General features: G+C 71.0%; 40 protein-coding genes, 1 tRNA gene, 1 rRNA gene and 1 pseudogene. 16 read left to right on the forward strand and 27 right to left on the reverse strand.

Translation table 11 applies throughout. From position 1 onward, the window contains the following. Positions 1 to 105: 105 nt before the first annotated feature. The 4 genes from ABZ016_RS38730 to ABZ016_RS38745 all read right to left on the reverse strand — a co-directional run bounded on the left by ABZ016_RS38730 (position 106) and on the right by ABZ016_RS38745 (position 4,292). Entirely contained in the window at positions 106 to 822 is a 717-nt protein-coding gene (locus tag ABZ016_RS38730) for a class III extradiol dioxygenase subunit B-like domain-containing protein (protein ID WP_356921454.1), read from the reverse strand. Between the two features lie 164 nt (positions 823 to 986). Then, positions 987 to 2,513 carry a tRNA (N6-isopentenyl adenosine(37)-C2)-methylthiotransferase MiaB gene (gene miaB / locus ABZ016_RS38735; protein WP_356921455.1) on the reverse strand — a complete coding sequence of 509 codons (1,527 nt, stop codon included), beginning with the start codon at positions 2,511 to 2,513 and terminating at the stop codon, positions 987 to 989. A gap of 64 nt (positions 2,514 to 2,577) precedes the next feature. After that, on the reverse strand, positions 2,578 to 3,231 hold the full coding sequence (locus ABZ016_RS38740) for a response regulator transcription factor (protein ID WP_356921456.1): 654 nt from the start codon (positions 3,229 to 3,231) through the stop codon (positions 2,578 to 2,580). Then, positions 3,231 to 4,292 (reverse strand): sensor histidine kinase, encoded by a 1,062-nt coding sequence (locus ABZ016_RS38745; protein WP_356921457.1) that lies wholly within the window; start codon positions 4,290 to 4,292, stop codon positions 3,231 to 3,233. The genes ABZ016_RS38740 and ABZ016_RS38745 overlap by 1 nt, the downstream gene beginning before the upstream one ends. A gap of 111 nt (positions 4,293 to 4,403) precedes the next feature. On the opposite strand from ABZ016_RS38745, the gene ABZ016_RS38750 reads away from it, so the two are divergent. After that, the gene (locus tag ABZ016_RS38750) at positions 4,404 to 4,889 is read left to right on the forward strand and encodes a TrkA C-terminal domain-containing protein (RefSeq protein WP_356921458.1); all 486 of its coding nucleotides are present in this window, start codon (positions 4,404 to 4,406) and stop codon (positions 4,887 to 4,889) included. A 4-nt stretch (positions 4,890 to 4,893) separates the two neighbouring features. Next, positions 4,894 to 6,114 (forward strand): cation:proton antiporter, encoded by a 1,221-nt coding sequence (locus tag ABZ016_RS38755; protein ID WP_356921459.1) that lies wholly within the window; start codon positions 4,894 to 4,896, stop codon positions 6,112 to 6,114. Between the two features lie 205 nt (positions 6,115 to 6,319). Here ABZ016_RS38755 and ABZ016_RS38760 read toward each other — a convergent pair whose 3' ends face one another. Then, entirely contained in the window at positions 6,320 to 6,727 is a 408-nt protein-coding gene (locus tag ABZ016_RS38760) for a MazG nucleotide pyrophosphohydrolase domain-containing protein (protein WP_356921460.1), read from the reverse strand. A gap of 108 nt (positions 6,728 to 6,835) precedes the next feature. Between ABZ016_RS38760 and ABZ016_RS38765 the strand changes: the two genes are divergently transcribed. Further along, positions 6,836 to 7,837, forward strand: coding sequence for a TAXI family TRAP transporter solute-binding subunit (locus tag ABZ016_RS38765; protein WP_356921461.1), 1,002 nt, complete (start codon positions 6,836 to 6,838; stop codon positions 7,835 to 7,837). Positions 7,838 to 7,865: 28 nt separating this feature from the next. Here the strand turns inward: ABZ016_RS38765 and ABZ016_RS38770 are convergent, their stop codons facing one another. Then, the gene (locus ABZ016_RS38770) at positions 7,866 to 9,269 is read right to left on the reverse strand and encodes a HAMP domain-containing sensor histidine kinase (protein WP_356921462.1); all 1,404 of its coding nucleotides are present in this window, start codon (positions 9,267 to 9,269) and stop codon (positions 7,866 to 7,868) included. Between the two features lie 9 nt (positions 9,270 to 9,278). Continuing rightward, positions 9,279 to 9,965: a response regulator transcription factor gene (locus tag ABZ016_RS38775; RefSeq protein WP_003993418.1), complete on the reverse strand. Its 687-nt coding sequence runs from the start codon at positions 9,963 to 9,965 to the stop codon at positions 9,279 to 9,281. 289 nt (positions 9,966 to 10,254) lie between these two features. Between ABZ016_RS38775 and ABZ016_RS38780 the strand changes: the two genes are divergently transcribed. The 7 genes from ABZ016_RS38780 to ABZ016_RS38810 all read left to right on the forward strand — a co-directional run bounded on the left by ABZ016_RS38780 (position 10,255) and on the right by ABZ016_RS38810 (position 16,632). Beyond that, positions 10,255 to 11,031 (forward strand): amino acid ABC transporter ATP-binding protein, encoded by a 777-nt coding sequence (locus tag ABZ016_RS38780; protein WP_356921463.1) that lies wholly within the window; start codon positions 10,255 to 10,257, stop codon positions 11,029 to 11,031. Between the two features lie 83 nt (positions 11,032 to 11,114). Continuing rightward, positions 11,115 to 11,954 carry a glutamate ABC transporter substrate-binding protein gene (locus tag ABZ016_RS38785; protein WP_356921464.1) on the forward strand — a complete coding sequence of 280 codons (840 nt, stop codon included), beginning with the start codon at positions 11,115 to 11,117 and terminating at the stop codon, positions 11,952 to 11,954. Positions 11,955 to 12,030: 76 nt separating this feature from the next. Further along, on the forward strand, positions 12,031 to 12,696 hold the full coding sequence (locus ABZ016_RS38790; protein ID WP_356921465.1) for an amino acid ABC transporter permease: 666 nt from the start codon (positions 12,031 to 12,033) through the stop codon (positions 12,694 to 12,696). Continuing rightward, positions 12,693 to 13,589, forward strand: coding sequence for an amino acid ABC transporter permease (locus tag ABZ016_RS38795; protein WP_356921466.1), 897 nt, complete (start codon positions 12,693 to 12,695; stop codon positions 13,587 to 13,589). The genes ABZ016_RS38790 and ABZ016_RS38795 overlap by 4 nt, the downstream gene beginning before the upstream one ends. Before the next feature lie 176 nt (positions 13,590 to 13,765). Next, positions 13,766 to 15,373, forward strand: a complete 1,608-nt coding sequence (locus ABZ016_RS38800; protein ID WP_356921489.1) for an FAD-dependent monooxygenase — start codon at positions 13,766 to 13,768, stop codon at positions 15,371 to 15,373. A 285-nt stretch (positions 15,374 to 15,658) separates the two neighbouring features. After that, positions 15,659 to 16,216, forward strand: coding sequence for a cysteine dioxygenase (locus ABZ016_RS38805; protein ID WP_356921467.1), 558 nt, complete (start codon positions 15,659 to 15,661; stop codon positions 16,214 to 16,216). Beyond that, positions 16,207 to 16,632, forward strand: a complete 426-nt coding sequence (locus tag ABZ016_RS38810; RefSeq protein ID WP_356921490.1) for a rhodanese-like domain-containing protein — start codon at positions 16,207 to 16,209, stop codon at positions 16,630 to 16,632. The genes ABZ016_RS38805 and ABZ016_RS38810 overlap by 10 nt, the downstream gene beginning before the upstream one ends. 40 nt (positions 16,633 to 16,672) lie before the next feature. Here ABZ016_RS38810 and recX read toward each other — a convergent pair whose 3' ends face one another. Together recX and recA are read right to left on the reverse strand one after the other, a co-directional pair. Next, entirely contained in the window at positions 16,673 to 17,509 is an 837-nt protein-coding gene (recX, locus tag ABZ016_RS38815; RefSeq protein ID WP_356921468.1) for a recombination regulator RecX, read from the reverse strand. Between the two features lie 3 nt (positions 17,510 to 17,512). Beyond that, positions 17,513 to 18,628 (reverse strand): recombinase RecA, encoded by a 1,116-nt coding sequence (gene recA, locus ABZ016_RS38820; RefSeq protein WP_356921469.1) that lies wholly within the window; start codon positions 18,626 to 18,628, stop codon positions 17,513 to 17,515. A gap of 260 nt (positions 18,629 to 18,888) precedes the next feature. Here recA and ABZ016_RS38825 point away from each other — a divergent pair, with 260 nt between their 5' ends. Beyond that, the gene (locus ABZ016_RS38825) at positions 18,889 to 19,548 is read left to right on the forward strand and encodes a class I SAM-dependent methyltransferase (protein ID WP_356921470.1); all 660 of its coding nucleotides are present in this window, start codon (positions 18,889 to 18,891) and stop codon (positions 19,546 to 19,548) included. Positions 19,549 to 19,576: 28 nt separating this feature from the next. On the opposite strand, the gene ABZ016_RS38830 is transcribed toward ABZ016_RS38825, so the two are convergent. Together ABZ016_RS38830 and ABZ016_RS38835 are read right to left on the reverse strand one after the other, a co-directional pair. Further along, positions 19,577 to 20,743, reverse strand: a complete 1,167-nt coding sequence (locus ABZ016_RS38830; protein WP_356921491.1) for an AI-2E family transporter — start codon at positions 20,741 to 20,743, stop codon at positions 19,577 to 19,579. A gap of 219 nt (positions 20,744 to 20,962) precedes the next feature. Next, the gene (locus ABZ016_RS38835) at positions 20,963 to 21,157 is read right to left on the reverse strand and encodes a DUF3046 domain-containing protein (protein ID WP_356921471.1); all 195 of its coding nucleotides are present in this window, start codon (positions 21,155 to 21,157) and stop codon (positions 20,963 to 20,965) included. Positions 21,158 to 21,236: 79 nt separating this feature from the next. On the opposite strand from ABZ016_RS38835, the gene ABZ016_RS38840 reads away from it, so the two are divergent. Next, positions 21,237 to 22,214, forward strand: coding sequence for a hypothetical protein (locus ABZ016_RS38840; RefSeq protein WP_356921472.1), 978 nt, complete (start codon positions 21,237 to 21,239; stop codon positions 22,212 to 22,214). Here ABZ016_RS38840 and ABZ016_RS38845 read toward each other — a convergent pair whose 3' ends face one another. The 3 genes and pseudogenes from ABZ016_RS38845 to ABZ016_RS38855 form a co-directional block, all read right to left on the reverse strand. Continuing rightward, positions 22,215 to 22,526, reverse strand: coding sequence for an AzlD domain-containing protein (locus tag ABZ016_RS38845; protein WP_356921473.1), 312 nt, complete (start codon positions 22,524 to 22,526; stop codon positions 22,215 to 22,217). Further along, entirely contained in the window at positions 22,523 to 23,173 is a 651-nt protein-coding gene (locus ABZ016_RS38850) for an AzlC family ABC transporter permease (protein WP_356921474.1), read from the reverse strand. Before ABZ016_RS38850 ends, ABZ016_RS38845 begins: the two co-directional genes overlap by 4 nt. Continuing rightward, positions 23,125 to 24,099: pseudogene (locus ABZ016_RS38855) on the reverse strand (AraC family transcriptional regulator). Before ABZ016_RS38855 ends, ABZ016_RS38850 begins: the two are co-directional and overlap by 49 nt. 128 nt (positions 24,100 to 24,227) lie before the next feature. Between ABZ016_RS38855 and ABZ016_RS38860 the strand changes: the two are divergent. The 3 genes from ABZ016_RS38860 to ABZ016_RS38870 are packed head-to-tail and all read left to right on the forward strand — an operon-like array spanning position 24,228 to position 30,825. Beyond that, on the forward strand, positions 24,228 to 29,150 hold the full coding sequence (locus ABZ016_RS38860; RefSeq protein ID WP_356921476.1) for an ATP-dependent helicase: 4,923 nt from the start codon (positions 24,228 to 24,230) through the stop codon (positions 29,148 to 29,150). A gap of 56 nt (positions 29,151 to 29,206) precedes the next feature. Beyond that, positions 29,207 to 30,028 carry a DNA-formamidopyrimidine glycosylase family protein gene (locus tag ABZ016_RS38865; protein ID WP_356921477.1) on the forward strand — a complete coding sequence of 274 codons (822 nt, stop codon included), beginning with the start codon at positions 29,207 to 29,209 and terminating at the stop codon, positions 30,026 to 30,028. A 32-nt stretch (positions 30,029 to 30,060) separates the two neighbouring features. Continuing rightward, the gene (locus ABZ016_RS38870) at positions 30,061 to 30,825 is read left to right on the forward strand and encodes an SDR family NAD(P)-dependent oxidoreductase (RefSeq protein WP_356921479.1); all 765 of its coding nucleotides are present in this window, start codon (positions 30,061 to 30,063) and stop codon (positions 30,823 to 30,825) included. 44 nt (positions 30,826 to 30,869) lie between these two features. Here the strand turns inward: ABZ016_RS38870 and ABZ016_RS38875 are convergent, their stop codons facing one another. The 10 genes from ABZ016_RS38875 to ABZ016_RS38920 all read right to left on the reverse strand — a co-directional run bounded on the left by ABZ016_RS38875 (position 30,870) and on the right by ABZ016_RS38920 (position 46,045). Further along, on the reverse strand, positions 30,870 to 31,127 hold the full coding sequence (locus ABZ016_RS38875) for a hypothetical protein (RefSeq protein WP_356921480.1): 258 nt from the start codon (positions 31,125 to 31,127) through the stop codon (positions 30,870 to 30,872). A 187-nt stretch (positions 31,128 to 31,314) separates the two neighbouring features. Then, the gene (locus ABZ016_RS38880) at positions 31,315 to 31,785 is read right to left on the reverse strand and encodes a DNA starvation/stationary phase protection protein (protein ID WP_356921492.1); all 471 of its coding nucleotides are present in this window, start codon (positions 31,783 to 31,785) and stop codon (positions 31,315 to 31,317) included. Positions 31,786 to 32,032: 247 nt separating this feature from the next. Next, positions 32,033 to 32,413: a helix-turn-helix transcriptional regulator gene (locus tag ABZ016_RS38885; RefSeq protein WP_003993396.1), complete on the reverse strand. Its 381-nt coding sequence runs from the start codon at positions 32,411 to 32,413 to the stop codon at positions 32,033 to 32,035. A 109-nt stretch (positions 32,414 to 32,522) separates the two neighbouring features. Next, entirely contained in the window at positions 32,523 to 33,068 is a 546-nt protein-coding gene (locus ABZ016_RS38890; RefSeq protein WP_356921481.1) for a CinA family protein, read from the reverse strand. Beyond that, complete coding sequence (gene pgsA, locus ABZ016_RS38895) at positions 33,065 to 34,000, reverse strand: CDP-diacylglycerol--glycerol-3-phosphate 3-phosphatidyltransferase (RefSeq protein ID WP_356921482.1); 936 nt, start codon at positions 33,998 to 34,000, stop codon at positions 33,065 to 33,067. Before pgsA ends, ABZ016_RS38890 begins: the two co-directional genes overlap by 4 nt. Continuing rightward, positions 33,997 to 35,478, reverse strand: coding sequence for a 30S ribosomal protein S12 methylthiotransferase RimO (gene rimO, locus ABZ016_RS38900; protein ID WP_356921483.1), 1,482 nt, complete (start codon positions 35,476 to 35,478; stop codon positions 33,997 to 33,999). The genes pgsA and rimO overlap by 4 nt, the downstream gene beginning before the upstream one ends. Before the next feature lie 93 nt (positions 35,479 to 35,571). Beyond that, positions 35,572 to 36,426 (reverse strand): RodZ domain-containing protein, encoded by an 855-nt coding sequence (locus ABZ016_RS38905; RefSeq protein ID WP_356921484.1) that lies wholly within the window; start codon positions 36,424 to 36,426, stop codon positions 35,572 to 35,574. 266 nt (positions 36,427 to 36,692) lie between these two features. Next, positions 36,693 to 39,458 (reverse strand): DNA translocase FtsK, encoded by a 2,766-nt coding sequence (locus ABZ016_RS38910; protein ID WP_356921485.1) that lies wholly within the window; start codon positions 39,456 to 39,458, stop codon positions 36,693 to 36,695. A 127-nt stretch (positions 39,459 to 39,585) separates the two neighbouring features. After that, complete coding sequence (locus tag ABZ016_RS38915; RefSeq protein WP_356921486.1) at positions 39,586 to 40,266, reverse strand: response regulator; 681 nt, start codon at positions 40,264 to 40,266, stop codon at positions 39,586 to 39,588. 307 nt (positions 40,267 to 40,573) lie between these two features. Further along, on the reverse strand, positions 40,574 to 46,045 hold the full coding sequence (locus tag ABZ016_RS38920) for a HAMP domain-containing protein (protein WP_356921487.1): 5,472 nt from the start codon (positions 46,043 to 46,045) through the stop codon (positions 40,574 to 40,576). Between the two features lie 378 nt (positions 46,046 to 46,423). Between ABZ016_RS38920 and ABZ016_RS38925 the strand changes: the two genes are divergently transcribed. After that, positions 46,424 to 49,177: a SpoIIE family protein phosphatase gene (locus ABZ016_RS38925; protein ID WP_356921488.1), complete on the forward strand. Its 2,754-nt coding sequence runs from the start codon at positions 46,424 to 46,426 to the stop codon at positions 49,175 to 49,177. 43 nt (positions 49,178 to 49,220) lie between these two features. Here the strand turns inward: ABZ016_RS38925 and ABZ016_RS38930 are convergent. From ABZ016_RS38930 to rrf, 3 genes are all read right to left on the reverse strand, one after another. Next, a tRNA-Thr gene (locus ABZ016_RS38930) sits at positions 49,221 to 49,296 on the reverse strand. A 73-nt stretch (positions 49,297 to 49,369) separates the two neighbouring features. Further along, the gene (locus ABZ016_RS38935) at positions 49,370 to 50,032 is read right to left on the reverse strand and encodes a DegT/DnrJ/EryC1/StrS family aminotransferase (RefSeq protein ID WP_356921493.1); all 663 of its coding nucleotides are present in this window, start codon (positions 50,030 to 50,032) and stop codon (positions 49,370 to 49,372) included. A 113-nt stretch (positions 50,033 to 50,145) separates the two neighbouring features. Continuing rightward, a 5S ribosomal RNA gene (gene rrf / locus ABZ016_RS38940) occupies positions 50,146 to 50,238 on the reverse strand; the annotation flags it as partial.

Consider the following 50,238-nt stretch of genomic DNA (forward strand, 5'->3'; position numbering starts at 1 on the left):
CCTCGGAGACGACGCCGTTGTCGCGCAGGGTCATCTGCCCGGCGGCGTCGTACTGGTAGGTGACGTCCGGCGTGGAGTCGGAGTTTCCCGTGCTGGCGGCCGGGGCTACGACCAGCCGGCCACGATGTACCCGACGCCGTACGGCGCGTCCTCGTACAGCAGTGCTCCGCCGAGGCCCGCGTCCTCGGCCGCGCCCGCCAGAACCTGCCAGGGGGCACGGCCGGACGCCTTCAGTTCGTGTGCGAGATCCGTGTCCAGCCCCTCCAGGGCCGTCAGGTCAGCCGAGCCGAGCGCCCGCGCGACCTCCGCGTCGAAAGGGGCGGCCCGTTCGTCCAGATAGCCCGGGGCCTTGAGCGTCCGGCACGCGCTGGCATCCCCCATCACCAGCAGCGCGACCCGCTCGGACCGCGCGGCGATGTCCCGTCCGATCCGGGCACACCGCTCGGGCGAGAGCCGGTCCCCCACGCCGAGCCCCTCGACCGGGGCGTCGGACCACCCGGTCCGCTCCAGCAGCCGGGCGCCCACCGCCAGCGCGTACGGCAGCCGCCGTTCCGTGTTTTGCGCGCCCCCGACCTGGCCCAGCCGGACATCGAGATCGACCCCGAAGCCCCGGAACGTACCCGGAGTGCCCTCCGGGTACGTCTCGCACCCGGAGCCGTCCACCGGCCCGACGACCACGAGCCGGCCGGGCCGGGCGGCGGCGAGCAGACCCAGCGCGTCCGTGCAGGCGGCCCGCGCGGGGTCCAGCTCCGGAGCGGCACCGGCGGCGACCTCGGGAACCAGCAGGGGCGGGCAGGGGCAGACAGCGGCGGCGACAAGCATGATCGGCAGGGTAACCCTGACCGGCCGCTCGCACGCATGCGGCGTCCTGGGGCCTCACCCCACCTCACCCCACCTCACCTCAGCCGCAGCCCTCGCCGGGCTCAGCCGCGGCCCTCACCGAGCTCGGTCGCAGCTCGTCCGGCTCGGTCGCAGCCCCGCCGGGTTCAGTCGCAGCCGCAGCCGCTCGTGGCAGCCGGGAGCGGCTCCGGCACGCCGATCTTCGGGAGGCCCAGGAGGACGCCGGTCGGCTGGGACGGCTTCGCCGACTTCTCGGCGTTGCGCTTCTCCCAGGCGTCACCCGCCCGGGTGCGGCGCACGTCCAGCACGGGGCCCTCGGCGAGGAGGTGGTGCGGGGCGGCGTAGGTGATCTCGACCGTGACCACGTCGCCGGGGCGGACCTCCTGGTCGGGCTTGGTGAAGTGGACGAGGCGGTTGTCGGGGGCCCGGCCGGACAGACGGTGGGTGGTGTCGTCCTTGCGGCCCTCGCCCTCGGCGACCATCAGCTCCAGCGTGCGGCCGACCTGCTTCTTGTTCTCCTCCCAGGAGATCTCCTCCTGGAGGGCGACGAGCCGCTCGTAGCGCTCCTGGACGACCTTCTTGGGGATCTGGCCGTCCATCTCGGCGGCCGGGGTGCCCGGGCGCTTGGAGTACTGGAAGGTGAAGGCCTGGGCGAAGCGGGCCTCGCGCACCACGTGCAGCGTCTGCTCGAAGTCCTCCTCGGTCTCGCCGGGGAAGCCCACGATGATGTCGGTGCTGATCGCCGCGTGCGGGATGGCGGCGCGGACCTTCTCGATGATCCCCAGGTAGCGCTCCTGGCGGTAGGAGCGGCGCATGGCCTTCAGGACCGGGTCCGAACCGGACTGGAGCGGCATGTGCAGCTGCGGCATCACGTTCGGCGTCTCGGCCATGGCGGCGATGACGTCGTCGGTGAAGTCGCGCGGGTGCGGCGAGGTGAAACGGACCCGCTCGAGACCCTCGATCCTCCCGCAGGCGCGCAGCAGCTTGCTGAAGGCCTCGCGGTCGCCGATGTCGGAGCCGTACGCGTTGACGTTCTGCCCGAGGAGCGTGATCTCGGAGACGCCGTCGGCGACCAGGGCCTCGATCTCGGCGAGGATGTCGCCGGGGCGGCGGTCCTTCTCCTTGCCGCGCAGGGCCGGGACGATGCAGAAGGTGCAGGTGTTGTTGCAGCCGACGGAGATGGAGACCCAGGCCGCGTACGCGCTCTCACGGCGCGTGGGCAGGGTCGAGGGGAACGCCTCCAGCGACTCGGCGATCTCGACCTGCGCCTCCTCCTGGACGCGGGCGCGTTCCAGCAGGACCGGCAGCTTGCCGATGTTGTGCGTGCCGAAGACGACGTCCACCCACGGCGCCCTCTTCACGATGGTGTCGCGGTCCTTCTGGGCCAGACAGCCGCCGACGGCGATCTGCATGCCGGGGCGGCCGGCCTTCTTGGGCGCCAGGTGTCCGAGGTTGCCGTAGAGCTTGTTGTCGGCGTTCTCCCGCACGGCGCAGGTGTTGAAGACGACGACGTCAGCCTCTCCGTCGGAGCCCTCCGGGGCGCGGACGTAGCCCGCGTCCTCCAGCAGACCGGCCAATCGCTCGGAGTCGTGGACGTTCATCTGGCACCCGTAGGTGCGTACCTCATATGTGCGCGTGCCGCCCACTGACTGGCTCCGGTCGATGCTGCTCATGGGGACAAGGGTAGGCGGTCTGCGAAGGTGACCCGGTCGCCTGTGGACAACCGGGGCGTTCGCCTCACGCCTCGATGAGACCGGCCCGTATCGCGTACCTGGTCAGCTCCAGACGGTCGCGCATGCCGAGCTTCTGGAGGAGGTTGGCGCGGTGGCGTTCGACCGTCTTGGCGCTGATGAAGAGGAGTTCGCCGATCTCCTTCGAGGTGTGGCCCTCGGCGACCAGCTTGAGGATCTCCTCCTCGCGCTCGGTGATGGGCCGTTCCGGCAGGCCGCCGCCCCCGTGCAGCCGCTCCAGGTAGGAGCGGACGAGGGCCCGCTCGGCCCCGGGGTAGATGAACGGCTCGTCGCGCACGGCCGCCCGGCAGGCCTCGACCAGGTCGCGGTCGGCGACCGACTTGAGGACGTAGCCGCTGGCCCCGGCCCTCAGCGCCTCGAAGAAGTACTCCTCGTTGTCGTACATGGTCAGGATGAGGATGTGCAGCCCGGGAAGCCTGCGGGAGAGTTCGCGGGCCGCCTGGAGGCCGGTCATGCGGGGCATGGCGACGTCCAGGACGGCCAGGTCCACAGGGGTCTCCCGGGCCTTGGCGACGGCCTCGGCGCCGTCCCCGGCCTCGGCCACGACCGTGAGGTCGGGCTCCCCGTCCAGGATGAGGCGCACTCCCCGGCGTACGAGGGTGTGGTCGTCGGCGAGCAGGACGCGGATCGGTGTGGACATCAGCGGGGTCCTTCGGTCACTGGTACGCGCGAGGTCACCGGTACGCGCAGCCGTACGTCGGTGCCGCCGCCCGGGGCCGGTTCGAGGGTGAGGCCGGCGCCGATCAGCAGGGCGCGTTCGCGCATGCCGGTGATCCCGGCGCCCTCCGGGGCGTCTCCGAGGCCGGTGCCGTTGTCGCGGACGAGGAGCTCGACGCCGCCGGGGACCTGCTGGAGACGGAGTTCGGCGCGGTCGGCGGCGGCGTGCCGGGCGGTGTTGGTCAGGCCTTCCTGGGCAACCCGGTAGACGACGAGTTCCGACTCCGGGGTCAGGGCGGGGAGGTCGCCGGTGACATGGTGGCGCACGGTCAGCCCATGCGTCGTGAACTCGGTGGTGAGCGAGCGCAGGGCGCTGGCCAGGCCGAGCTCCTCCAGGACACCGGGGCGCAGCCGGCGGGCGATCCGGCGGATCTCGTCCAGGCCGGCCCGGGTCGCCTCCTGGGCCTGGCCCACCTCCACGCGCAGGTCCTCGGGCGCCCGGTCCGCGACGCGCTTGAGCTGGAGGAGGACGGCGGTCAGGGTCTGCCCCACCTCGTCGTGGAGCTCCCGGGCGATCCGGTGCCGTTCGCGCTCCTGTGCGGACAGCGCCCGGGCGGCGCCCGCGGCCCGCTCGGCCTCCAGACGGTCGAGCATCGTGTTGTACGTCGTGATCAGCCCGGCCGTCTCCGCGGGCCCGGCGACCACCGGGCGGGAGCCCGGACGCAGCAGGTCCGCGGTGGCCATGGCCCGGTCGAGTCGTTGCAGGGGCACGAGGCCGAAGCGCAGCACGAGCGCGTTGCCGGCGAGCAGCATCAGCAGCCCGCCGAGCAGGACGAGCGCCTCGCCCGCCAGCACGGGCGTGGACACGGTGACCGGGCCGAGCAGCAACGCGGTGGCCACGATCAGGCCCGCGGCGTTGAGCGAGAAGATCCGCCAGAACAGTGACACGTTCCTGGATCCGCCCCTTCCGCCCTTCGCGTACGACTCCGCCCCCTCCACCTTCTCCGGCGAGCGGCCGCTGCGTATATCCGTCACGACACCCATGTCGTCACCGTACGGCCGGATGGCAGCATGCGGAGTTGACTGATCCGTTGGTCGACACCACTCACGACACCGACACAAGCAAGACGATCAAGACGAACAAGGGGAAGAAACGTGTCAGCTCCGCGCCTGAGGGCGACGCCGCTGCCGGGAATCGGGGTCCAGTACGACCTGGAGACCCGGGAACACCGCCATCTGTCGGTGGTGGCGCACCGTGACGGCTCCCGCACCGTGAACATGTACCGGGCCGACGACCCCGACTCCTGCGCGCACTCCCTGCGGCTGACCGGCTCGGAGGCCGGTTCGCTGATCGACGCGCTGAAGCCGTCCCACCACAGCCCGAGCCTGCTGTACACCACGGACCTGGGACTGGTCGCGGAGCGGATCGAGGTGGCCGCCACCTCGCGCTGGAACGGGCGGGTGCTGGGCGACACCCGGATGCGGACGGACACGGGCGCGTCGGTGGTGGCGGTGCTGCGCCGGGCCGAGGCCATCCCCTCGCCCGCGCCGGACTTCCGGCTGGCGGGCGGTGACACGCTGATCGTGGTCGGCACCCGTGAGGGCGTCGACGCCGCCGCGACGATACTCGAGCGGGAGTGAGCCGGTGCACTCAGCCGTCCTGCTGATCGAGTTCGGTTCCATCATCCTCGGCCTCGGGCTGCTCGGCCGGTTCGCCGGCCGTTTCCGGCTCTCGCCCATACCGCTGTACCTGCTGGCCGGTCTGGCCTTCGGCGAGGGTGGTCTGCTGCCGCTGGGCGCGAGCGAGGAGTTCGTCGCGACGGGCGCGGAGATCGGCGTCATCCTGCTGCTGTTGATGCTGGGCCTGGAGTACACGGCGAGCGATCTGGTCTCCAACCTCAAGACGCACTACCCGTCCGGTCTGGTGGACTGCGCGCTGAACGCCCTGCCGGGTGCGGCGGTGGCGCTGTTGCTGGGCTGGGGTCCGGTGGCCGCCGTCGTCCTGGCCGGTGTCACCTGGATCTCGTCCTCCGGGGTGATCGCGAAGGTGCTGGGCGATCTGGGCCGGGTCGGCAACCGGGAGACGCCGGTGATCCTCAGCGTGCTCGTGCTGGAGGACCTGGCGATGGCGGTGTACCTGCCCATCGTCACGGCCCTGGTGGCGGGCGTCGGGCTGCTGGCCGGCAGCGTGACCCTGGCGATCGCGCTGGGCGCGGCGGGGCTGGTGCTGTTCCTGGCCGTGCGCTACGGCAGGCTCATCTCGCGGTTCGTCTCCAGCGACGATCCGGAGAAGCTGCTGCTGGTCGTGCTGGGGCTGACGATCCTGGTCGCGGGTGTGGCCCAGCAGCTCCAGGTGTCGGCGGCGGTCGGGGCCTTTCTGGTGGGCATCGCGCTGTCTGGTGAGGTGGCGGAGGGTGCGCACACCCTGCTGAGCCCGCTGCGCGACCTGTTCGCGGCGGTCTTCTTCGTCTTCTTCGGGCTGCACACCGACCCGTCCAGCATCCCGCCCGTCCTGCTGCCCGCCCTGGGCCTGGCGGTCGTCACCGCCCTGACGAAGATCGCCACCGGCTACTGGGCGGCCCGGCGGGCCGGGATCTCCGTGAAGGGCCGCTGGCGTGCGGGCGGTGCGCTGGTGGCGCGCGGCGAGTTCTCGATCGTCATCGCCGGTCTGGCGGTCTCGGCGGGCATCGAACCGTCCCTCGGCCCGCTGGCCACGGCCTACGTCCTCATCCTGGTCGTCCTGGGTCCCCTCACCGCGCGTTACACGGAGCCCGTGGCGATGTGGTGGAGCCGGCGCCGAGCACCCCGCCAGGACGTGCCGGATACGACGCCCCGGACGACGGAGGAGGCGCCGGTGGCGGACTGAGGGCCGGGGTTGCGGGGTGCCCCGGACCGTCAGCCAGTCCCGTCCAGCACCCCCGGGCCGCTGGTCAGTCGGGTCCGGTGTGGCCCGGACCGGACCGGGGCGGTGCGCCCCGGGCGGCCGGCGAGCTCCGGCCCGGCACGCCCCCTGCCTGTCAGCCGGTCCGGCCCGCACAGCCCCCCGCGCCGCCAGCCAGCTCCCCCGGCCATCAGTCAGTTCCCTCCGGCGCCCACCCCTGCCTCCGCAGCACCTCCGTGACGTCCGGTGCCTCGTAGTGCTCCCCCTTGAGCACCTTGCCGTCCGCACGGCGGGAGACCGATCCGTCGGGGCCGAGCTTCGTCATGTTGGAGCGGTGGATCTCGGCGAGGACCGCGTCGAGGTCGATGCCGTGGACGAGGGCCGTGCCGTAGGCGACGTAGACGACGTCGGCCAGTTCGTGGGCGAGCCGGTCGAGCGGGCCCCGTACCGACACCTCGGCGACCTCGGCGGCCTCCTCCGCGAGGAGTTCGCCGCGGTGGGCGGCGAGGTCCGGGGAGATCTCCGTCGGGGTGCTGCGGGCGTCCAGGCCGAAGGCGAGGTGGAATTCACGGACCAGGTCGGCGGGCGAGGAGCTCATGGGGGCGACTGTAGTGGCCGCCACTGACACACCCCTCGCCTCAGGTCGGCCCCCTCCTGTGAGCCCTCCCCTGGTCAGCGGGGCACCACGGCTGGCAGGATCTCGCGCATGTCCAAGATGTTCCCCCGAATCGGCAGGCGCCGGGCCCTGCAGGGCGGCGCCGCCTCCCTGGTGGTCCTCGGGCTGCTGCTGTGGTGGCTGCGGCCCTGGGCCGAGGAGCCGCCGGGCGGGACGATCAGGTTCAGCACGGGCACCCGCGCGGGGGTCTACCACGAGTACGGCAAGCTCCTGCGCAAAGACCTCGACCAGGACATGCCCGACCTGAACGTGCGCCTGCAGACCAGTGCCGGTTCGCAGGAGAACGTCATGGACGTGGCCACGGGCAAGGCCGACTTCGCGATCGCCGCGGCCGACGCGGTCGCCACGTACAAGCTCGACCACGGCACGGGAGCCGACCGGCTGCGCGGTGTCGCACGCCTGTACGACGACTACGTCCAGCTCGTCGTACCGCCGGACTCGGACATCCGCTCCGTCGCGGACCTGCGGGGCAAGCACGTGGCCATAGGACTGCCGGACTCCGGAGTGCGGCTGATCGCGAACGGCGTACTCAAGGCCGCCGGTATCGACCCGGAGAAGGACATCAAGCCCTCGTCGGACGGCATCGACACCGGGCCGAGGCGGCTGGGGCACGGCCTCGACGCGTTCTTCTGGTCGGGCGGCCTGCCCACGGACGGGCTCAGCAGGCTGGCCAAGAAGTCGGCGTCGGCCTTCCGGTTCGTGCCGATCGACGCCCGTCTCGTGGCCAAGCTCCACGACCAGGGCGGTGCCACCCGCTACTACCGGGCCACCAAGATGCCGGAGTCGGCCTACCCCACCATCCAGCGCGGCGACCCGGTCCCCACCCTGGCGGTGTCGAATCTGCTGGTCACGCGCAAGGACGTGGATCCCCGGCTCACCGAGTGGCTCACCCGGACCGTGATCGACAGCCGGGACGGCATCGGCGCGACCGTCCACTCCGCCCAGCTCGTGGACGTCCGCACGGCGATCTACACCGACCCGCTCAAGCTGCACGCCGGCGCCCAGCGCTACTACCAGTCGGTCAAGCCGTAGCGCCCGAGCCCGTCCCTGCCGGCTGCCGTCAGGCGGTCGGCCCGGACCTGGGCAGGCGCACCGTCACCCGCAGCCCGTGCGGCTCGTGGTGGTCGTACACGATCGAACCGCCCCCCGCCGCGAGCAGGGCCCGCGAGATGGACAGCCCGAGGCCCGAGCCCTTGATGTTCTGGTGGCGCCCGCTCCGCCAGAAGCGGTCACCGATGCGGGCCAGTTCCTCGTCGGTCAGACCGGGGCCGTGGTCGGTGACGACGACGGTGGAGGTGTCGCCGTTGGGGGCGACGGTCACCTCGACGGTCTGGTCCTCGGGCGTGAACTTCACCGCGTTGTCGATGACCGCGTCCAGCGCGCTGGACAGGGCCACCGGGTCGGCCCACGCGGTCGTCGGCGGGCAGTCGCCCACCAGTCGTACGCCCTTGGCCTCTGCGGTCGGGGCCCAGGCCGCGACCCGTTCGGCCGCGAGCGCGCCGATGTCCGTGACCTTCAGATCCGCCTCGCTGTGCTCGGCCAGCGCCAGGTCGAGCAGGTCGTCCAGTACCTGCGCGAGACGCTTGCCCTCGGCCTGGACGGAGGCGATCTCCTGGTTGCCCTCGGGCAGTTCGAAGGAGAGCAGCTCGATGCGGAGCAGCAGCGCCGCGAGCGGGTTGCGCAACTGGTGCGAGGCGTCGGCGACGAAGGCGCGCTGCTGCTCCAGCACGTCCTCGACGTTGTCGGCCATCTCGTTGAACGACCGGGCCAGGCGCCGCAGTTCCGGCGGCCCGCCGGCGGCGGCGACGCGGGACTTCAGCCGCCCGGTGGCGATGTCGTGGGTGGTGGCGTCGAGGACGCGTACGGGCCGCAGCACCCAGCCGGTCAGCCGCAGGGCGGCCCCGACGGCCAGCAGCATCGCGGCGGCCTCGCCCGCGCCGATGACCAGCCAGCCATGCAGCGTGCGCGAGCGCATCTGCCCGGTGGGCGAGTCGGTGACGACGACCGCGACGACATCACCGTCCCGGATGACCGGCGAGGCGACCACGAGATTGCGGCGCTGCCAGGGCCACACCTGCTCCGGGTCGTGGCTGCGGCGGCTGAGCAGCGCCTCGTCGAAGGCGTCCCGTACCTCGCCCTCCTTCGGCAGTGACCAACTGGCCGGTGCCTGAGCCATGGCACTGCCGCTGCGGTAGAAGACACCGGCCCTTATGCCGTAGACCTCGTGGTAACTGTTCAGCTCGCTGCTGAGCACGGCCAGGCGCTCGTTCTCGAACGCGCCGGCGTCGGTGGGCGAGTCGGTGACGAACTGGGCGAGGGCGGCGAAGCGTGCGGTGTCGTCGATCCGGTCGACGACGACCTTCTGCTGCTGGGCGCCGGCCAGACTGACGGCGAGCGGGACGCCCAGAGCCAGCAGCACGGCCGCCATCAGGACGATCAGCAGCGGGAGCAGACGAGTGCGCACCCGGCCCCGCTACCCGGCAGGCGCGACGAGCCGGTAGCCGACTCCGCGTACGGTCTCGATGAGGGCCGGCATGCGCAGCTTGGCGCGCAGGGAGGCGACGTGCACCTCAAGGGTGCGCCCGGTCCCCTCCCAGCTGGTCCGCCACACCTCGCTGATGATCTGCTCCCGGCGGAAGACCACCCCGGGCCGCTGCGCGAGCAGGGCCAGCAGGTCGAACTCCTTGCGGGTCAGCTGGATCACCGCCCCGTCGACGCTGACACGGCGCGTGGGCAGCTCGATGTGCACGGGGCCCAGGCGCAGCTCGGTCTCGATGCCGCTCGAGGTGTCCTCGTGGGAGGTGCGCCGGCTCACGGCGTGGATCCGGGCGAGCAGCTCCCCGGTGTCGTACGGCTTCACCACGTAGTCGTCGGCGCCGAGGTTCAGGCCGTGGATGCGGGAGCGCACGTCGGAGCGCGCGGTGACCATGATCACCGGGGTGCTGGTGCGCTTGCGGATCTTGCCGCAGACCTCGTATCCGTCCTGGTCGGGCAGGCCGAGGTCGAGGAGGACGACGCCGAAGCAGTCGCTCTCGGGGACGAGTGCCTGGAGGGCCTCCTCACCGCTGCGCGCGTGCGTGACGTCGAACCCGTGCCGCGCCAGGACCGCCGACAGGGCGGCGGCGACGTGGTTGTCGTCCTCGACGAGCAGCAGTCTCATCCGGGCCCCCTTCGATTCACTGGCCGTACGCTCTGGATGTGTACAAATCACGTGCACACGCGCGCGTGCATCCTGTGCAGTCACGCTGATGGATGAGGACGGCGTCAAGAGGGTTCCGGTTGCGGAGAGCTTCCGTTACCCGGCCGATATGAGCGCTGCTCATAAGTGCTACGACACGTGTCCGATTGCTATCGGATCGTGATGCTCAGATTCCCCTCAGATGTAATGACGCAGGTCGTGGACCGTCACTACTGTCCTCCGAAACCGAGGAGGACGGAGCCTTAGAGCGATGACCGAAGTATCGGTGGCCAAGGAAGATGTGGCCGCGACCGGCGAACTGGTCGTCCTGAAGAGCGTCAACAAGCACTTCGGCGCGTTGCACGTGCTCCAGGACATCGACATGACGATCGCCCGCGGCGAAGTCGTCGTGGTCATCGGGCCCTCCGGGTCCGGGAAGTCCACCCTGTGCCGCACCATCAACCGCCTGGAGACGATCGACTCCGGCACGATCACGATCGACGGCAAGCCGCTGCCCGCCGAGGGCAAGGAGCTGGCCCGGCTGCGGGCGGACGTCGGGATGGTCTTCCAGTCCTTCAACCTCTTCGCGCACAAGACCGTGCTCGAGAACGTGATGCTCGGCCAGATCAAGGTCCGCAAGAAGGACAAGAAGACGGCCGAAGAGCGGGCCCGGGCGCTGCTCGACCGGGTCGGCGTGGGCGCGCAGGCCGAGAAGTACCCGGCGCAGCTCTCCGGCGGCCAGCAGCAGCGCGTCGCCATCGCGCGGGCCCTGGCCATGGAGCCGAAGGTCATGCTCTTCGACGAGCCCACCTCGGCGCTCGACCCCGAGATGATCAACGAGGTGCTGGAGGTCATGCAGCAGCTCGCCCGCGACGGCATGACCATGATCGTCGTCACCCACGAGATGGGCTTCGCACGATCGGCTGCAAACCGCGTGGTCTTCATGGCGGACGGCCGGATCGTCGAAGAGGCTGCGCCCGACCAGTTCTTCAGCAACCCGCGCAGTGACCGTGCCAAGGACTTCCTGTCGAAGATCCTGCACCACTGAGGGCGAGGGTCGCGCCGGACGCGGCCCACGTCGCCCGCCCTTCGAGGGCCCGCATCTCCTTCATCAGCCAAAGGATGTTCACCATGAAGCTCCGCAAGGTCACCGCCGCCTCGGCCACCGTCTTCGCTCTCTCCCTGGCCGCCACCGCGTGCGGCGGCAACAACAGCACGGGGGGCGACTCCGGCTCGGGTGGCGGCAAGTCGATCTCCGTCGGCATCAAGTTCGACCAGCCCGGCCTCGGCCAGAAGACGCCGCAGGGCTACGCCGGTTTCGACGTCGACGTCGCCACGTACGTCGCGAAGAAGCTCGGTTACAAGGAGGACCAGATCGAGTGGAAGGAGTCGAAGAGCGGCGACCGCGAGACCATGCTCCAGCGCGGTGACGTCGACTTCATCGCCGCGACCTACTCGATCACCCCGGAACGCCAGGAGAAGGTCGACTTCGCCGGTCCGTACCTGCTGGCCCACCAGGACGTGCTGGTCCGCGCCGACGACAACAAGATCAAGTCGCCGAAGGACCTGAACAACGCCAAGCTCTGCTCGGTGACCGGCTCCACCTCGGCGCAGAACGTCAAGGACAAGCTGGCGCCCAAGGCCCAGCTGCAGCCCTACCCGACGTACTCCGCCTGCCTCCCCGGACTCCAGAACGGTGCCGTGGACGCGCTGACCACCGACGACTCGATCCTCGCCGGTTACGCCTCCCAGGCGCAGTTCAAGGGCAAGTTCAAGCTCGGCGGCTTCAAGCTGACCAACGAGAACTACGGCATCGGCGTCAAGAAGGGCAGCGACCTCAAGGCCAAGATCAACAAGGCCCTTGAGGACATGGTCGCCGACGGCTCCTGGCAGAAGGCCGTGGACAAGAACCTCGGCCCGGCGAACTACAAGAACGAGCCCGCGCCGAAGATCGGCGACATCAAGAGCTGAGGCCCACGCCTGACAGGTGCGCCGCTGTCCGAGGCGGCGCACCGGGGCATCCCTATACGCGGAAGCGCGGGAGATCGTGTTCGACTTTCTTGAGGATTACGACCTACTGGGGGCCTTCTGGACGACGGTGCAGCTCGCTGTGCTGTCCGCCGTCGGCTCTCTCGTCTGGGGCACCCTGCTGGCCGCCATGCGCGTCGGCCCGGTGCCGCTGATGCGCGGCTTCGGGACCGCGTACGTGAACATCGTGCGGAACATCCCGTTGACCGTGATCATCCTGTTCACGTCGCTGGGCCTGAACCAGACGCTGGGTGTCTCCCTCGGCGCCGACGACGTCGAGACGATCAACTTCCGGCTCGCCGTCCTGGGCCTCATCTTCTACACCTCGTCGTTCGTGTGCGAGGCGCTGCGCTCCGGCATCAACACCGTGCCGGTCGGGCAGGCGGAGGCGGCCCGCGCGATCGGCCTCAACTTCCGCCAGGTGCTCGGTCTGGTCGTGCTGCCGCAGGCGTTCCGTTCGTCCGTCGTCCCGCTGGCGAACGTGCTGATCGCCCTCATCAAGAACACCACGGTGGCCGCCGCCATCGGTGTCGCGGAGGCAGCGGTGCTGATGAAGGAGATGATCGAGAACGAGGCGCAGCTGCTGCTGATCTCAGCGATCATCGCCTTCGGTTTCGTGGTCCTGACCCTGCCGACCGGCCTGATCCTCGGCTGGGTGGGCAAGAAGGTGGCGGTGAAGCGATGAGCTCCGTTCTGTACGACGCCCAGGGACCCCGCGCCAAGCGGCGCAACGTCGTCCTCACGGTGATCTTCCTGGTCGCCGTCGCTGCCGTGCTGTGGTGGGTGTACAAGGCCCTCAAGGACAAGGGCCAGCTGGAATGGGCCCTGTGGGAACCGTTCTTCTCCGGCACCGAGGCCTGGTCCACGTACATCTGGCCGGGCCTGCAGAACACGTTGAAGGCCGCCGCCCTGGCAGTGATCATCGCGCTGCCGCTCGGCGCGGTCCTCGGCATCGCCCGTCTGTCGGACCACGCGTGGGTCCGGGTGCCGGCCGCGATCGTGGTCGAGTTCTTCCGGTCCATCCCCGTGCTGGTCCTGATGATCTTCGGCCTCGCCCTGTTCGCCCAGTACACCAACGTCTCCTCCGACGACCGTCCGCTCTACGCGGTCGTCACCGGTCTGGTGCTGTACAACGCCTCGGTCCTCGCCGAGATCGTCCGGGCGGGCATCCTGTCCCTGCCCAAGGGCCAGGCCGAAGCGGCGATGGCGATCGGTCTGCGCAAGGGACAGCTGATGCGCCTGATCCTGCTGCCGCAGGCCGTCACCGCGATGCTCCCGGCCATCGTCAGCCAGCTCGTCGTGATCGTGAAGGACACCGCGCTCGGCGGTGCCGTCCTCACCTACTCCGAGCTGCTCTCCTCGGCGAACACGATGAGCGGCTACTACGGCGCCAACATCATCGCCAGCTTCACGGTCGTGGCCGTCATCTTCATCGCGCTCAACTTCGCCCTCACCTCGTTCGCGAGCTGGCTGGAGCGCCGGCTGCGGCGCGCCAAGAAGTCGACGGGCGCAGTCGTGGGCCCGAACGACGCGCAGATCGCCGGCACGGCGGGGACCGGTGCCGGAGGCACCGTCTGACACCCGGTCACCTCGCGTGACACACTCAGGGGCAGTGGCATGATCGCCACTGCCCCTGGTCACTTGACGCAAGCACCGGCAATGGGTTGCATACGTTCTGTGATCGTGCACCCTGCTCCAACTTCGTGTTCACCTACGTCTCTCAGGACAACACCACGGGCAGGGGGCGCCGCGCCGTGGACCCGGTGATCATCGTCGGAGCCGGCCCCGTCGGGCTCACGCTCGCCCTGGCGCTGGCGCGTCAGGAGGTGCCGTGTGTCGTCCTCGACGAGGGGCCGGGCAAGGACGAACCCCGTGCGGCGCGCACCGTGGTCCTGCGCGAGGACACCGCCGCCCTCATGGAACGGCTGGCCGGGGTGTCCCTGGCCCGGGCCGGTGCCCGCTGGGTCGGATGGCGGTCGATGCGGCGCAGGCAGGTGATGCGCGAGATCGTCTTCGACGGCTCGGAGCCGCCCCCGCTGCACATCGCCCAGCACCACCTCACCGGCGTCCTGCGCGCGGCCCTGTCGGGTGAGCGGTTGGTCAAGGTCGCGGTGGAGAGCCGTCTGGACGGCATCGAACAGGAGTCCTCGGGTGTGACGGCCCATACTCGTGGGCCCGAGGGCACCTACTGGCGGGGCAGTTACCTGGTCGGCTGCGACGGCCCCCGCTCGACCGTGCGCAAGATCCAGGACATCCGCTTCCCGGGCCGTACGGCGGTGGAACGTCACGCCGTCGCCGCCCTGCGTACGGAACTGCCCTGGTCCGACGAGGCCTTGCTGCACCGCATGCCGCCGTGGCGGATGTCGGGCCCCTCGGCGGGCGAGGTCACCGCGCGCCCACTGCCGGACGGCGTCTGGCGCCTGGACTGGCTCCTGCCGCCCGGCAAGGACCTGGTCACCCCCGAGCTGCTGCTGACCCGTATCCGGGAGACCCTGGCCGGCTGGGCGGGCGGAGCCACCCCGCCGTACGAGCTCCTGGACACCGGCGTCCACACCGTCCACCACCGTCTGGCCCGCCGCTGGCGCGCCGACCGCGTCTTCCTCGCCGGGGACGCTGCCCACCTGCTCGGCGCGATGGGCACGCACGGCCTGGACGAAGGGCTGCGGGACGCCGACAACCTCGCCTGGAAACTGGCCCTGGCCTGGCATCACGGGCCGCACGAAGCGCTTCTCGACAGCTACCAGACCGAACGGCGGGCGGTCGTCGCCGCCCGGCTGCGCGCCGCCGACCAGGCGCTGCCGCTGCTGCGCGGCGGCGGGGGCCTGCGCTCCTACGTGCCCGGCTCGACCCGTGGGCACGACACGCTGCTCACGGAGGGCCACCTGGGGCACGGCCAGCTCGGGGCGCCGGGGGCGTACGCCGACTCGCCGCTCGCACCCGGGCAGCTCGAAGGGGAGGTTCCCGTCGACACACCGCCCGGAGCACCGGTGACCGACGTGCGGGTCACCGCGGAGGACGGCACGTTCGTGCGGCTGCGGGACCGGCTCGGCCGGGGTTCGCTGCTCGTGGTGCTGATCGCGCCGGGCACGAGTGTGTGGGAGCGCAAGCACTGGGCCGGCGCCGGCATCATGCCCCGGCTCGCGGCCGCGGTCTCGGCGCTGCCGCACCCCGCGGAGCTGCTGGTCGCCGAGAGCTATCCGGGTGCGGCCGCGCACTCGGTGCTCCTGGTGCGCCCCGACGGGCACCTCGTCACCGCGCTGAGCGGGGTGCGCCCGGCCGACCTGTACACCGCGGCGGAGGCGGCGGTGGGCGGACCGGTGAAGGCGCAGGCCGAGGCAGGTGCGTCGGCCGGCTCGCGCTGACACCTGCGTCCGCCGGAGTGACGTGACCCCTGTCACCGTGCGTCCGCATGGTGACAGTGAGTTGACCGGCCCCCAGGGGCATGGTGTACTCCGGGGCGTGACCGACACCTGTGTGCGCCTGTGGCGGAGGGTCCATATGGACCTCCTCCGCTATGTGGGCTGCGTGTGTCGCCCGTCCTGCTGACTTCGCGTCTTCCCCTTTCCCGCGCGCGCCGCGCTCTGTCTGCCGCGGCTCCGACGCGCCTGCCTCGCGAAACCCTCGACAGGACCTTCAGGACGGCACCCGTGTCTGTATCCCCTTCCGCATCCCCGTCTGTCTCCTCCCCCGTCTCCTCCTCCGCCACCGGTTCGGCGCCCACTCAGGCCGACCTCTTCGACTTCGTGCGGCGTACCGCGGCCGACACCGAGCTGATCGCTTCCCTGCCGCTCGACCCCGAGGGCCGCACCTGGGTGCGGCTGGACGGCCCCGGTGGCAGCGAGGCCTGGCTCATCGGCTGGCCGCCCGGCACGGGCACCGGCTGGCACGACCACGCCGACTCCGTCGGCGCCTTTCTGACCGCCTCGGGCGAGCTCAAGGAGAACTCGCTCGCTGCGCGACTGCCCACCGACGGCTGGAAGACCCTCGAGCTCTCCGACGGTGTCGACCGGGAACGCCGGCTGACGGCCGGGCAGGGCCGCGCCTTCGGCCGGCACCACGTCCACGAGGTGCTCAACGAGTCCTCCGACCGGCACGCGATCTCCGTGCACGCCTACTACCCTCCCCTCCCGCAGATCCGCCGCTACAGCCGCAGCGGGCCGATCCTGCGGCTCGAGCAGGTGGAGCGACCGGAGGACTGGCAGTGAGCGGCAAGGGTCAGCAGGTGGGCTCCGACGTCCGGTCTCCCGTCGGCATCGACGAGTTGCTCGAGCGCGTACGGGCGGGCTACGAACGGATCGAGCCGCAGCAGGCGTACGAGGCTGCCCAGGCCGGTGACGCGCTGCTGGTGGACATCCGCTACGCCGCCCTGCGCGAACGGGACGGCCTCATCCCCGATGCCGTCGTCGTCGAGCGCAACGAACTGGAGTGGCGTCTCGACCCGCAGGGCAGCCATCGCCTTCCCGAGGCCACGAGTCACGACCTGCGCATCGTCGTGATCTGCAACGAGGGGTACGCCTCCAGCCTGGCGGTCCAGTCCCTGCGCGGGCTGGGACTGCACCGGGCCACCGATCTGGTCGGCGGGTTCCAGGCCTGGCGAGGGGCGGGGCTCCCCGTGGTGTGACCACTCCGCCGGGCCCGGAGCTGTCTCCTCCACGAGAAGCTCAGAACTGTTCCTCGCCCAGGAAGTCCGGGTCCTCCCCCTCCTCCTCCAGGGCTCGCCGCACCACGCGCAGGGCCATGCCCTCCGGGTAGCCCTTGCGGGCGAGCATGCCCGCGAGGCGGCGGAGCCGCTTGTCGCGGTCGAGCCCACGGGTGGAGCGGAGCTTGCGGTCGACGAGTTCCCGCGCGGTCTCCTCCTCCTGCTCGGAGTCGAGCTGGGAGACGGCCGCGTCGATCAGCGTGGAGTCGACCCCTTTGGTCCGCAGCTCCTGGGCGAGCGCGCGCCGGGCCAGTCCACGGCCGTGGTGCCGGGACTCGACCCAGGCGTCGGCGAAGGCGCTGTCGTTGATGAGGCCGAGCTCTTCGAACCGCGACAGCACCTCCTCGGCGGCGTCGTCCGGGATCTGCCGTTTGCGCAGGGCGTCGGCGAGTTGCTTGCGGGTCCGCGGGGTCCCGGTGAGCAGGCGCAGGCAGATCGCCCGCGCCTGCTCCACCGGGTCCACGGGAGGCTCCCCCTCCTCGGCCCTCGACGAGGAGAGGGCACCTCCGTCCTCGGCGATCACCTCACCGAAGCCACGCCGGCGGCGCCCACGCCCCTGACGCGCACCGCCGTCACGCGAGCCGTCCCGGGATGAGCCGCCTCCGCGGGAGCGGCGGCCGGATGAGCCGCTGCCCCGGGAGCCCTCGCCGTACAGCCCTTCGCCGCCTTCGTACAGCCGGTCGTCCCCGGACGTGTCCTCCCCGTCCACGGCCGAGCCCGTGTCGCCTCCGGTGCCCCTCCCCCGTGGGGCGCCGGAGGCGGCGTACTCGTACTCCGCCCAGTCGGTTCGTCGTGTCACGGGTCAGCTCTTGGCTGCGGCGGCCTTGGACTTGCTGCTCTTGGCCGCCGCCGGGGCAGGCACCGCCGCCGCGTCGGCCGGTGCCGCGGCGTCCGTGCCCGGCTCGGTCGCCGGCTCCTCGGGACGCACGCCGACGCCCAGCTTCTCCTTGATCTTCTTCTCGATCTCGTTGGCCAGGTCGGGGTTGTCCTTCAGGAAGTTGCGCGCGTTCTCCTTGCCCTGGCCGAGCTGGTCGCCCTCGTACGTGTACCAGGCGCCGGCCTTGCGGACGAAGCCGTGCTCCACGCCCATGTCGATCAGGCCGCCCTCGCGGCTGATGCCCTGGCCGTAGAGGATGTCGAACTCGGCCTGCTTGAAGGGCGGCGCGACCTTGTTCTTGACGACCTTGCAGCGGGTGCGGTTGCCGACCGCCTCGGTGCCGTCCTTCAGGGTCTCGATGCGGCGGATGTCGATACGCACCGAGGCGTAGAACTTCAGCGCCCGGCCACCGGTCGTGGTCTCCGGGGAGCCGAACATCACGCCGATCTTCTCGCGGAGCTGGTTGATGAAGATCGCGGTGGTCTTGGACTGGTTGAGCGCGCTGGTGATCTTCCGCAGGGCCTGGCTCATCAGGCGGGCCTGCAGACCCACGTGACTGTCGCCCATCTCGCCCTCGATCTCCGCACGCGGGACGAGCGCGGCGACGGAGTCGATGACGATGAGGTCGAGGGCGCCGGAGCGGACCAGCATGTCCACGATCTCCAGGGCCTGCTCGCCGTTGTCCGGCTGGGAGAGGATCAGGTTGTCGATGTCGACGCCGAGCTTCTTCGCGTACTCGGGGTCCAGCGCGTGCTCCGCGTCGACGAAGGCGACCTGGCCACCGGCCTTCTGCGCGTTCGCCACCGCGTGCAGGGTCAGGGTGGTCTTACCGGAGGACTCCGGTCCGTAGATCTCCACGACCCGGCCGCGCGGCAGGCCGCCCACGCCGAGCGCCACGTCGAGGGCGGTGGATCCGGTCGAGATGACCTCGATGGGCTCCTTGGTCCGGTCGCCCATGCGCATGACCGCGCCCTTGCCGAATTGCCGTTCAATCTGTGCGAGCGCGGCATCCAGGGCCTTCTCGCGGTCGGTTCCTGCCATGGGTTCCACCCGATTTGCTTGAGTCGATCGCTTCACGTCAAAGACGCTAACGCCTGCCACTGACAATGCGCCCCGACGCACGTCCGGCCTGTGGATAACTCGGGCACCTCTCTACCCAAACTACGTCGAAATGCCCACCGTTGAGCCGTGCCGGTGCCCCCATAAGAATGGATGTTCGATTTTCGTGTCAAGCGCACCACGCGGCACACCCGGTGCCCGGGGTTGACCTTCCCGCAAGGACATGCCCGACCCTGCCCGTCATGAACAGTGACGACGACACCCTCCTCGCGGAGCAGATCGCCTACTACCGCGCAGGAGCGGCCGAGTACGACCGGCCCTACGCGGAGCGCGCGCAGCTCCAGCGGCTCCTGGCCATGACGGACAGCCTCCCGATCAGCGGAGACGTGCTGGAGCTGGCCTGCGGAACGGGCCAGTGGACCCCGCTGCTCGCCGCCCGGGCGCGTTCGGTGACGGCTGTCGATGCCGCCGCCGAGATGCTCTCCGTCGCCCGTGCGCGCACTCCCGCCCCCAACGTCCGGTTCGTCCGGGCCGATGTGCTCGAGTGGCGACCGCAGCGGCGGTACCGGACGGTGTTCTTCGCCTTCTGGCTCTCCCATGTCCCGCCGGCGCGGTTGCCCGCCTTCTGGAGCGCCGTCGCCGGCATGCTCGCACCGGGCGGCAGAGCGGTCTTCGTCGACGACGGCCCCTCCGCTGCCGCGGCCGAGGAGAGCGTCACGGTCGGGTCCGTCCCCACGGTGCTGCGCCGGCTCGACGACGGCAGCCGGTACCGCGTGGTGAAGGTGTTCCACGACGCCTCGACGCTGACCGCCGATCTCACGGCGCTGGGCTGGACGGCCCGCGTCCAGGACGTCGGCGGAAGCATCGTCGGCATCGCGGAACCGCCGGCCGGCGCTGCCTGACCGCTGCTCGGTCGGTCCGGCGGCGGGATCAGGAGGAGTCCTGCCCGGGCCCACCGCCTCCGGGCCCGGGCTTCTGCGCCCCTGGTCGCCGTGCCCACAGCTGCCTCGCGCGCGTGATCGGGCCCGGCCCCTCCCCCCGCCGGCGATGGCCGTGCACCCGGGGGTCGTCCGTGACGTCGTACCGCTTCACGTACGCCCCGAGGAACGCCTGGAGCGTGGCGACCGCCGGGATGGCGATCAGTGCGCCGACGGCACCGAGGAGCGCGGTGCCCGCGATGACCGAGCCGAAGGAGACCGCGGGGTGGATGTCGACGGTCTTGGAGGTCAGCTTGGGCTGGAGCACGTAGTTCTCGAACTGCTGGTAGACCACGACGAACAGCAGCACCCACAGCGCGTACCAGGGGTCCACCGTGAACGCGATCAGCATGGGCAGCGCACCCGCGAGATACGTGCCGATGGTGGGGATGAACTGCGACACCAGGCCCACCCACACGGCGAGCACGGGCGCGTAGGGCACGTCCAGGGCCTGCAGCAGGACGAAATGGGCCGCGCCGGAGATCAGGGCCATGAGACCGCGGGAGTAGATGTACCCGCCGGTCTTGTTGACGGCGATCTCCCACGCGCGCAGCACCTCGGCCTGCCGGGCGGGCGGCAGGACGGAGCAGATCGCGCGGCGCAGCCGAGGGCCGTCCGCGGCGAAGTAGAACGAGAACAGCGCGATCGTCAGCAACTGGAAGAGGCCCCCGATGACCTGGGCGGACACGTCCAGGACACCTGTGGCGCTGTTCTGCACGTAGTTGCGCAGCCAGTCGGAGCGGAGCAGACCCTCCTGGATGTCCACGCGCTTCAGGTCGGTGTTGAAGTGCGTGTTGATCCAGTGGATGACGGAGTCGAGGTACTCCGGGAAACCCTCGATCATCTTGATGATCTGGTCCGCGAGGATGGAGCCGAGCAGCGTGACGAAGCCCGCGGCCACGACGGCCACGCCGATGAAGACGACGAACGTGGCCAGCCCCCTGCGGATGCCGCGCGAGGCCATCCAGCTCACCGCCGGTTCGATGGCCAGTGCCAGGAAGAACGCGATCAGGATGTTGATCAGCAGTCCGGTGAGTTGGTGGAAGGCCCAACTGCCCAGCTGGAACACGGCGACGAGGGCGAGTGCGAGCACCATGGCACGCGGCAGCCAGCGCGGCATCCGGCCGTTCGGCCCTGCCGAGGCCCCGCCGGCCGGGGGCCCGGCGGGCGGCGTCGTACCGAACGGGGAGGAACGCCGGGCTGCCTGCCCGGCCTCGTCAGCCGCTGCCTGCCCGGTCTCGTCACTTGGTGCCACGGACCAAGTCTCACCCACGCCACCGACAGCCGTCTGCCCACCTGCGATCTTCTCGACCGGTCGCTCAGTGGTCTGCACGACTGGTCAACGCTTCTCCCTCGGCACGTCCATCACCGTGCACACGACCTGCCAGACCTGCTTGGCGTCCCAGCCGGCGTCGAGCGCCTCGTGCACCGTGCGTCCGCCCAGATCCGACATCACGTGGTCGCGCGCGAAGGTGTCGGCGTAGCCAGGACCGAAGTGCTCCGCCATCCGCTGCCAGAAGACCGTCAACCGCATGCCTCCAGTATCCCGCCCCTGGGGTGTGCCTGGGCCGGGACCGCCTGCCGGCACCGCTTTCCGCCCTACGGTCTGACCCATGGCCGATACAGGAGCTTCCGCACTCTCCCCGACGCCCGCACTCCCGCGGACGCCCCCGCCGCACAGCCCGGTCGCACGCGCGGAGCGCTTCGTCTGGCTCACCGCGCGCGTGCTCGAGCGGCATCTCTTCGCCCACCACTTCCGGGGCGCCCCCGCCGACCCCGTGGAGATCGCCTTGGACGCCTACCGCAACGAGGACGGCGGGTACGGCCACGCTCTGGAGCCCGATCTGCGTGGCCCGGTCAGCCAGCCGCCGCACACCGCGCACGCCCTGGGCGTCCTGGACGCGGTGGGACGGTGCGCCGGCCAGCGCGTGGAGCGTATGTGCCGCTACCTGACGTCGGTCTCCACGCCGGACGGCGCCCTCCCGGCGGTCCATCCGAGCCAGCGTGGCTACCCCACGGCCCCCTTCGTGACGGTCGTGGACGACCCGCCCAGCGCCCTCCTGGCGACGGGGCCGGTGGTGGGGCTGCTGCACCGCAACGAGGTGTGGCACGCCTGGCTGTTCCGGGCCACGGACTTCTGCTGGCAGGCGGTCGAGTCGCTGGAGGAGCCCCACGCCTTCGAGATCGAGGCCGCCGTGGCCTTCCTGGACTCCGCCCCCGACCGCCCGCGCGCGGAGGCGGCCGCCGCCCGACTGGGCCGCCTGGTACGCGCCCACCGCCTCGCGATCCTGGACCCCGACGACCAGGACCCCGACGACCAGGACCCCGGCCCGGTCTCCCCCGGCCACGCCCCGGACGAACACCACTTCCCGCACGACTACGCGAGGACACCGCGCTCCCTCGCGCGCGCCTGGTTCAAGGATGACGAGATGGCCCGCTCCCTCGACCACCTCGCGGCCCGGCAGCAGGCGGACGGCGGCTGGCCAGGGCGTCGGGGCCACTGGGCCCCGGCGCCCACCATGGAGGCCCGCCCCTTGGCGACGATCGAGGCCCTGCGCACGCTCCGGGCCTACGGCCGCCCCGTCTCCTGATCAGCCGGCTCCCATGGCCCGCACCCCCGCGGTCACCACCACGGCAGCCCCGACGACGAGCAGGAACGGGGCACGCAGCATCAACGCCACGGCCGCTGCGCCCAGCCCGGCGGCCCGTGCGTCCAGCACCAGTGTCTGCCCGTCGGCGAAGGTCTGCTGGGCCGTGAGGGCCGCGAGCAGCGCGACGGGCAGCAGCGCGGCAAGCCTCTTGACGACGGGCCGTTCGAGGGCCCCCGCGGGAACCAGCAGCCCGGCCAGCTTGACGGCGTAACACCCGAGGACGGTCACCCCGATCGCGATCCAGACGTTCACCGCTCAGCCCTCGCTCCCCCGCGCCGGCCGTCCGCCCACAGCACGACCGGCGCCGCCAGCGCGGCCAGCAGAACCGGTACCCCGGCGGGCAGGACGGGCAGCAGCCCGAGCCCCAGCAGCACGGCGAGTCCGGCCACGGCCCGCTCGGTGCCGGTCCTCAGCATCGGTGCGAGCAGGGCCAGGAACACCGCGGGACCGGCGGCGTCCAGCCCCCACGCGTCGGTGTCCCCGATGGCCTCGGCGCCCAGCGCACCGAGCAGCGTGGTGAGGTTCCACAGCAGGTACAGGCTCAGCCCGGTGACGGCGAACCCGATCCGGGCACTGCGCCGCGTGGGCTGTGCGAGCGTGACGGCGGCCGTCTCGTCGATCACCCACTGCGCGGCGAACGGCCGCAGAGCGCGCGGGAGGGCCAGCACCTGCGACAGCCGCAGGCCGTAGAAGGCGTTCCGCACGCCCAGGAAGAAGGCCCCGGCCGCGGCCGTGAACGGGCTGCCTCCTGCCGCGAGGGCCCCCACGAGGGCGAACTGGGACGCCCCGGTGAACACCAGCAGACTGAGCGCGCATGTCTGCATCAGCGTGAGCCCGCTGCCCGCCGACGTCACCCCGAAAGCGAACCCGGAGAGCCCGACGGCCACCCCCACGCCCAAGGCGTCCCGTACGACGGCGCGGTCCGGCTTGCCGCCGGTCCCTGAATCTCTGAGAGCTGTCCATTCTGCCACGCCCGGCACGCTACGAGCAGCCGCTACCCCAAATCTTGTACGTTCTTGCGCTCCCGCTGGTACGCCCCCGGAGGCACGCCGACCATCCGGCTGAAGTGCCGGTTGAGATGGGGTTGGTCGGTGAACCCCACGGTCACGGCGACCTCCGCGGGCGCCGTCCCCAGATCCAGCAGCCGCCGCGCCCGCCGTACCCGCGCGTCCGTGAGCCACGCGTGCGGCGGCATGCCGTAGGTGTCCCGGAAGGCCCGCAGCAAGGCGAACGGGCTGGTCCCCAGCTCGGCGGCCAGCCGTTCCAGACTCGGCGGCCGGGCCAGTCGCTCCTCCAGCACCCCACGCGCGCGTGCGGCGATCCGGGCCCCCGCCGTCCGCACCTCCCGCCGCGGCATCGGCCCGCCGTTCAGCCGCAGCAGCCGGGTCACGGCGACCCGCAGCAGCGTGTCGGCGGCCAGGGCGTTGCCCTCGTCGGCCGCCCGCAGCACCTGATGCACCAGCCCGACGGCGTACGGATCGTCCATCACCGGGTTCACGAACCCCGGCGTCCCCCGCAGGGCCGTGGTCTCGGCCGCGATCTCCGCCACCACGTCGACGGACGGATACACGGCCCCGTACCGCCACCCCTCGGGCACCCCCGCGCGCCCCGTGTGCGGAGTGTCCGGATTCACCAGCGCCAGAGCTCCGGCGCCCGCGTACTGGTCACCCCCGCCGTGGTGGAACACCTCGACCCCGTCGGCGATGGCGGCGATCACGAAGTTCTCGTGCGTGTGCCGCACGAAGGTCTTCCGCACATAGCGGGCCCGCAGCAGATCCACACCGGGCAGATCGTCGTACTGCCAGTGCCGCGCGCGCTCGCTCATACGACCATTGTCCGTGCGACGCGCGGATCCTGACCCCCGCACCCACAGCGCCTCCCCGGCCCGCCACCGGCGGACGGGCAGGACTCGGCGGCGGACCCGTTGTCAGTGCCGAGGTGCACGATGGATCCATGGCCAGCCACGCACACCGAGCCCTGGACACCTTCTCCCCCGCGACCCGCGCCTGGTTCACGGGGGCCTTCTCCGCGCCCACCACCGCCCAGTCCGGCGCGTGGCAGGCCATCCACGAGGGTTCGGACGTGCTGGTCGTCGCCCCCACCGGCTCCGGCAAGACCCTGGCCGCCTTCCTGGCCGCCCTGGACCAGCTGGCCTCGGCGCCTCCCCCCGCCGACCCCAGGAAGCGCTGCCGCGTCCTGTACGTCTCGCCGCTGAAGGCCTTGGCCGTGGACGTCGAGCGCAACCTCCGCAGCCCCTTGACCGGCATCCGCCAGGAGTCCGTACGCCTCGGCCTGCCCGAGCCCGAGGTCAAGGTGGGCATCCGCTCGGGCGACACCCCCGCCGCCGAGCGCCGGGCCCTGTCCACCCGCCCGCCGGACATCCTGATCACGACCCCCGAGTCGCTGTTCCTGATGCTGACCTCGGCCACCCGCGACGCGCTGACCGGGGTCGACACGGTGATCCTCGACGAGGTGCACGCGGTGGCCGGCACCAAGCGCGGCGCCCACCTGGCGCTCTCCCTGGAGCGACTGGACGACCTGCTTCCGAAGCCCGCCCGCCGCATCGGCCTGTCCGCGACGGTCCGCCCGGTCGACGAGGTGGCCCGGTTCCTCTCGCCCCGCCGCAAGGTGGAGATCGTCCAGCCGGAGTCGGGCAAGGAGTTCGACCTGTCCGTGGTCGTCCCGGTCGAGGACCTTGGCGAGCTGGGCGGCTCCCCGGTGGCGGACGGCTCGGAGGGCGCCGAGCGCCCGTCGATCTGGCCGCACGTCGAGGAGCGGATCACCGACCTCGTCCAGGCCCACCGCTCCACGATCGTCTTCGCGAACTCCCGCCGCCTCGCGGAGCGCCTGTGCAACCGCCTGAACGAGATCGCGTACGAACGGGCCACGGGCGAGCCCCTCGACGAGCACCACTCCCCCGCCGAGCTGATGGGCGGCTCGGGAGCCGCCCAGGGCGCTCCGCAGGTCATCGCCCGTGCCCACCACGGCTCGGTGTCCAAGGAGCAGCGCGCGCTGGTCGAGGAGGACCTCAAGGCGGGCCGCCTCCCCGCGGTGGTGGCCACGTCCAGCCTGGAACTGGGCATCGACATGGGTGCGGTGGACCTCGTGGTGCAGGTGGAGTCGCCCCCTTCGGTGGCCTCCGGCCTCCAGCGCGTCGGCCGTGCGGGCCACCAGGTGGGCGCGGTCTCCACCGGCGTGGTCTTCCCGAAGTACCGCGGCGACCTGGTCCAGGCGGCCGTGGTCACCGAACGCATGCGGACCGGTGCCATCGAGTCCCTCCGGGTTCCCGCCAACCCCCTGGACGTGCTGGCCCAGCAGGTCGTCGCCATGACGGCCATGGACAGCTGGCAGTTCGACGACCTCCTCGCCGCCGTGCGCCGGGCCGCCCCGTTCGCCTCGCTGCCCGAGTCCGCGTTCACGGCGGTCCTGGACATGCTGGCCGGCCGCTACCCGTCCGACGCGTTCGCGGAGCTGCGCCCGCGCGTGGTGTGGGACCGGGTCACCGGCGAGATCAGCGGCCGCCCCGGCGCACAGCGCCTCGCTGTCACTTCCGGGGGCACGATCCCCGACCGGGGTCTGTTCGGGGTCTTCCTCGCCGGAGCCGACCCGAAGAAGGGCGGCGGCCGGGTCGGCGAGCTCGACGAGGAGATGGTCTACGAGTCCCGTGTGGGTGACGTCTTCACGCTCGGCACGAGTTCCTGGCGCATCGAGGACATCACCCGCGACCGCGTCCTGGTCTCCCCGGCCCCGGGCGTACCGGGCCGGCTGCCCTTCTGGAAGGGCGACCAGCTCGGCCGTCCGCTGGAGCTGGGCCGGGCGGTGGGCGCGTTCCTGCGCGAGGTCGGCTCCCTGTCCGAGGAAGACGCCCGATTCCGCCTCGTCGCCGCCGGCCTGGACGCCTGGGCGGCGGACAATGTGCTCTCGTACCTGGCCGAACAGCGCGAGGCCTGCGGTCACGTCCCGGACGACCGGACGATCGTCGTGGAGCGCTTCCGTGACGAGCTCGGTGACTGGCGCGTGGTGGTGCACTCCCCCTTCGGCGCCCAGGTGCACGCCCCCTGGGCGCTCGCGCTCGGCGCCAAGCTCTCCGAGCGGTACGGCATGGACGCGCAGGTCATGCACGCTGACGACGGCATCGTGCTGCGTCTGCCGGACGCCGACCTGATGGGCCTGGACCTGCTGGACCAGGAGCCGGTCAAGATGGGCCGGGAGTACGACGCCGAGCAGGCGCCGGTGGGCGCCGCCGACGTCGTCTTCGACAAGGGCGAGGTCGACCAGGTCGTCACCGACCAGGTGGGCAGCTCGGCGCTGTTCGCGTCCCGGTTCCGCGAGTGCGCCGCCCGTGCGCTGCTGCTGCCGCGCCGCAACCCGGGCAAGCGCACCCCGTTGTGGCAGCAGCGGCAGCGTGCTTCCCAGTTGCTCCAGGTGGCGAGCGAGTTCGGCTCGTTCCCGATCGTGCTGGAAGCGGTCCGCGAGTGCCTCCAGGACGTCTTCGACGTCCCCGGGCTCGTCGAGCTGATGGGCGACCTGGAGTCCCGCAAGGTACGCCTCGTCGAGGTCACGACCGCCGAACCGTCCCCGTTCGCGCGCTCCCTGCTCTTCGGCTACGTCGCCCAGTTCCTGTACGAGGGCGACTCCCCCCTCGCCGAGCGCCGGGCCGCGGCCCTGTCGCTGGACTCGCGGCTGCTGGCCGAGCTGCTGGGACAGGCGGAGCTGCGCGAGCTGCTGGACGCGGAGGTGCTGACGGAGCTGGAGCGGGAGCTTCAGTGGCTCACCGAGGACCGCCGCGTCAAGGACGCCGAGGGCGTCGCGGACATCCTCCGCCTCCTCGGGCCGCTCACGGACGCGGAGCTCGCCGAGCGGGGCGCCGAGCCGCAGTGGGCGCAGGAGCTGGCCGGTGCCCGCCGCGCCATCCGGGTACGGGTCGGCGGCGCCGACCACTGGGCGGCGATCGAGGACGCGGGCCGTCTGCGCGACGCACTGGGCACAGCCCTTCCGGTCGGCGTCCCGGAGGCCTTCACGGAGCCGGTCAAGGACCCGCTCGGCGACCTCCTCGCGCGGTACGCCCGCACCCACGGCCCGTTCACCTCGGCCACGGCGGCGGCCCGCTTCGGCCTGGGCACGGCCGTCACCGAGGGCGCCCTCCAGCGGCTCGCCGCGGCGGGCCGGGTCGTGCAGGGCGAGTTCCATCCCGCCGGGATCGGCCAGGAGTGGTGCGACGCGGCCGTGCTGCGCCGGCTGCGCCGCCGCTCCCTGGCCGCGCTGCGGCACGAGCTGGAGCCGGTGCCCCCGCCGGCGCTCGCCCAGTTCCTCCCCCAGTGGCAGCACATCGGCAAGGGACACTCCCTGCGCGGCATCGACGGGCTGGTCCGGGCCATCGAGCAGGTGCAGGGCGCGTCCGTACCGGCCTCCGCGCTGGAGAAGCTGGTCCTGCCCTCCCGGGTCGTGAACTACACCCCGGCGATGCTGGACGAGCTCACCGCCGCCGGGGAGGTGGTGTGGGCCGGGGCCGGCTCCCTCCCCGGCAAGGACGGCTGGGTCTCCCTCTACCTGGCGGACGCGGCCCCCCTGCTCCTGCCGCCCCCGCATCCCCTGGAGCTGACGGCCCTCCATCAGTCCGTCCTGGACAACCTGTCCGGGGGCTACGGTCTGTTCTTCCGCCAGATCGCCGACCAGGTCCGCGCCACCACCCACCCGGACGCGACCGATCCGCAGCTGGCCGACGCTCTCTGGGACCTCGCCTGGTCCGGGCGCCTCACGAACGACACGCTCACCCCGATGCGCTCCCTGCTCGGCTCGGGCCGCACCGCCGGTTCCACGGCCCACCGCGCCAAGCGCGCGGTCCCGCGCGGCCGCTACGGCTCCCTGACGGCCGCGGCCCGCACCGCGTCCCGCACCGGCCCACCGACCGTTGCCGGCCGCTGGTCCCTGCTCCCGGCACACGAGCCGGACCCCACGGTGCGGGCCCACGCCCTCGCCCGTACGCTCCTCGACCGGCACGGCGTGGTGACCAGGGGCGCGGTCTCGGCGGAGGGCGTCGAGGGCGGGTTCTCGGCGACGTACCGCGTACTGTCCGCCTTCGAGGAGAGCGGCCAGGCCCGCAGGGGCTACGTCGTGGAGGGCCTCGGCGCCGCGCAGTTCGCGATGGACGGCGCCGTGGACCGCCTGCGCGCGGTGTCCAACGCCCGGGACCGCGGCGAGGGCCCGCCCGACCTCACTCCGGGCCCCGACCTCGATCCCTTCCCGGCCCACGACTTCGCCGGACCGGACGCCTCGGCCCCCTCCACCGACCACACCGACGACCCCGGGCACGACGACTTCGCCGGCTTCGGCGCCGCCTTCGAAACCCCGGCGCCCCGGCCCGCCCCGGACGAGTACGTCTCGCCCCGCGACTACGCCCCACAGAGCACCCCGCCCTGGCAGAACGGCGGGCGCGGACCGAACGACCCCGGATTCCCGAGCCGCCGCAACCGCCCGGATCCGGCCTCCCGGGCCGTCGTCCTCGCCGCCGCCGACCCGGCGAACGCGTACGGCGCCGCCCTGCCCTGGCCCGAGCCCCCGACCGGCGCCGGACACAAGCCGGGCCGCAAGGCGGGCTCCCTGGTGGTACTCGTCGACGGTGAGCTGACGCTCTACATGGAGCGCGGCGGCAAGACCCTGCTGGCCTGGGCCGCCGACCCGGACGGCGACCCCACCGACGACCCCCGCCTGAGCGCCGCCGCCGAGTCCCTGGCAGCGGCCGCCCGCGCGGGTTCCCTCGGCACGGTCACCGTCGAGCGCGTCAACGGCGCCCAGGCCCTGACCTCCCCCATCGGCACCCTCCTGGAAGGAGCGGGCTTCATCGCGACGCCCCGAGGACTGCGCCTGCGCGCATGACGACCAGACGCCCACAGCCACTCCGACCGAGCACGCCCCCGTGCCACCCTTGACCCATGCCCGAAGGTGACACGGTCTGGCAGACGGCGAGGCGACTGCACGAGGCCCTCGCGGGCAAGGTGCTCACCCGCAGCGATCTCAGGGTGCCGCGCTTCGCCACGGCCGACCTCACCGGCCGCACGGTCCTCGATGTCACCCCGCGCGGCAAACACCTCCTGACCCGCGTCGAGGGCGGCCTGACTCTCCACTCCCACCTGCGGATGGACGGCTCCTGGAAGGTGTACGGCAACGGCCGGCGCTGGAGCGGTGGCCCCGGCCACCAGATCCGCGCGATCCTCGGCAACACCGACCGTACGGCGGTGGGCTACCGCCTCCCGGTCCTGGAACTGCTGCGCACCACCGACGAGCACCGCGCGGTAGGCCACCTCGGCCCCGACCTCCTGGGCCCCGACTGGGACCCGGACCGGGCACTCGCCAACCTCCTCCAGGACCCCGCCCGCCCCCTCGGCGAAGCCCTGCTCGACCAGCGCAACCTCGCCGGCATCGGCAATGTCTACAAGAGCGAGCTCTGCTTCCTGCTGGGCGTCACCCCCTGGCTCCCGGTGGGCGACCTGCCGGCCGAACGCGCCGCCAGGCTGCCCGGGCTGGCCAAGAGGCTGCTGGAGGCCAACCGCGACCGCCCGATCCGCAGTACGACGGGCAGCCGCGGCCAGGACCTCTTCGTGTACGGCCGGGCTCCTCGTCCCTGCCTGCGCTGCCGCACCTCCGTCCGCGTCGCCGACCAGGGCGACGGTTCCCGCGAACGCCCCACGTACTGGTGCCCCACCTGCCAGCCGGGCCCGGCCCCGGCGGCAATCCGGCACAGCCGCACCAATTGACGATCCGTCAGAAACGCTCGTACGGTCCGTACATGCCCGTCACGGCGTACGACCTCACCGGCCGGACCGCGTTCGTCACCGGCGCCGCGAGCGGCATCGGCCGCGCCTCGGCCCTCCTGCTCGCCGAGGCGGGCGCCACCGTGCACTGCGCGGACCTCGACACCGACGGACTGCACGAGTCGGCGTCCCTGATCAAGAACCGGGGCGGCACGGCACACACCCACCACCTCGACGTCACCGACCGCTCGGAGCTGAGGCAGGCCATCACCTCCTGCGAACGTCTGGACGTCCTGGCCGCGATAGCCGGAATCATGCACAGCAGCCCGGTACTGGAGACCCGGGACGAGGACCTCGACCGGGTGCTGAACGTGAACTTCAAGGGAGTGCTGTACGCCTGCCAGGAGGCGGCCCGCCTGATGATCGAGCTCGGCATTGAAGGCAGCATCGTCACGATGGCCTCGGGAGCCGTCGACACCGGCGGCCCCGGCTTGCTCTGCTACGGCGCGGCCAAGGCGGCGGTGGTCCAGCTGACCAAGACCCTCGCGACGGAGGTCGGCCGGTACGGCATCCGTGTCAACGCGGTCGCTCCGGGCTGGATCCGCACCCCGATGACCGACCGCCACGACAACGAGGCACAGGCGCACACGGAGGCCGCGATGTCCCGGCTGTCCCCCCTCGGCCGGGTCGGCGCCCCCGAGGACGTCGCACACGCGGTCCTGCACCTGGCGTCCGACGCCTCGTCCTTCACGACCGGCCAGATCATCCGCCCGAACGGGGGTGTGGCGATGCCGTGGTGAGACAGCCCCCGCCCATCAGGCGACACCCCATGTGCCACCGTGTTTCACCCCCGCCGAGAAACCACCCCACGAGCTCCGGTCCCCCACACTCTCCGCCACCGCCCCGAATCAAGCGCCCCGCTCGCCTGATCTTTCGGCAGACAATGCACCGGCAGCACGCTCAGCCCCCACCCCCCGGCGGCGACGGCCGCCTCCAGCACCCCCGCCTCCGGCACGACCACCAGCCGCGCCACGGCCCACCACCACAGCGCCCCCACCCCCAGCGCCGCCCCGCGGACCCCCCAGCGCCCTATCCCCGCCATGGCCGCCACCTCCAGCGGGACGCTATGCGGCCACCGGGACCCGCGGACAGGGCGCACCACCGGCACACAGACGCACCGCGCACCCCGCCGCAGCGCACCACGGAGCAACCCCCGCCGCACCGCACCACGAAGCCACGAGCGGCGAAATCCCGAACCGGCCCGTCGTCCTCCGCCGAGCCCGCCAGGGTCACCCGTTCTCGGCCTGGAACATCCAGTGATGCTTCTCCAGGTCCGCAGTGATGCCGATGAAGATGTCCTGGCTCACCGGATCCGGTTCACCCGTGGCCTCGACCCGCTCCCGCATCCGCGCGATCACCGCGCCCAGCGCGTCGACGAGCGTCCCGACGGCGGTCGTGTCGTCGACCCACCCCTCGGGCGTCACGCCGATCCCACTGCCGACGGCCACGGTCGCGGCACGCCCGTCCGGCGGGATCCCGAGCGCCGCGGCGCGCTCCGCCACGGTGTCCGAATACTTCCGTGCCGTGTCGACGACCTCGTCGAGCTGGAGGTGCACGGACCGGAAGCGCGGCCCTACCACGTTCCAGTGGATCTGCTTCGCCACGAGGGCGAGATCCACCAGGTCCACAAGCGCGCCCTGCAACGACTCCGACACGGTCTTGAGGTTCGCGTCGGACAACGGGCTCTTCACGACGTACATCCGCACCTCCGTTGACTGCCCTGCCATCCCCTCAACGATGACCGCCGCACGCGGCACCGGCAAACGCACACAAAAAGGACAAAGGACAGAGGGTAGTCGGCGCCGGTCAGCCTGTCCCCAAGCGAAAACCCCGGGCGGCACCCCTCCGGATCCACCGGAGAGGCCCGGCCGGGGCCTCACACACCTTCTCAGCGCCTCGTCGACGTCACACGCGCACGCGGCGAGAACCCGCGCTCACGCGAAACACTCACGCGGCGACGACGTCCACCGCCTCGGCGGGCGCCTTGATGGTCACCCGTTCCGGTGGCACGCCGGTCACCGATACGGAACCCAGCATCGGTCGAACCGGCGTGGGTACAGGCTCGCTGGGGGTGGCCGCTGCAGACTGGGCCAGTTCGGCCAGGGCGAGCTCGTCGCTCACTTCCCGCATGAGCTCGGACATCCGTACGTCCAGCGCGTCGCAGATGGCGGAGAGCAGCTCGGAGGAAGCCTCCTTCTGCCCCCGCTCCACCTCGGAGAGATAGCCGAGTGAGACTCGGGCGGACGAGGAGACTTCGCGCAGAGTACGGCCCTGGCGCTGGCGCTGCCGACGCAGCACGTCACCCAGCAGGCGACGGAGCAGAATCATCGGTGGCTCCCTCCTCGGACCGCGTAGCCGCATCCATTACGCCCCACCGTACCGCCTTGCGCCGCGGCCGTGCGGGGAGCGATGTCGTGTTCACTCAGGGCTGCAAACATCAAAACCCCCCGTTCCGTTCCGTATCCTGTGCCCGCTCATTCCCAGTCTGTTCGCCCGCAAGCCCCTCCAGGAGCAGTGCGAGTACGCTCCGTACACTCTCTCTACGAATTTCCTCGCGGTCGCCGTTCAACCGCAGAGCCTCCACTTTTCCGCCGCCGGCGGAACCGGATTCAGTTCCGAACGGCCCTTCGACGGCCACGAAGACCGTCCCGACGGCCTGCCCGTCCTGCGGCTCCGGTCCCGCGACTCCGGTGGTCGCGATGCCCCAGTCGGTGCCGAGCGCCTTTCGCACTCCGACCGCCATCTGGGCCGCGACCTGCGGATCCACCGCTCCATGGGCGGACAGCAGGGTGGCGTCGACACCGAGCAGTTCATGCTTCAGTTCGGTGGCGTAGGCGGTCACCGAGCCACGGAAGACCTTGGACGCCCCGGGGACCGACGTGATCTCCGCGGCCACGAGGCCACCGGTCAGCGACTCCGCGACGGCGAGCGTCTCGCCCTTCACCGTGAGTAGTCGCACCACGTCAGTGGCCCTGGAACTCACGCTTCCTTCTCCTCCAACGCGGCCTTGCGCTCGGCGATTCCCTGCCTGCGCAGCACAATGGCCTGTTTCACATAGTCGAGCCCGGTCACCACGGTCAGCACGACCGCCGCGGCCATCACCCACCACCTCAGGGTGGCCAGCCACCCCGTCAGTGCCAGCACGTACATGCCCACGGCCACGCCCTGGGTGAGGGTCTTGAGCTTTCCTCCGCGGCTGGCGGGGATGACGCCGTACCGGATGACCAGAAAACGCAGCAGGGTGATTCCAAGTTCCCGCCCGAGGATGACGCCGGTCACCCACCACGGCAGATCCCCGAGCCCGGACAGACAGATCAACGCCGCCCCCATGATCGCCTTGTCGGCGATGGGGTCGGCGATCTTCCCGAAGTCCGTGACCAGGTTGTAGGTGCGCGCCAGATGTCCGTCGAACAGGTCGGTGATCATGGCGATGGCGAAGGCCGCCCAGGCGAGGGACCGCCACGCCGGGTCGTATCCGCCGTCGGCGAGCATCAGCGCGACGAAGGCCGGCACGAGGAGCAGCCGGAGCATGGTCAGGAGGTTGGCGATGTTCCAGACGCTGGCCTGGTTGACGGCCGCGGCCGCCAGCTTCGCGCCGCGCGGGGGCTTCGCATCGCCCTGCCCGTCGACGGCGGCACTCCCCGAGTCCTCGCCGGGGGCGGTCCCGCCGTCCTCCGCACCGGCGGCGGTGCCCCCGCTGTGCCGGGCCGCGTCCGCGGCCGCACCCTGTCCCGCCCCGGACGACGTCCCGTGCTCCACGCCGGACGACTCCCCGCCGTCGGCCGACCGCGCGGCCGCACGGCCGACAGCCGCCCCGGGAACCGTCCCCGAGGCCGCAGGAGCAGCGGCAGCGCCGGCCGCGGCCCTCCTCGCGCCGGAGGGGCCTCCCGCCGCGGATGCCGGGACACCCGTCATCTGCCCGCCTCCTCACTCCACCCAGGCGACGCGAACGAGCTCTGCAGCGGCTCGGCCACCAGGTCGACACCCTCCGTACCGACCACCTTCGCCTCGACCATACGGCCGCTGCTCAGCCCCGCGCCGCTTGTGAGCAGCACCTGGCCGTCCGTCTCCGGCGCCTGGTGCGCGGCACGGCCGTACACGCCCTCCTCGTCGTCCACGGACTCGACCAGGACGTGCACCGTCTGCCCGACGCGCTCCTCGGCGCGCTGCGAGACGAGCTCCTCGGCCAGTCGCGAGACGCGGGCCAGCCGCTCGGCGACGACGTCCTCGTCGAGCTTGCCGTCGTAGGTCGCCGCCTCGGTGCCCTCCTCGTCGGAGTAGCCGAAGACGCCGATGGCGTCGAGCCGGGCGCCGTTCAGGAACCGCTCCAGTTCGGCGAGGTCGGCCTCGCTCTCCCCGGGGAAGCCCACGATGAAGTTGGAGCGCACACCGGCCTCGGGCGCCTTGCTCCGGATCGTGTCGAGCAGTTCCAGGAACCGGTCGGTGTCGCCGAAGCGCCGCATCGCGCGCAGCACGCCGGGCGCGGAGTGCTGGAAGGAGAGGTCGAAGTAGGGCGCGACCTTCGGGGTGGAGGTCAGCACGTCGATGAGGCCGGGCCGCATCTCGGCGGGCTGGAGGTAGCTGACGCGCACCCGCTCGATGCCGTCGACCTCGGCGAGCTCGGGCAGCAGCGACTCCAGCAGACGGATGTCGCCCAGGTCCTTGCCGTAGGAGGTGTTGTTCTCGGAGACCAGCATGATCTCCTTCACACCCTGCTCGGCCAGCCACCGCGTCTCGTTCAGCACGTCGCTCGGGCGGCGGGAGATGAAGGAGCCGCGGAAGGACGGGATGGCGCAGAAGGAGCAGCGCCGGTCGCAGCCGGAGGCGAGCTTCACGGAGGCGACCGGGGAGCCGTCCAGCCGACGGCGCAGGGGCGCGCGCGGGCCGGAAGCCGGAGCGAGGCCCTCCGGGAGGTCCGCGGGGGCGTGTCCGGGGAGCGCGACCGCGTCGGCGGAGTCCTGGCGCTCGGCCGGGCTGATCGGCAGCAGCTTGCGCCGGTCGCGCGGGGTGTGCGCGGCGTGGATGCCGCCGTTGAGGATGGTCTGGAGCCGGTCCGAGATGTTCGCGTAGTCGTCGAAACCGAGCACGCCGTCGGCCTCGGGGAGGGCCTCGGCGAGTTCCTTGCCGTACCGCTCGGCCATGCAGCCCACCGCCACCACGGCCTGGGTTCTGCCGTGCCCCTTGAGGTCGTTGGCCTCCAGGAGGGCGTCGACGGAGTCCTTCTTGGCGGCCTCGACGAAACCGCAGGTGTTGACGACCGCGACGTCCGCGTTCTCGGCGTCCTCGACGAGCCGCCAGCCGTCCGCCTCCAAACGGCCTGCGAGCTCCTCCGAGTCCACCTCGTTACGGGCGCAGCCAAGAGTGACGAGTGCGACGGTACGGCGTTCAGGCATGGGCTCAAGAGTACTTCGTCCCACCGACACCCCACGTCGACGGGGTTGGCCGGGACCGGCCAACCCCGTACTGCGGGCACCCCTTCGGACCAGTTACCCGGCCTCGGGGTCGCCCTTCGTGTACGTGAGGCGCTCCACGGAGCCCGGCTTGAAGTCGTCCTCGATCTTCTTGCCGTTGACGAAGAGGTCGATCGCGCCGGCGTCCCCGAGGACGAGGTGCACCTTCGAGCTGTCCTGGAAGGTCTTGGAGTCGCCCTGCTTGAGGACTCCGTCGAAGAGCAGCCGGCCGTTGTGGTCCTTGGCGGAGATCCAGCTGCGGCCGTCGGCGGCGGCCACCTGGACCGTCACCTTGTCCTGCGGCGCGGCCGCGATGGCGCTGTCGAACGGTGCGGGCTCGGGATCGGCGGGCTTCTTGGACTTGGTGGTCGGGGAGGCGGAGCCTCCGGTGGTGGGCGTGGCGCCCTCGGCGACGCTGGCCTCGCCGCCGTTGTCGTCGCCGCCCTGGAACATGGTGAACCCGACGAAACCGATCACGGCGACGATCGCGGCGACCATGGCCGCCGTCCAGTTGGGCCCCCGCCGCTCCGGACGGATACGTTCCGCCTCGAACAGGGGGGCTGCCGGGGTCGGTGCCGGGCGTCCGCCGTGCTCGTCGCCGTACTGCGCGAGCAGCGGCGCCGGGTCGAGGTGGACGGCCTTCGCCAGGGTCCTGATGTGCCCTCGGGCGTAGACGTCACCGCCACAGGCGCTGAAGTCGTCCGCCTCGATGGCATGCACGATGTTCATGCGGACCCGGGTGGCGCTACTGATGTCGTCGACGGTCAGCCCTGCGGCGATACGCGCCTGCTGCAGGACACGGCCGATGGAAGGGCGGGCTTCCTCGCGGGCTTCTTCGACGCGCTCGTCTTCGAACGGACGCTCGTCTTCAGGGGAGTTGCCGATGGACACGGGGGCGCCTTTCGAGCGTGTAGCCGCCTGTGCTGGAAGTTCAGTCTAGGGGGGTATCAAAAGGGTGGGGCAACCGGACGGTGGCACTTTGTAGGCCATCGGAATGGCCCGACTTTCCGATGGTGGGGTCGCTCATTTTCGCTTCCCTCAACTTGACGTACGCCGACGGGAAACGGTTGCCCGACAGACCCTTACGGGTGAGTCACGATCCGGACACCCGGTTGCAGTACACGCTCGGTGAAACGACCACCGCGTGTCCCGCTTCCCTACCCATCAGACTCCCCCCGGATCACGGCAAGCACGCCATCCAGCTCATCAGGCTTCACAAGAACGTCACGTGCCTTCGAACCCTCACTGGGCCCGACGATGTTCCGGGACTCCATGAGGTCCATCAGCCGCCCGGCCTTGGCGAAGCCGACGCGCAGCTTGCGCTGGAGCATGGACGTCGAGCCGAACTGCGTGGAGACGACCAGTTCGGCCGCCTGGCACAGCAGGTCGAGGTCGTCGCCGATGTCCTCGTCGATCTCCTTCTTCTGCTTGGTGCCGACGGTGACGTCGTCCCGGAAGACGGGGGCCATCTGGTCCTTGCAGTGCCGGACGACGCCCGCGATCTCCTCCTCGGTCACGAAGGCGCCCTGCATACGGGTGGGCTTGCTGGCCCCCATGGGCAGGAACAGCCCGTCGCCCTTGCCGATCAGCTTCTCGGCGCCCGGCTGGTCGAGGATGACCCGGGAGTCGGCCAGCGACGAGGTGGCGAAGGCCAGCCGCGACGGTACGTTCGCCTTGATCAGGCCGGTGACGACGTCGACCGACGGCCGCTGTGTGGCCAGTACCAGGTGGATGCCGGCGGCACGCGCGAGCTGGGTGATGCGCACGATCGCGTCCTCGACGTCCCGCGGCGCGACCATCATCAGGTCGGCGAGCTCGTCGACGATGACGAGCAGGTACGGGTACGGCTGGAGCTCGCGCTCGCTGCCCTCGGGCGGTTTGGCCTTGCCCTCGCGCACGGCCCGGTTGAAGTCGTCGATGTGCCGGTAGCCGTAGGCCGCCAGGTCGTCGTAGCGCAGGTCCATCTCGCGCACGACCCACTGGAGCGCCTCCGCGGCCCGCTTGGGGTTGGTGATGATCGGCGTGATCAGGTGCGGAATGCCTTCGTAGGCGGTCAGCTCGACCCGCTTGGGGTCGACGAGGATCATCCGCACGTCCTCGGGGGTCGCCCGCATCATGATCGAGGTGATCAGGCAGTTGATGCAGGAGGACTTGCCGGAGCCGGTGGCGCCGGCGACCAGCATGTGCGGCATCTTCGCCAGCGAGTGCATGACGTACCCGCCCTCGACGTCCTTGCCGAAGGCGACCAGCATGGGGTCGGCGTCCTCCGCGGACTCCGCCAGACGCAGGACGTCACCGAGGTTGACCATCTCCCGGTCGGTGTTCGGGATCTCGATGCCCACGGCGGACTTGCCGGGGATCGGGCTGATGATCCGCACGTCCGGGCTGGCGACGGCGTAGGCGATGTTCTTGGTCAGGGCGGTGATCCGCTCGACCTTCACGGCGGGGCCGAGCTCGACCTCGTAGCGCGTGACCGTCGGGCCGCGGGTGAAGCCGGTGACGCTCGCGTCCACCTTGAACTCGGTGAAGACGGTGGTCAGCGATGCGACGATGGCGTCGTTCGCGGCGCTGCGGGCCTTGCCCGGGCCGCCGCGCTCCAGCAGGTCGAGAGACGGCAGCGAGTACGTGATGTCCCCGGAAAGCTGGAGCTGCTCCGCGCGCGCGGGCAGGTCACGGGGCTCGGAGGGTGGGGACTTGGTGAGGTCGCGGACGCCCGGCTTCGGCCTCTCCTGCGCGGGCTCCTCCTGCTGGGGCTTCTCCCGCTTGGGCTTCTCCTGCTTGAGCTTCTCCTGCTGGGGGCGGGCGCCCGGGACGGGCGTCGGCGTGGTCGGTTCCTGGTCCCCGACCCGCACGCCCTGGGTGAGGTCGGCGACGATCGGCGACGGCGGCATCCCGTGCAGCACGGCACCGTCGAGTGCGGCGGCGGCCGCCGCGGCGATGTCCACGGCGTCCCTGGGCCGCTCCATGTCGGGCTGTGGCACGGCGGAGCGCCTGGGGCGGCCACGGCGCCGCGAGAGGGCCTCCTGCTCGGCGCTGTCGGGGTCGTACGCCTCGGGCGCCGGCGTGCGCCTGCCGCGCGGCCGGGCCGGCAGCGCCTCCCGCCACTGCTCCTCGTAGCGCTCGTCGTCCTCACCGAACTCGTAGTCGGCCGGGTCGTGGACGATCCCGAGCCGCATACCGAGCAGGCGCAGCCGCTGCGGGATGGCGTTCACCGGCGTGGCGGTGACGACGAGCAGCCCGAAGATCGTCAGCAGCACGAGCAGCGGCACGGCGAGCACGTCACCCATGGCGTACGACAGCGGGGTCGCCATGGCCCAGCCGATGAGGCCACCGGCGTCCCGTATGGCGTGCATGCCGTCGCCGCGGGCCGGCGAGCCGCAGGCGATGTGGACCTGGCCGAGCACGCCGATGACGAGCGCGGACAGGCCGATGACGATGCGTCCGTTGGCCTCGGGCTTCTCCGGGTGACGGATGAAGCGCACGGCGACGACGGCGAGCAGTATCGGCACGAGCAGATCGAGCCGGCCGAAGGCGCCGGTCACCAGGATCTCGACCAGGTCGCCCACAGGGCCCTTGAGGTCCGCCCAGGTGCCCGCGGCGACGATCAGTCCGATGCCGAGCAGTAGCAGGGCGACGCCGTCTTTGCGGTGCGCCGGATCGAGGTTCTTGGCGCCCTGCCCTATGCCGCGGAACACGGCGCCCACGGCGTGTGCGACGCCGAGCCAGACGGCGCGCACCAGCCGGTAGACGCCTGCGGTGGGGCTCGGTGCCGGTTTGGGCGCGACCTTCTTCGCCGCGGCCTTCCTGGCGGGCGCCTTCTTCGCGGGGGCCTTTCTGGCGGCGGCCTTCTTCGCCGGGGCCTTCGCCGAAGCGGCCGCCTTCTTCGCGGGCGGCTTCTTGGCTGCGGAGGGACGTGAGGCCATGGGTGTGAGGTTACCGGGGGAGACGACAGGGGACACGTGTGCCGACCGCTTCACCCGTTCGTGTCGCTCCGGGAGAGGCAAGAATGTGACGCACACTCATGGGCAGGCAACCGCGGCTGCCCGGGCGTCAGTTCTGCGAGGAGACCGCCGAGGTGCTTCCGGTGCCCGGCTCGAGCGCGTCCAGCGCGCGCCGCAACCCCGTGAGCTTGCGCTCCAGATGAGCCGCCGTGGCCACCGCCGCGGCATCCGTCGACTCGTCGTTGAGCTGCTTGGTCAGCGCCTCGGCCTGCTCCTCGACGGCCGCGAGCCGCGCCGAGAGTTCGGCGAGCAGCCCCGCCGACTCCTTGGACTCGCCGCCCGCGTCCTTGCCGTTGCCCTCCAACTGGAGCCGCAGCAGCGACGCCTGCTCACGCAGCTGGCAGTTCTTCATGTACAGCTCGACGAAGACCGACACCTTCGCGCGCAGCACCCACGGGTCGAACGGCTTGGAGATGTAGTCGACCGCGCCTGCCGCGTAACCCCGGAAGGTGTGGTGCGGCCCGTGGTTGATGGCCGTCAGGAAGATGATCGGGATGTCCCGGGTCCGCTCCCGGCGCTTGATGTGAGCCGCCGTCTCGAAGCCGTCCATCCCCGGCATCTGGACGTCCAGCAGGATGACCGCGAAGTCGTCCGTGAGCAGCGCTTTGAGCGCTTCCTCCCCGGACGATGCCCGCACCAGCGTCTGATCGAGCGCAGAGAGGATCGCCTCCAGCGCAAGCAGATTCTCCGGCCGGTCATCGACCAGGAGGATCTTGGCCTTCTGCACCATGGCCCGCCCTCCTCGCCCCGGCGTGGGGCCTCCCCTGTCCGCAGGACCTGAGGATGCACCGGTGGGTGCCGCCCCAGGGGACGACTCCCTTGCGTCGCCCGTCCTTGTGCCGGTCATCGTAGCCGCACCCTGCCTGTCGCCACACCCTGTCACCGCGATGTCACTGTGCACGTAGCAGAAACGCAGCAGGAGACCAGAAGGTTCCCCAGATCCCGTACTTCTACACGACTATGCGCACATCGAGTCCGCGACTCCGTGTGAACACCGAACCTTCCCGCCAACGTTGCGTAACGGTCCAACGTTCCCCTCATTCCCCTCGCATCCACTGATCCATCACCGTGAGCAGGTGATCCGGGTCGACCGGCTTGGTGACGTAGTCCGAGGCGCCCGACTCGATCGCCTTCTCCCGGTCGCCCTTCATCGCCTTCGCCGTCAGTGCGATGATCGGCAGCCCGGCGAACTGCGGCATCCTGCGGATCGCCGTGGTCGTCGCGTACCCGTCCATCTCCGGCATCATGATGTCCATCAGGACGACCGCCACGTCGTCGTGCTGCTCCAGCACCTCGATGCCCTCACGGCCGTTCTCGGCGTACAGCACCGACAGGCCGTGCTGCTCCAGAACGCTGGTCAGCGCGAAGACGTTGCGGATGTCGTCGTCCACGATCAGGACCTTCTGACCACCGAACCGGATGCCGCGCTGCGGCCTCGGCGCCGTCTCCTGCTCGGCGGGCGCCCACTGCTCCGGCTGTGCGGGGCGCGGCGGCAGCTCGGGCATCCGGCGGCGCCGCCGGAACAGGGCGGCCGGGCCGTTCTGCGTGTCGCGGTACGACTTCACCTCGGCCGGCGTCTCGACCTCCGCGTCGGACAGCTCGGACAGGTCGGCCGACGACGCCACCAGGTCCCCGGCCTCCAGGGCGGGCAGCTGCTGCTGGTAGCCCTGCGGCGGCAGCTCGCTGGGGTGCAGCGGCAGGTACAGCGTGAACGTCGAACCGCGGCCCGTCTCGCTCTGTGCGTAGATCTCACCGCCGAGCAGCTGGGCGATCTCCCGCGAGATCGACAGCCCGAGGCCCGTACCGCCGTACTTGCGGCTGGTCGTGCCGTCGGCCTGCTTGAACGCCTCGAAGATCACCCGCATCTTGCTGGAGGCGATGCCGATCCCGGTGTCGGTCACGGAGAACGCGATCAGCCCCGCGTCCGGGTCGGTCAGCGATCCCGTCTCCAGCAACTGCTCCCGGATCTTCTGGGGCACGTCGTCCCGGGCCGGCCTGATGACCAGCTCCACCGAACCCGAGTCGGTGAACTTCACCGCGTTCGACAGCAGGTTGCGCAGCACCTGCAGCAGCCGCTGCTCGTCGGTGTGCAGCGTGGCGGGCAGCTCCGGCGAGACCCGTACGGACAGGTCCAGGCCCTTCTCCGCGGTCAGCGGGCGGAACGTGGCCTCCACGTAGTCCACGAGCTGGACGAGCGCGATACGCGTCGGGGAGACGTCCATCTTGCCGGCCTCGACCTTCGACAGGTCGAGGATGTCGTTGATCAGCTGGAGCAGGTCGGACCCGGCCCCGTGAATGGTCTCGGCGAACTCCACCTGCTTCGGGGAGAGGTTCCCCTCGGCGTTGTCCGCGAGCAGCTTGGCGAGGATCAGCAGCGAGTTGAGCGGCGTACGCAGCTCGTGCGACATGTTGGCGAGGAACTCGCTCTTGTAGCGCATCGACACCGCGAGCTGCTCGGCGCGCTCCTCCAGGACCTGCCGCGCCTCCTCGATCTCGGTGTTCTTCACCTCGATGTCGCGGTTCTGCTGGGCCAGCAGTTCGGCCTTCTCCTCCAGTTCGGCGTTGGACGCCTGGAGGGCCTTCTGCCGCTGCTCCAACTCGGCGGAACGCTCACGCAGTTGCTCGGTCAGCTCCTGCGACTGCGCCAGCAGCAGCTCGGTCTTGGTGTTGACGGAGATGGTGTTGACGCTGGTCGCGATCATCTCCGCGATCTGGTTGAGGAAGTCCCGCTGGATCTGTGTGAAGGGCGTGAAGGACGCCAGCTCGATGACGCCGAGCACGCTGCCCTCGAACAGCACCGGCAGCACGATCACCTGCGCGGGCGGTGCCTCACCGAGCCCCGAGGAGATCTTCAGATAGCCGCTCGGCGCGTTCTCCACCAGGATCGTGCGCTTCTCCTCGGCGGCCGTCCCCACCAGCGCCTCACCCGGCTGGAACGACGTCGGCATGGAGCCCATCGAGTAGCCGTAACTGCCGAGCATGCGCAGCTCGTACTGGTCCTCGTCCGCGGCGTTCATGTCCTCGCCGTCGACGAGCGGCATGGCGAGGAAGAACGCGCCGTGCTGCGCCGACACCACGGGCGTCAGCTCGCTCATGATCAGCGAGGCCACGTCCTCCAGGTCACGGCGGCCCTGCATCAGCGCGGAGATCCGGGCCAGGTTGCCCTTCAGCCAGTCCTGCTCCTTGTTGGCGATCGTGGTGTCGCGCAGGTTGGCGATCATCTTGTTGATGTAGTCCTGGAGCTCCTGGATCTCCCCGGACGCGTCCACGTCGATCTTCAGGTTCAGGTCACCGCGGGTCACCGCGGTCGCCACGCGCGCGATGGCACGCACCTGCCGGGTCAGGTTCCCGGCCATCTCGTTCACGGACTCGGTCAGGTCCCGCCAGGTGCCGTCCACGTCCCGCACGCGCGCCTGGCCGCCGAGCTGTCCTTCCGTGCCCACCTCGCGGGCGACCCGGGTGACCTCCTCGGCGAAGGACGACAGCTGATCGACCATCGTGTTGATGGTCGTCTTCAGCTCCAGGATCTCCCCGCGCGCGTCGATGTCGATCTTCTTCGTCAGGTCACCCTTGGCGATGGCCGTGGTCACCATGGCGATGTTGCGCACCTGACCGGTCAGGTTGGACGCCATCTGGTTCACGGACTCGGTGAGGTCCTTCCACGTACCGGCCACACCCGGCACATGCGCCTGCCCGCCGAGGATGCCGTCCGTGCCCACCTCACGGGCCACCTTGGTGACCTGCTCGGCGAACGAACTCAGCGTCTTCACCATCGTGTTGATGGTGTCGGCGAGCTGCGCGACCTCACCGCGCGCCTCGATGGTGACCTGCCGCGTCAGGTCACCGTTGGCGACCGCCGCCGAGACCTGGGAGATGTTCCGCACCTGGGTGGTCAGGTTCTTGGCCATCAGGTTGACGTTGTCGCTCAGGTCCTTCCAGATGCCCGTGACACCCGGAACGTGCGCCTGGCCGCCCAGGATGCCCTCGGTACCCACCTCACGGGCCACCCGGGTCACCTGCTCGGCGAACGAGGACAGCTGGTCCACCATCGTGTTGACGGTCGTCACCAGCTCGAGGATCTCGCCCTTGGCGTCGACGGTGATCTTCTTCGACAGATCGCCCCGGGCGACCGCCGTCGTCACCTCGGCGATGTTGCGCACCTGGATGGTCAGGTTGTTCGCCATGCCGTTCACGGACTGGGTGAGGTCCTTCCAGGTGCCGGACACACCCTGCACCTCGGCCTGACCGCCGAGGATGCCCTCCGTACCCACCTCACGGGCCACTCGCGTGACCTCCTGGGCGAACGACGACAGCTGGTCCACCATCGTGTTCAGCGTGTTCTTGAGCTCCAGGATCTCACCGCGCGCGTCAACGGTGATCTTCTGGGACAGGTCACCCCGGGCCACCGCGGTCGCCACCTGCGCGATGTTCCGCACCTGCGCGGTGAGGTTCCCGGCCATGCCGTTCACGGAATCCGTCAGATCCCGCCACACACCGGCGACCCCGGGCACCTGCGCCTGACCCCCCAGCTGCCCGGCCGTGCCCACCTCGCGCGCCACCCGGGTCACCTGGTCGGCGAAGGCGGAGAGCTGGTCCACCATCGTGTTGATGGTGTTCTTCAGTTCGAGGATCTCCCCGCGCGCGTCGACGTCGATCTTCTGCGACAGGTCACCGCGGGCGACGGCCGTCGTCACCTGCGCGATGTTGCGCACCTGGGAGGTGAGGTTGCCGGCCATGGAGTTGACGGAGTCCGTGAGCTCCTTCCACGTGCCCGACACGCCGTCCACCTGGGCCTGACCACCCAGGCGACCCTCCGTACCCACGTCCCGGGCCATCCGGGTCACCTGGTCGGCGAAGGACGACAGCTGGTCCACCATCGTGTTCACGGTGTTCTTCAGCTTGAGCATCTCACCGGAGACGTCGACCGTGACCTTCTGCGACAGATCACCGTTGGCGACCGCCGTCGTCACCTGAGCGATGTTGCGCACCTGTCCGGTGAGGTTCCGGAACGCCGTGTTGACGGAGTCCGTCAGGTCCTTCCACGTCCCGGCCGCGCCCGGCACCTGCGCCTGACCGCCCAGCTCACCCTCGACACCGACCTCACGGGCCACACGCGTGACCTCGGCACCGAACGCGGACAGCTGGTCCACCATCCCGTTGACGGTGTTCTTCAGCTCCAGCATCTCGCCGGCCACGTCGACCGTGACCTTCTGCGACAGGTCACCGTTGGCCACCGCCGTCGTCACCTGCGCGATGTCCCGCACCTGTCCGGTGAGGTTCCGGAACGCCGTGTTGACGGAGTCCGTCAGGTCCTTCCAGGTCCCCGCCGCGCCCGGCACGTTCGCCTGTCCGCCGAGCCGCCCCTCGGCACCCACCTCGTTGGCCACGCGCGTGACCTCGTCGGCGAAGATCCGCAGCGTCTCGGTCATCTGGTTGATCGTCTCGGCGAGCTGAGCGACCTCACCGCGCGCCTGCACCGTCACCTTGCGCGACAGGTCACCGTTGGCGACCGCCGTCGTCACCTCGGCGATTCCGCGCACCTGAGCCGTGAGGTTCCCGGCCATGGTGTTCACGGAATCGGTGAGTTCCTTCCACACTCCCGCCACCCCGGGCACCTGGGCCTGACCGCCCAGCGCGCCGTCGGTACCCACCTCACGGGCCACCCGGGTCACCTCGGAGGAGAACGCCGACAGCTGGTCCACCATCGTGTTGACGGTGTTCTTCAGCTCCAGCATCTCGCCGGCCACCTGCACCGTCACCTTGCGCGACAGGTCACCCTTGGCCACGGCCGTCGTCACCAGCGCGATGTCCCGCACCTGAGCGGTGAGCCGGTAAGCCATCGTGTTGACGGAGTCCGTCAGGTCCCGCCAGGAACCCGACATGCCGCGCACACGCGCCTGCCCGCCCAGCTTGCCCTCGGTACCCACCTCACTGGCCACACGCGTGACCTCGTCGGTGAACGTCGACAGCTGGTCGACCAGGTTGTTCACGGTCCGCCCGACCTTCAGGAACTCGCCGCGCAGCGGCTGCCCGTTCCCGTCCGGCACCTGCGTCCGCAACTCCATACGCGGCGACAGATCGCCCTCGGCCACCGCGGACAGCACCCGGCTGACCTCGGACACCGGCCGCACCAGGTCGTCCACCAGGGCGTTCGAGTTGTCGATCGCGGCCGCCCAGGAACCCTCACAGGCACCCGTCTCCAGCCGCTCGGTCAGCTTGCCCTCACGGCCCACCATCCGCCGCACCCGCGCCAGCTCACCCGTCAGATGCAGATTGCGGTCGGCCACCTCGTTGAACACGGCCGCGATCTCGGCCATCACGCCGTCGCCGGACACCGTGAGCCGCTTGCGGAAATTCCCGTCCCGCATGGAGACCAGGGCCGCCATCAGCCGGTTCAGGGCCGCCGTCTCCACCTCGGTGGTGCCGTTGCGCGCCTTGGCCGGGTGGCTCGGGGACTGTCCGCCCTTCGCGCGCGCCTTCTTGCCACGCGTCGCTGCGCCAGACTCCACTGTGTCCCTCCCGCAGGGATCGACCGTCACTGCTGTGCTCGGGTACCACGCTCGGCGTACCGGTTACTACTGCGTATTCTCCGCCCTGCTTACCAGGCCGTGCCCAGGGGGCTGCTGCCCGCCGCACGCAGAAGACACTCAGCCTGCCCGGACCTTCACAAGAAGCTTGCCCAGTGTTTCACCCTGCCCGAACCAGGCCATAACAGTTCGGCAGCTTCGCACATCGTCCGCACACCCTCCGGACGGAAACACTGCAGACCGGCATCCGGACAGACCGCGAAGGTAAGTAACCTTGCATCCGGCTGTCCAGCCACGCCGGTCCGTCCGGCCTGGGCGGTGGCACGAAGTCGAGCGGGCATCGGAGGGGCGGCCGCACACATGACCACCGGAGTGATCCCGGGGGGACAGCCCCCGGAACCCCGGCCGACGGGCGACCTGCCGCACCAGCGGCTCGAGCCGGTCGGCCACGCAGCCCAGCACGTCGAGAACCGGTCGAGGAGTTCTGTGATCACCGCGCGCGCGGCCGCCAGCTTCGAGCCCGTCGGACGATCCGTCGCGAGCGCCCGCTCGTTCGTCCGCGACACCCTCCAGGGCTGGGGCTTCGCCGACATCGTCGACGACGCCGTGGTTCTCACCAGCGAACTGGTGACCAACGCCGTGGTCCACGCCGGCACCTCCGCCGACCTGCTCTGTCTGCGCAGCGACGAGGGCGTGCGCATCGAGGTGGCCGACCGCTACCCCGAGCGGGAGATCCCGCTCCAGGGCACGGCCGTCAACATGGGCAGCCCCGACCGCGAGGGCGGCCGCGGCCTCCAGCTGTGCGCGGCCCTGGCCGGCCGCTGGGGCGTCGAGTACACCCCCACCCACAAGACCGTCTGGTTCCAACTCGACCTCCCCGCCCGCGCCGTGGGCACCCGCGCGGCCGGCCCGGCCCTCCCCGCCGACCTTCTCCCCCTCGCCGACGGCCGGGTCCGCGTGGCCGTCGTCCAGATCGACCGCACCGGCCACATCACCGCCTGGAGCGAGGACGCCGAGGAACTCTTCGGCTACCCGGCCGAGCAGGTCACCGGCAAGCCCCTGACCGACCTGGCGGCCTGGCCCCACACGCCCGGCACCAGCACCGGCATCGCGGAAGCGCTCCAGCTCTCCCGCTGGGAAGGCAGTTACGGCATCCGCGCCGCCAACGGCCGCGTCACCCCCGTGTACGCCTCCCACCTGCGCGTCCGCGACACCGGTGGCGAGCCGTCAACCGTGTGCCTCCTGGTGCGGGACCACGAACGGGCAGTCCTGCAGACGCCCCTGCGTGTCGCCGCCTCCGACACCTCCACCACATCGGAGGGCCAGAGCGCGGACCCCTTCGAGGTGTTCATCGGTTACCCCGCTCCGGACGACCTCGACGGCCTTCTGCAGCGCACGGTGGAACGCGCCCGCGACATGCTCGACGGCGACTCCGCGTTCCTGCTGCTGGCCACCGACGACGAGACGGAACTGGAAGTCCGTGCCTCCACCGGCCTCCCCTCCGCCCGCCAGCGCTTCGCCCGCGTCCCGGTCGAGGCCGGCTCCGGCCGCTACGGTTCCGCCCGCATGCCGGCCGTCCACGACGACCTGACGGCGGTACCCGGTGCGGTGCCGCTGCTGAACGGCACGGGCATGCGCTCGGTCGTCACGGTCCCACTGAAGGTCGAGGGCCGCCTCACCGGCTCCCTGGGCGTAGCCGCCGAGGCCTCCGGCAGATACTCCAACGAGGAAGCCCTGCGCCTCCAGTTCGCCGCGGACCGCATCGCACTCGCCGTCGAATCAGCCCGCCTGGGCGAACTGGAACGCCTGCGCCGCGGCTCCCTGAACTTCCTGGTCGAAGCATCCGACCTGCTCGCCGGCACCCTGGACCGCGACCAGACCCTCGCCCTGATGGCCCAGATGACGGTCCCCACCCTCGCCACCTGGTGTGCCGTCTACACGATCGCCCACCAAGCCTCCGAGCCCTACCTCTCCTACGTCCTCCACGAGGACGAGGAACTCATCGACGGCATCAAGTCCCTGCTGTCGAAGGTCCCTCCACCGGACCCGGTCCCCACGCCCGGCGCCCGCGTCTGGACGGCGCCCGCCGAGATCGCCCACCAGGCCGCCCTGCGCAGCTCCATGCGCAGCCTCGGCCTCAGCGGCGGCCCCACCCGCCAGGTCACGACCGGCATCGGCCCGACCCTCGCCACCGCCTCCGCCGTCGGCGGCGAGACGGTCGTCCTCCCCCTGGTCGCCCGCAACCGCGTCATCGGCATGCTCACCCTCGGCAAGCCCACCGACGAGCACTTCCGCCAGGAGATCCTGGAACTCGCCGAGGACCTGTCCCGCCGAGCCGCCCTGGCCCTGGACAACGCCCGCCTCTACTCCGAGCGCACGGCCATCAGCCAGTCCCTCCAGCGCAGCCTCCTCCCGCCGGAACTTCCCACGATCGAGGGCGTCGAGGTCGAGGTCATCTACCGCGCGGCCGGCGAGGGCAACGAGGTCGGCGGCGACTTCTACGACGTCTTCCCCATCCGCGACGGCGCCTACGGCTTCGCCATCGGCGACGTCTGCGGTACGGGCCCGAACGCGGCGGCGGTCACGGGCCTGGCCCGCCACGCCCTGCGCCTCCTGGCCCGCGAAGGCCTCAGCGGCCCGGCGGTCCTGGAGCGCCTCAACTCCGCGATCCTGGACGAAGGCGCCCGCAGCCGCTTCCTCACCCTCCTCTACGGCGAGATGCGGCCCCGGGAGGACGGCAGCGCGGAACTGAAGGTCGTCTGCGCCGGCCACCCGCTCCCGCTGCGCCTGCGCCAGGACGGCTCGGTCGAACCGGCAGCCGAACCCCAGCCGCTCCTGGGCGTCATCGAGGACCTGGAGCTCTACGAGGAGACGGTCACCCTCGACCCGGGCGATGTCCTCCTGTGCGTCACGGACGGCGTCACCGAACGCCGCGAAGGCGCCCGCATGCTGGGCGACGACGGCCTCGCCGATGTCCTCACGACGTGCACGGGCCTCACGGCCGGCGCGGTCGCGGCCCGCATCATGCGCGCGGTGGAACGCTTCGCGTCGGACGCCCCGTCCGACGACATGGCGATCCTGGCGATGCGCGTCCCGGGCCTCCACACGGACTAGGACATGCGAAAGGCCCCACCCGGAAGGGTGGGGCCTTTTATGGTGGAGCCCCCAAGCGGAATCGAACCGCTGACCTTCTCCTTACCATGGAGACGCTCTACCGACTGAGCTATAGGGGCCTGTCGCTTGCGGGTTTTCCCCGGCGGCAACGGAATAGATCATACCCCGAACAGACCCGTGCTCCCAACCACGTCAGAAGGCCGGCTGCAGCAGCCCTCCGAGGGCGTTACAGGCGGACACGATCCGCTGCATGTCCCGCTTCGTCAGCGCGGCGTCGACGGGAAGCGCAAGCGTCTCGTCAGCGGCCCGTTCCGTCTCCGGGAGGGAGACACAGCGCCGGAATTCGGGCAGGCGGTGCACCGGCGTCTTCACCGGCACCCGGCATTCGACTCCCCTGGCCCGTACGGCCCGTGCGAAGGCGTCCCGGTCCGGCCGCCCGTTCCCCGGGACCCGCACGACGTACTGCTGGTAGGTGTGCCCGTCGCCGTCGTCCGGCGTCCGCACACCCCTCAACTTCGCGTCGAGATAGGACGCCCGCTCCCTGCGCTGGGCTATCTCGTCGTAAGGCGCCTCGGACTCGCCCTGCTCCAGCACGAGCAGTCCTTGCCGCGCTCCCAGGGCGTGCAACCGCCCGAGGTCGGCGAGTCGCCCGAAGCGGTGGACGACAACCACCGCGGCGGTCCGCGGAGTTACAGCCGCTTCCACAGCGGCCGCGTCGAGGCAGTAGGAGACAGGATCTATGTCGGCGAACACCGGCATCGCCCCGGCCATGGCAACGGCCTCGGCGACCTCGACGTTCCCGAAGGCCGGCACGACGACCTCGTCACCGAGTCCGACACCGGCGGCCCTGAGCATCGCAGCAGTACCCATGCTGTGATGCTGATCGCACAACGTGAACTTCAAGTGACGCGCAACAAAAAAGGGTTGGACCCGTAACCGAAGTTACGGGTCCAACCCATTCAATATTTGTTCGGCGGCGTCCTACTCTCCCACAGGGTCCCCCCTGCAGTACCATCGGCGCTGTAAGGCTTAGCTTCCGGGTTCGGAATGTAACCGGGCGT

The organism is Streptomyces sp. NPDC006372 (assembly GCF_040612515.1).
Taxonomy (GTDB): domain Bacteria; phylum Actinomycetota; class Actinomycetes; order Streptomycetales; family Streptomycetaceae; genus Streptomyces.

What these genes read in the sequence shown, in the direction of transcription:
- ABZ016_RS38910 (WP_356921485.1), bottom strand. Translation starts at nt 39,458, where the DNA reads ATGGCCTCACGTCCCTCCGCAGCCAAGAAGCCGCCCGCGAAGAAGGCG.
- ABZ016_RS38860 (WP_356921476.1), top strand. Translation starts at nt 24,228, where the DNA reads ATGGCCAGCCACGCACACCGAGCCCTGGACACCTTCTCCCCCGCGACC.
- ABZ016_RS38875 (WP_356921480.1), bottom strand. Translation starts at nt 31,127, where the DNA reads ATGGCGGGGATAGGGCGCTGGGGGGTCCGCGGGGCGGCGCTGGGGGTG.
- pgsA (WP_356921482.1), bottom strand. Translation starts at nt 34,000, where the DNA reads ATGACGGGTGTCCCGGCATCCGCGGCGGGAGGCCCCTCCGGCGCGAGG.
- ABZ016_RS38830 (WP_356921491.1), bottom strand. Translation starts at nt 20,743, where the DNA reads ATGCCGCGCTGGCTGCCGCGTGCCATGGTGCTCGCACTCGCCCTCGTC.
- ABZ016_RS38730 (WP_356921454.1), bottom strand. Translation starts at nt 822, where the DNA reads ATGCTTGTCGCCGCCGCTGTCTGCCCCTGCCCGCCCCTGCTGGTTCCC.
- rimO (WP_356921483.1), bottom strand. Translation starts at nt 35,478, where the DNA reads ATGCCTGAACGCCGTACCGTCGCACTCGTCACTCTTGGCTGCGCCCGT.
- ABZ016_RS38840 (WP_356921472.1), top strand. Translation starts at nt 21,237, where the DNA reads ATGGCCGATACAGGAGCTTCCGCACTCTCCCCGACGCCCGCACTCCCG.
- ABZ016_RS38885 (WP_003993396.1), bottom strand. Translation starts at nt 32,413, where the DNA reads ATGATTCTGCTCCGTCGCCTGCTGGGTGACGTGCTGCGTCGGCAGCGC.
- ABZ016_RS38780 (WP_356921463.1), top strand. Translation starts at nt 10,255, where the DNA reads ATGACCGAAGTATCGGTGGCCAAGGAAGATGTGGCCGCGACCGGCGAA.
- ABZ016_RS38880 (WP_356921492.1), bottom strand. Translation starts at nt 31,785, where the DNA reads ATGTACGTCGTGAAGAGCCCGTTGTCCGACGCGAACCTCAAGACCGTG.
- miaB (WP_356921455.1), bottom strand. Translation starts at nt 2,513, where the DNA reads ATGAGCAGCATCGACCGGAGCCAGTCAGTGGGCGGCACGCGCACATAT.
- ABZ016_RS38785 (WP_356921464.1), top strand. Translation starts at nt 11,115, where the DNA reads ATGAAGCTCCGCAAGGTCACCGCCGCCTCGGCCACCGTCTTCGCTCTC.
- ABZ016_RS38825 (WP_356921470.1), top strand. Translation starts at nt 18,889, where the DNA reads ATGAACAGTGACGACGACACCCTCCTCGCGGAGCAGATCGCCTACTAC.
- ABZ016_RS38865 (WP_356921477.1), top strand. Translation starts at nt 29,207, where the DNA reads ATGCCCGAAGGTGACACGGTCTGGCAGACGGCGAGGCGACTGCACGAG.
- ABZ016_RS38745 (WP_356921457.1), bottom strand. Translation starts at nt 4,292, where the DNA reads ATGGGTGTCGTGACGGATATACGCAGCGGCCGCTCGCCGGAGAAGGTG.
- ABZ016_RS38795 (WP_356921466.1), top strand. Translation starts at nt 12,693, where the DNA reads ATGAGCTCCGTTCTGTACGACGCCCAGGGACCCCGCGCCAAGCGGCGC.
- ABZ016_RS38765 (WP_356921461.1), top strand. Translation starts at nt 6,836, where the DNA reads ATGTCCAAGATGTTCCCCCGAATCGGCAGGCGCCGGGCCCTGCAGGGC.
- ABZ016_RS38760 (WP_356921460.1), bottom strand. Translation starts at nt 6,727, where the DNA reads ATGAGCTCCTCGCCCGCCGACCTGGTCCGTGAATTCCACCTCGCCTTC.
- ABZ016_RS38775 (WP_003993418.1), bottom strand. Translation starts at nt 9,965, where the DNA reads ATGAGACTGCTGCTCGTCGAGGACGACAACCACGTCGCCGCCGCCCTG.
- ABZ016_RS38835 (WP_356921471.1), bottom strand. Translation starts at nt 21,157, where the DNA reads ATGCGGTTGACGGTCTTCTGGCAGCGGATGGCGGAGCACTTCGGTCCT.
- recA (WP_356921469.1), bottom strand. Translation starts at nt 18,628, where the DNA reads ATGGCAGGAACCGACCGCGAGAAGGCCCTGGATGCCGCGCTCGCACAG.
- ABZ016_RS38925 (WP_356921488.1), top strand. Translation starts at nt 46,424, where the DNA reads ATGACCACCGGAGTGATCCCGGGGGGACAGCCCCCGGAACCCCGGCCG.
- ABZ016_RS38740 (WP_356921456.1), bottom strand. Translation starts at nt 3,231, where the DNA reads ATGTCCACACCGATCCGCGTCCTGCTCGCCGACGACCACACCCTCGTA.
- ABZ016_RS38870 (WP_356921479.1), top strand. Translation starts at nt 30,061, where the DNA reads ATGCCCGTCACGGCGTACGACCTCACCGGCCGGACCGCGTTCGTCACC.
- ABZ016_RS38935 (WP_356921493.1), bottom strand. Translation starts at nt 50,032, where the DNA reads ATGCTCAGGGCCGCCGGTGTCGGACTCGGTGACGAGGTCGTCGTGCCG.
- ABZ016_RS38915 (WP_356921486.1), bottom strand. Translation starts at nt 40,266, where the DNA reads ATGGTGCAGAAGGCCAAGATCCTCCTGGTCGATGACCGGCCGGAGAAT.